Raw genomic sequence first — 43,384 nt, 5'->3', positions numbered from 1 at the left:
GTACGTACCCCATTGTCCCGCACGCATCAACCTGCTCCGCCCCCGGGCCGTCCCCCCCCCCCCCCCCCCCCCCCGGGAGCCCCCGAAAAGGGGGCCCCCCCCCCCCCCACCCCGTATACGTTTACTCGTTCCCCGGCTACCCGGCCAGCAGCCGCTTCACCGCGGCGGCCACCCGGCCGCCCTCGGCCCGCCCGGCGACCTTCGGGTTCACGATCTTCATCACGGCCCCCATCGCCCGCGGCCCCTCGGCCCCGGCGGCCTTCGCCTCCGCGACGGCCTCGGCGACGATGCCGTTCAGCTCGTCGTCTCCGAGCTGCTGCGGCAGATAGGCGTCCAGCAGCTCACCCTCGGCCAGCTCCCGCGCGGCCTGCTCGGGCCGGTCGCCCTTGGTGAAGGCGTCAGCGGCCTCGCGCCGCTTCTTCGCCTCGCGGGCGATCACCTTCTGCACCTCGTCGTCGGAGAGCTCACGGGCGGTCTTGCCCGCGACCTCCTCCTTCGCGACGGCGGCGAGCGTGAGCCGGATCGTCGCCGAGCGCAGCTCGTCCCGCGCCCGGATGGAGGCGGTGAGGTCGTCCTTGAGCTTGGCCTTGAGCGTGGTCATAGGGAGAGTGTGACAGGTACCGGTCGTCTCCCGCCCACCCATTTCACCCCTGCGTCACGCTGTGCACCGATGTCACCACCGGACGAACCCACCGAAAGGCATCTTGATCACTCCGCCGCCCGCGCCCGGGGCCGCGTCTGCGACGATGGACCCATGCGCGCACGGTACGGAGTCCCCCTGGCTGTCACGGCGGTCGGCACCGCCGGAATCGTCTATGCGGCCGCCTTCGAGGTCCGCTCCTTCCGCCTCCGGAGACTCACCGTCCCCGTACTCCCGAAGGGCATGCGCCCCCTGCGCGTCCTCCAGGTCTCGGACATCCACATGGTCAGCGGCCAGCGCAAGAAGCGCGCCTGGCTCCAGTCCCTGGCGGGTCTGCGCCCCGATTTCGTGGTCAACACGGGCGACAACCTCTCCGACCCGGAGGGCGTACCGGAGACACTGGACGCGCTCGGCCCGCTGATGGAGTTCCCCGGCGTCTACGTCTTCGGCTCCAACGACTACTACGGCCCCACGCTCCGCAACCCGGCCCGCTACCTGCTGGAGAAGGTCCAGGGCCGCCACGGTCTCAACGGCAACGCCCCCGTGGTCGGCGCGGTCCACAACCCGTGGGAAGAACTGCGCGACGCCTTCGACGCGGCGGGCTGGGTGGGCCTCGGCAACACCCGCGGCCGGCTGAAGCTGGACGCCGGCGAGATCGCTTTCACGGGCCTCGACGACCCCCACATCAAGCGCGACCGCTACGAGAAGGTCGCGGGCGGCCCCGACCAGGACGCCGATCTGTCCCTGGCCGTGGTCCACGCCCCGTACCTGCGCACCCTCGACGCCTTCACCGCCGACGGCTACCCCCTGATCCTCGCGGGCCACACCCACGGCGGCCAGCTCTGCATCCCCTTCTACGGCGCCCTGGTCACCAACTGCGACCTCGACACCGACCGCGTCAAGGGCCTCTCCACCCACACCACGGCCTCCCGCACCTCCTACCTCCACGTCTCCGCCGGCTGCGGCACCAGCCGCTACACCCCGGTCCGCTTCGCCTGCCCCCCCGAGGCCACCCTCCTGACCCTCGTCGAGCGCCCGTAGCCACCACCCCGAAACCGGATTTCGCCCAGGGCCGCGGGTGGGCTAAAGTAATCGATGTCGCCACGACAGTGGTGACATCGGGGTGTGGCGCAGCTTGGCAGCGCGCTTCGTTCGGGACGAAGAGGTCGTGGGTTCAAATCCCGCCACCCCGACAGCTGAAACACCAGGTCAGGCCCGGTACTGAGAGATCAGTACCGGGCCTGACGTGCACCATAGGGGCATCCTGGGAGCCGCTGGGGAGCCGACTTCTCATGCGACTCCCCAGCGCTACCACCCTCAGAGGCCGAGTGCAGGGCCCGTGCAGCCAGCGCCCTAGAGGACACCCTGGACTTGGCCCTGGTCGACGATCGATGTATCTATGCATCCACCAAGGGGAGCTTCAGTGGGAAACAGTGGTGGTGCTGCTACACACTCCGGGATCGACTTCCAGCAGCGCATAGCAGCTCTCGTCATGAGCCACATGTTGTGTGACGCATCAGAACTTGACCTCCTAGGGTTCGGCGATGTGCAGGTCGACGAGCTGCGCTTCGAGACAGCCGACAAGGTCGACGACCTCGTACTCGTTGGCCCAGCTGGCCGGCTGTTCATCCAGGCGAAGAATACGATCAGCTTGTCGGCGGCCCCCTCATCGGACTTCGGATCCGTCTTGGCCCAGTTCGTCAGTCAGTACGTAGGCGACAATCGGCCTGGCGACGTCTACGTGATCGCGACCTCGACCGAAGCCTCCTCCAACGTGCGAAAGGTCCTTCGCAAGCTCACTGAGGCTGCCAGACTCAACGTGTCCAACAGCAAGGCGTCCCCTCTGACAAACGTGGAGAAGGACGTCCTGCAAAAGACCGAGACGATCATCAGCTACCACTATCAAGCCGTAGCCGGGGCTCCGATCTCTCCGGTGGAAATTCATCGCATCCTGGCCAGGATACGGATCTGCTCTCTAGACATCAGAGAAGGAGGGGCTTTGGAGGCCGCTGCTCTGCTGATGCTGGGCAGCAAGGCCGTGGTCCCGCCTCGATTGCTATGGAGCGCCCTGATCGCATTCTCGGTCTCTCTGGCGAGAGACCGCCTCTCTCTCAACGCCGCCGGCCTAAAGGAGCGCATGGGGCGGTACGTGAGTAAGCCAGCGGAGGACAACGGCAAGCGCGACGAAGTCACCTCAGAGATCTTCACGAAAGATCTTCTCGCTGGTCTCTCATACGGGCGGGAGGTAGTGCTCGTGCGAGCTCCGGTCGAGGAGTGCGACTTCCTCATCGCAGACGTGAGGCGGTTCGACGACGCCGGTGCGAGACGTGTGAAGTTCAGCGAGGGGTACGTAGAAATCGCCCAAGGAGAGCGGTGGGAACTCGTCGGCCGCTGGGCTACCTATGCAGGACTCGAACGCTATCTAGATCGTCACCTTGACAAGTACCAGGGCACACGGCTGGTCGTGGCGCCCTCCAACTTCACGGACAATCCGAACCAAGATCTCACGGCGCTCGCCCACGGAACCCAGTGCGCAGCCCTAGCCTCCAGTATTGAAGACCCCTTGCTCTGCAGGCACTGCGGTGACCCCATCTCGGAAGACGGAGCCCCATTGGTCGAAGTGGACGAGGAGGGCGTGCCAGCAGACATCGGCCTCGTCCATGAGGTATGCCGCACCCCCACAGACCGCGTCCTCGGAGGCATCGACGCAGCCCTTTTCCGAGAGAATGGGCTGCTACGCAACTTCGACTACAAGGGATGGCTGGCCGCTGTTCAGGGAGGGCAGTGGTTTTTTGGCGGCCTTCTGCAGTCCTCGTTGAAGCTCGCATCCATCGCCTGGAAATCCGAGTACGACGACTTTTCCCGAGGCACCTGGTGCATCGCGCTGTTTTTGGAAGACGGGGCCATGCACTACGTTACAGACCGTGGGCGAGTAAGCCGATTCTCAGCACCTCACGCCGCACAAGCCGCGGAAGAGATGAACCGTGGCATCTCCCAGGCTCGCGAGGCTGGTGATCCCTTCTGCTACACGGCCGACGGTTCCGTCTCTGGCACGTACTCCCGGCTACTCAGCCAAGGGCACGACCCTGCGCCCTGCACGGAAGCCAAGGTGGTGCAGTACACGCGAGCCATCGGAAACGCCTACTCCGACTGCAAGCAGTACTACGCCCCGCTCGCTTACCTTGTGGATACTGAGACTGGTGACCCCATCGCGGTGGAGGGCGTAATCTCACTGCTCCACAACCCACTGGAGCTGGACTCGTACGTCCAGAACTGGGCCCAAGCAGGCATCGAATTGCCAGACTTCACGGTGTCGACGATTTTGACCGACGAGCAGTTCGATCGCTTCATCCGACTGGCAATGACGCGTGGCATGGGTATCGTGATCAACCCGAAACTTACGCTCCGTGGAGAGCTGGTAAGTGGCTTCTGGGTAGAAAATTTCGAGCAGCTGGTGCGTTCCGCCTCAGCGACAAGCGCAAATAGCCTCGGTAGCGAGCCACTTGGTTGTCATCAGGGGGACGACCACTGAGACCGCCCCCTGACATCAGCTAATGGCCCACGGCCGCTCGTGTCCGCAATAGCTCGTTGAGGATCCCTACTGGAGAGGTGCGGCACATCAACAGACGCACGTCGAGTGCTGCCTCCCACCGCTCGGTCAGGCCGAGCATGAGGCGCTTGCGCATGCCCGGGGTGACGTGGGCGTAGCGGGCCGAGACGGAGCCGTCGATGTGGCCCATGCGCTCGTCCATGAGGACCTTCTCGGTGCCGAGGTCCTCCATCATCGTCCGGTGGGTGTGGCGGAGGCCATGGGGCGTGAGGCCCTTGGCGATCGGCAGCCAGCAGGCGTCGGCCCGATTGGCGGCGCCTCGTCCCCGTGCCGGGACGCCGGGCCACGGCTCGCCGAGCAGAGGGACAGGCCGGGCCTCCTGCGGTGCCTTCTTCGGGTACCAGCCGGAGACCGCAGGGGTGAACAGCCAGGTCGCAAAACCGTTTCTGCGCCAGTGGGCAGCAGGTGCCGGCGCCGCGCCGCCCCGAACGAACCCGAGGTCCGCGACAGCCTTCTCCACCCGTGCCCGCGTGGCTTCGGTGACACGGTCGGGGTGGTTGAGGACGTTGGAGACCGTCCCCGTGGAGACCCCGGCGAGACAGGCAACGTCGACGAGCTTCGCTCCCTGGTGCCCACCGGTGCGGGCCGCTCCCTGGCCACGGAGGACATACGTCCGTCCGTGGCAGGGGCAGGGCGTCGGCTTCGTATGGGCGATGTGGTTGAGGACCAGGGCCGACAGCCAGCCCATCGAGTCGATGGTTCGGTAGCTGTCATCCTTGGGCGGACAGCGGACCAGCTCACCGGTGTCCAGCTCGTACAGCTGCCACTCGATACGGAACGCGTGCGGCCGGACGAACTCCGTTTCCAGGCCGGCGATCTCGCCCCAGCGCTTGCCCGTGTAGCCCTTGAGGACCACGGCGACGAACTCGTCGTCGCGACCGGACAGCAGGGCGGCACGCTCGGCGGCCAGCAGGATGCCGAGTGCATCGGTGACGACCTTCTCCGGGCCGCGGTCCCGGGACCGGCCGGCGCGCTTGCCGCGCCCGCGCCGCCGGGCGGCCGGGTTGGAGGTGATCAGCCCTTCGTCGATCGCGTCCTCGAAGATCAGGTGGAGCGTCGAATGCCATGTCTTCACGCTGGAGGCCGCGTACACGGCCCGCTCCTTCTTCTCCCACAGCTCAACGTCCGTGCGGAGGACACCGCTCAGTGCCTTGCCCTCGAAGTCGGGGAGCAGGTGCTCCTCGATGTGGCGCTTGTAGTTCTGCATCGTCGAGGCGGCCAGGTCCTGGGCGGCATACCAACGGCCCGCGTACTCGCCGAAGGTCTCCAGGCCGAGCGCCGGGTCACGCCAGTCGCCGCGCCGGTACTTGTTCTCGGCCTCGCTCGCGGCGCGCTGGGCTTCGCCCTTGGTCGCGAACTTGATCGTCTTGCCGTTCTCGTCGACGACCGTGAGGTGTTTGCCGGGCTCGGTCTTGTACCGGCCGCGCCAGTAGTTTCCACGCTTCTCCGCGAAGCCCACGTTGCTTCTCCCTCCCCTCGTCGAGCTAGGCGGCGGTCCCGAAGCGGCTCTGGCGGGCTCGGCGAGGCAGCCGGGCGCGGAGCCGGGACGTGGGCACAGCAGCGGGCGAGGAGGAAGTGGGAGGAGTGGGCAGCGGTGCGGCCGACACTCGCTGCTGCGGAACGGCGGGGCGAGCCTCGTGCATATGGATGATCTCCACGAGGTGCTCAGCGGTGAAGCGGTAGGCGCGGCCGACGCGGGTGAAGGGAATGAGCCGCCGACGGGCACGGTCCTTGACCCACCAGGCGGAGCAGCCGAGGAAGGCGGCGACCTCCTCCGGGAGGTAGAGACGCGGCGGAGCGGCGTCCGAGTTCAGAGCAGGCGGTATGACGGATCGGCGCAAAGGGGGTGTCCTGTTCTGGCCAGGTGGTGTGGGGCGGCAACCCCGGTCTGGCCGGTCGATCGTTAGGGATGGCGTGGCGTGTTACCCGCGCCTGGGGTTTGCGGAACCAGGCTGGGCGTTGAGGAGGGGCTACTCCTCGGGGGAGTCGGCGTGGCCGGTGCCCCTCGGACCTCCGGGGGTGGGCCCGTGCGTGGCGAGGTTGGCCTGCATGAGGGCTTCGGCGATGGCGTTGGAGACCATGACTTCAGCCTCTTCGCTGATGTCGGGATGTTCGGCGATGTAGGCGTCGAAGGCGTCGCGGGCCTGGGTGAAGGCGTGGTTCGCGCGCTGGGTCTCCCGGTGGGCGGCCACGACGTCGTCGATGAGTTCCATGGCGCGGGCCTTGGCCGCGAGCCTCGGGGGCCCGACGAGGTTACGCAGGGAGACGCCGAAGACTTCGGCGAACCCGATGGCCTCGTCAAGGTTGATGCGGCGTTTGCGGTTCTCGATCCGCCAGACCGCAGACGGGTTCATGTCGAAGCCGGCCTCGTTGAGGCGGTCGGACAGGGCGTTGGTGCTCCACCCGCGGGCCTCGCGCTCCAGCTTGATCCGGACCGCGACGTTCTCCTCGCCACTGAGCAGAACGCCCTCCTGGCCGTCGTCCACCGTGAACACCTCCTTCCATGCGTGCAGGGCTGATCGTTCCCGGCTACCCCACAACCGTAACATGAATTCTGCGAGATGCAGAACACTACTGCGATTCGCAATTCCTGTGGCATGCTTGTAGGGCAGGACACGACCACGCCAACGAAGAAGCCCCCTGATGCCATCGGCACCAGGGGGCTCAAGCGCAAACCTCTCAACCGCCATCCCTAGCAATCGACCCGCGAGGCCGGGATTGCCGTCCCATATGGCCCGCGAGCAGAGGAGCTGAAGCCCAGTATGACCGACCCCCAGCCGAACACGCCATCCCCGACCGAGGACACCACCCCAAGGTCCGTGCCCTGGCCTCCGACCGCCGTCCCCGGTCAGCCGGGCAACACCACTCCGGCCGAGCCCACCCGTGGTGAGAAGCCCGAGGCGAACGGCCATGTCGAGCCGCTGTCCGAGGGCGCGCGGGTCCTGTCTGACCTGCGGGCGCAGGTCAAGCGGTTCGTGGTGCTTCCGAGCGAGGAGGCGGTGACCGCGGTCACCCTGTGGGTGGCGGCCACCCACCTGCAAACCGCGTGGCAGCACGCGCCTCGCCTCGCGGTGGTCGGACCGGCGAAGCGGTGCGGGAAGTCGCGGCTCCTGGACGTGGTGACCGAGACGGTGCACGCGCCGCTGATCACGGTCAACGCCAGCCCGGCGGCCATCTTCCGGTCGATCACCGAGAACCCGCCGACCCTGCTGGTCGACGAGGCCGACACCCTCTTCGGCACCCTCAAGGCCGCCGAGCGCAACGAGGACCTGCGCGGCCTCCTGAACGCCGGCCACCAGCGCAACCGGCCGACCCTGCGCGTGACCGGCCCCGAACACAAGCCGGTCAAGTTCCCCACCTTCGCCATGGCCGCCCTCGCCGGCATCGGCGACCTCCCCGACACGATCATGGACCGCTCCGTCGTCGTCCGGATGCGCCGCCGGGCAGCCGGTGAGACCGTGGCCGCCTTCCGCACCGGCCGCGACACCCCCGCCCTCAACGCGATACGCGACCGCCTCACCGCATGGCTCCACCCCCAGCACGCCGAAGCGATGGACATGGAACCGGCCATGCCGGTCGAAGACCGCGCCGCCGACACCTGGGAACCCCTGATCATCGTCGCCGACCTTGCCCAGGGCGAATGGCCCACCCTCGCCCGTACGGCCTGCCGGACCATGACCGCCCACGAGGCCGGACAGGACGAGGACGGAGCCCTGCGCACCCGGATCCTGACCGACATCCGCCGCGTCTTCGCCGCCGAAGGCGACCCCGCCACCCTGCGCACCGGCCGCCTCATCGAACAGCTCAACGCCGACACCGAAGCCCCCTGGGCCGAATACGGCCCCCACGGACTCACCCCACGCGGACTTCAACTTCTCCTGAAGGACTACGGCATCAGCTCCGCCAACCACCGCTTCCCCGGCGGAACCCAGGCCAAGGGCTTCGCCCGCCACCAGTTCACCGACGCCTGGGACCGCTACTGCCCCACCCCGGCCCCGCAGCAGGAACCCGCCCAGCCCGGCGCGTAACCCGTATCGACCCGTCCCACCCGTCCCCGCGCAGGTCAGCACGGGGACGGGTCCCGGGCTCGCAACGGGTCAACCCGACATCACCGCCCCACCCGTACCGCCCCTGACCAGCAACGGGACGACTGGGACGAGTCCAGCCAGCCCCAGCCCGGACCACAACCACACCGGCTTGGTCCGCCGGACCGGACCGCGGACCAGATGTGTACGTACAAAAGTGGTCCGCACGGACCGGACCGGTCTGCGGACCACACATTCCGCAGGTCAGCGCGATGCACCTGCTCTTGGTCCGCGAGACCACCGCTCTGGTCCGCAAGGCTGCGGACCATCTCCGGCATCGCGGACCACACACCGGACCAAGACGACCAGCCACTGAGCCACCCACTTGCGGTCGTCCGCTCCGGCTGGCCCCCGAACCCGGTCTCCCACCCCTCACCGACGCCGCCTCCAACCGACCCGAGCTTCGGCACGCCCCAGCCCTCCAATGACCGCCGCAGGGAGAAGACCCACATGCACGTCCATCACAGCGAGCGCACCATCGACCAGCAGGAGACGACCACACCCACAGCAACCAGCGCAGCAAGGTATGGCGTTGGACCGTCCAAGGGCCGGTCCAACGCGAACTCCTCCGCCCCAGGGGTGGCGGAGGTGATCGGGCACCAGGGGGTGCCCGAAGAGGAGAAGGCCGTCGACGACGGAGGTTCTGCCACCCTGCATCGCGTCGCCCGACGACGTGACCGCGAGGAAGTCCAGCGCAAGGAACGGGTCGATGTCCGCTACAGCGCCGAGGAGAAAGCCCGGATCGTCGGCAAGGCTCGCGAGCTGGAGATAGCCGGCGCGCACTTCGTCGGTGCCGTGGTCATGGCCTACCTCGACGGAGAACTCGCCAGCGGCCTGCCCGGACAGCGCACCCGCCTCGACGACCACCTCGACCGGCTCGACGCCCTGCGTACCGAGGTGGCCCGTATCGGAAACAACGTCAACCAGATCGCCCGCCGGCTGAACGCCGGAGGCGTTCCCCACCCTGGGGACACCGCCCTCCTCGACCGCGCCCACCAGACCCTCGGCACTGTGCGCGCCACTATCGCCGAGGTCGCCGGGGTCATGAACGAGACCGTCTCCGCGAAGGCGGCCGAATGATCGCGAGGGTCGGCAGCGGCAAGAGCACCGCTGGTCTCATCCGGTACCTGTTCGACACGAAGGAGGCCAAGGACCACACCGACCCGCACCTGGTCGCCTCCTGGGACGGCTTCGCCCCGGACCCTGGCCGGGCCGATGACTTCGACGCCACCAAGAAGCTCCTCGTCGCCGACCTCGACCTGCGGGTCAAGCAGGCCAGGTGGCTCGGCCGGGGACCCAAGCAGCACGTCTGGCACTGCTCGATCCGGGCCGCACCTGAGGATCGGATTCTCAGTGACGACGAGTGGGCGGACATCGCCCGGCGAATCGTCGCGGCCACCGGCATAGCCCCCGAGGGTGACCCGGACGGATGCCGGTGGGTGGCTGTGCGCCACGCCTCCGACCACATCCACATCGCCGCCACCAAAGTCCGGGGCGACCTGAACCCCGCGCGCCACTGGCACGACTACCTCAATGCCGACCGCGAGCTCGCCTCCATCGAGAAGGAGTACGGCCTCCGGCAGCTCGTCCGCGGAGACCGCACTGCCGCCCAGCGCCCCACCCGCGCCGAGAAGGAGAAGGCACTGCGGACCGGTCGGCAGACGACCAGTCGCGAGCACCTGCGTACCACCGTCCGTACCGTGGTCGCCGCCTCCACCAGTCCAGAGGAGTTCATCCGCGTACTGACCGGGGTGGAGGGCGTCCTCGTCGATGTCCAGCACTTCCCGTCCGGCGACATACGCGACTACAAGATCGCCCTCAGCGGCGACACCAACGCCCGGGGCGAGCCCATCTGGTTCTCCGGATCCAAGCTCGCACCCGACCTCTCCTATCCCCAGATCCGCCAACGCCTCGACGCCACCGAAGCACCACCAGCCGACCCGACTGGGACCCGCCGAAGGCCCGACCCCTGGCACCAGGCCACCGCCGCGTCCGAACGCATCCCGCACCACCTCGACCAGGCCGACGACGAGACCGCCCAGGCCCATATCGCCGCCTTCGGAGAAGCACTCGACGCCCTGCCGCTGGTCGCCCCCGACGACCTCCGTCCCCAGCTCCGCCAAGCCGCCACGGCCTTCGAACGAGCAACCCGCTCCCGGGTCCGGGCCCGGCACGACCAGGCCCGAGCCCTGCGCGGAGCCGTCCGCGCCTTGCGGACCGCACCAGCCGGCGGTGACAGCAGTGGACTGGCGATGTTCCTGGACATGGCCCTCCTGGCCGTCATCGCCACCGTCCGATGGCACCGGCTCCGTCACCACGACCAGCAAGTCGCAGCCGCCCAACAGACCCTGCTCCATCTCCGGGCCGCCTACGGTCAAGCAGCCGCCGCGCCCTTGGCCGCCCTCGCCGACCGCAGGCCACCGACCGACAAGGTGGCGCGGTTGGCCCAGCACATCCGGACGGTGGTCCCCGATCACGGGGAGACGGTCCTCGCCGACCCCGCCTGGCCCGCCCTGGCCACCGCTCTCTCGGAGGCCGAAACCGCAGGACATGACCCACGACGACTGCTCCAGGCCGGGACCCACCAGCGCACCCTGGATGACGCCGTTTCCCCTGCGGAGGTCCTCACCTGGCGGATCCGCCGCCTCGCCCACCGGCCACCGCCAAGCGACCGCGCCCTCGCAGCTCAGGCACGCTCGACCAGGGCTGCAAGGCCGATAGTCGTGCACCAGAACGAGCCCGTCGCCGCAACGCTGTTGAGCCCGACGCCACGGCCCAGTCCACGCCGATAGTCCGACCGCTGACGGCCTCCTTCGCTGCGTCCGAAGGAGGCCGTCGCTGTACCCGGGTCACGCCGTAGGCATCAGGTAACCGCTCGCCCCTCTTGGCTCAGATGCCCCCGTGGCACCGCGGCCCGCTGCTACGGTCCCCGCATGACGCACTCGGTCTCCGCTGTCCGCTCTGTCGACCTCCGAGTCGAGCCGGTCGACAAGGTTCTTGACCGCGTCGAGCGGTCCCTTCAGACCCGACTGGACCCGAGCACGGTGGTACGCAAACGCCGATCCGTCGGCGCACGGACCGACAGCGACACCTGGGTACGGGTGGAACGTCGGCCCCTCGACAGAATCACCGACCAGGGGTGGAACGGTACGGAGAGCGCAGCGCGCCTTGAGGGCGTCGCCCAGCCCGCGTGGCGGGGATGTGTGGTCTGGCAGGACGCGGACGAGCCGGTGATGTGGCGGGCCGACGAGACCGATCTCCTTCCCGGTACGCCGATCGGGACCGCCGTCCTAGCGGAGGAGCCGACGCTGTCGGAGGAGTGGTGGCGGGACTTCGGTTCTTCACTGGACGCGCTCGCACGGAACACGACCAAGCGCGTAGCCACTCCGGACACCGTCACGATCACACAGGAGCTGGTCAGCGGGTCGATCCGGGACGTGTTCCCCGAGGTGATCGACACGACCGTCGAGCGGTGGGTTCCGGCTCACGCCGACCTGAACTGGGCCAACATGAGCGCGCCCGTCTTCTCCCTCTTCGACTGGGAGGACTGGGGAAACGCCCCTCACGGGCTCGACGCCGGAACTCTATGGGCCGCCTCGCTCGCCGTCCCCGCTCTGGCCGACCGCGTACGACGCGAGCGGGGGCACGACTTCGAGAGCCGGGACGGCAAGCTGATGACGCTCTTCGTGTGCGCGAAGATCCTCGGGCCGGACGCGCACCCGGAAGACCCCAGGGTCGAACCCGCCCGGCACAGGGCACGTCAGGTCATCGCGGAGCTTCAGGCCGGCTGACCCATCGACCGCTCCCGGAGGAGGGTGCGGTACTCGTGGATCGTCCGCTCATCGGGCTCGGCGGCCAGGGCGTCGAGCAGTTCGCCCAGATGAGCCGGATCATCCGTGCCCACGGCCATGGTCCCGACACCCGGGAGGCAGTACGAGGCCCGAAAGGCTGCCTGGACACGGGAGAATCCTTCACCGCCTCGAAGGAAGACCCGGGGGTCGATCCGATCCCATACCGGGTCCCCCGTGCTGCCGCCGAAGGGGCTCATGCCCCACAACCGACTGCGGTCGAGGTCCCAGGCCGCCGCGAGGGCTTCGGCGGCGTCGAGCGTTCTGGTACCGACCAGCAGCCCGGCTCGCGCCATGAGGACCGACGGTTTCGGCGTGGTCGGATCGACCAGGCCGACCAGCGGTGACGGGTCCCAGGAGGCGACGCCCCAGGCACCGCACAGCCCCTTCGATGTGGCGTCGTCCAGCGCGGCGCACGCTTGGGCCAGTACGTCCCGGCCATGGGCGGAGGCGTCACCGAGGGAGTGGTCCGGGTTGTGCAGGAACACCAGGTCGGGCTCCCGTCCGAGATGCCGAGCGGCGTGTTCCACGGCCTCGTACAGCCGGACGGGGTCCAGAGAGTGCTCCACCCGCTCCCGTCCGGGGAAGTAGCCCACCTTCGTGGAGACCGTGAGCCTCGGCAGGAGATCACCGGCTATCCGCGCCAGGACGGTGTGCGAGCGGAAGCCGAGGTAGTTGGCGCTCGTGTCGATCGAGGTGACGCCGAGATCCAGCGCCCCTGTCAGGAGGCGGCGTTCGTGACGAGACCGGTGTAGCCCGAGGACAACTCGGGGGTGAGCACCGCGCACAGCTCCTCCTTCACCAGGATCTCGGCGACCTCCACCGCTTCGGACCCGACGACGGAGACCGCCCGGTCCAGCTGCACGGGCCTCCCGCTCAGCAGCAGCCGCAGCGAGGGCAGTGCCTTGGCCAGGAGAGTCAGCTTCTTCCCCGAGGCCAAGACGTCGACGGTCTCGCCGTTCTCCTCGATGCGCGGAGGGAAGTGGGTGGTGCACACCACGGCGTCGAGTGATCCGAAGACGTCCAGAAAGGGAACCTGCCGGGGAAGCGGCATCGCCTGCTCGTACGCGGCCAGGAAGTCGGCCGGCGAGCGCTCGGCGACCAGCTGTCCGGCGGCCTCCGTCAGGGTGTGGAACGCCTCTCCGTCACGACGGTCCAGGTCGTGCCGGAAGATCTCCTGCTCCCGGCACCAGTCGCCCAGCCACGCCAGCCAGCTCGCGCCGGTGCGCTTGGTGATCCCGAAGGTGACGTGGAGGCTCTTTCCCGACCCGTGGCCGTTACGAGTCGCCTGGTGCCAGTGGCCGCGGGGAATGTGCATCACGTCACCGGCTTTCATGACCCCTGACCAGATGATCTCCTCGCTCGGGGTGTCGTTGGGGTCGGCGTCCCGGTACAGAGGTACGGACCGAGACGTGCCCCGGACCTCCCAGCCCTTCTCCCCTGCCAGCTGGACGATCACCACGTCGTGGTCGTCCCAGTGCAGTGGGAAACCCGAGGCCTCGTTTGTCGTCAGATACGCGTTGACCTGGACGCGCTCGTGCGACCACCACTGGAGGGCCCGGCAGGCGGCCTCCATCGTCGGGTCGAAGACGTTGGCCTGGTCGAGGATGACCGTGGCCCCCTCCCCCAGCAGCCGGCCGAGGCTGTGCATGTTCACCATGGGGATGCTCTGGCCCCGGGGGCTGACGCTGTCGGTGAAGTAGATGGCCGGGTGCACTTCCTTGCTCTCCTGGAAGACCCGGAACTGCGGGCGGTTCATGCTCCGGCGCATGACGATGTCGAGCAGGCGGTTCGGGGTGAGTACGCGCGAGATGAGGCCCGGGTCGTCGATGCTTCCCCGCGCGAAGTCCTTGCCGAGTTCGCCCGCGCCGTTCCACCTGAGCGCCGCCTCGATGGCGCTGATCAACCGGTGTTCCATCAATTCCTCCTCATGAGATCGGCTGATAGGGAGCGGTGGGGTCCGCGGGCAGAACCACGGACCCCACCGCCGCCCGCTACTCGCTGTCGTGCAGGTTGCCGTCGCCTCCGGGCCACGGCGAGTCGCCGGAGCTGCCGGCGTTGTCCGACCGGAGGCTGTCGTACCGGTCGTGGACGGAGGTCAGCTCCTCGACCGCCACCAGGAGGCCGTTCCGGGCCGACGACGGTGTCGTGTTCTCTGCCACCTCGTTGTTCTCCTTCCTCTTGGGTTCCTCCCGCCGGCATTCCGGTGGAGGTTGGGGGGCCGCACCCCTGTTGGTGCTGGGTGCGGATGACATAGGGCACGGGTAGCCGGAGGTTCGGAGACCTCATCACGGCGTCAGCGAGCGGTGCGGGCGTCCCAGCGGATGTTGGCGTCCAGGACCCGCTGATCAAGCTCGTACAGACAGGCCCGGCAGGCGTACAGGGACGCATGCATTCCGCTGGACCGAACCGGGCCGATCCACGTCACCTCGACGTTCTGCCGTCCGCACCACAGCCAGCACTCGCCGTACGGCTGCCACTCGTGGCGATCCCACAGGGCGTGGGCGGTGGGCTCCCCCGTGCTCGGGTCAATGTCTCGGCGGGTAGGCCGGAAGACGATGTCCGGGTCGGGAAGAGGCGACGGGCGAAGCGGATACATCAGACGGCCGGGCGAAGCTGGGGCTCACACGGCGTCCGAGGACCAACCGATCTCAGTCCTGAAAGTGCGACCTCGGCCCAGACCCGCTTGCCGCGCCCGAGCGGCTCCCATCCCGACCGCACCGCAAGGGCGTCCACCAGGGCAAGGCCCCGGCCATGCTCGTTCTCAGTACCGAAGCTCCCTGTCCGGGGAGCCTCGTGGTTGCCGTCTCGCACGTCGATCAGCAGGCCGCTGGGACGCCCGAGAACGGTGATCGTGACAGGGCCCTCACCGTGGACCACCGCGTTGCTGACCAGTTCAGAGATGATGAGACGGATCGTCTCGGTCGTCTCCTCATCCATGAAGCCCCACGCGCGGACCCGCTCCACGACCGAGCGCCGGGCGATGGAGACCTCCTCTTCCCTGCCCATGAGGACGAGACGGGTGGCGAGCGAGGACATGGTGGATGCCTCCACAGAGTTGGAAGGCGGCTCCGCCAGGACAGGAACGCGAGCGAAGCCGTCGATCTGATGTCCGTCCGGGGCGAAGGTGCGAGCTCGGCCCGAGGACGACTGAGGTCCAGTCAACGGCCGGGCCCCTCGGGTACGGAACGTTTCTGGGGGGTTTCTCCAGGGGACGCCACCCTCGTACGTAGGGGTGGAATGCAGTGCCCGGCCGCCCTGTTGGGATACGACAGGAGTGATGACGTGCCCGGTGAGTCCTTAGCTGTCCACCCCTTGACCTTCGTCCGTCAGTCGCGCGGATGGGGGAAGGCCGAGTTCGCCCGCCTCATGCAGACGCGTGGCAAGCTGCTCGGCATCCCCCTGGCGACGAATCGCACGACGGTCTGGAAGTGGGAGCAAGGTCAGGAACCGGACGCGGACGCTCAGCGCGTGCTCAGTGACCTGCTGTCTGTTCCATACGAACGGGCGCAGGCGGAGGGCTGGCCTCGGTGGCTTCCGGTCTGGGAGGTGACGGGGCTCACCGCGCCTTGGACCGAGGCCGGCACCGTCGAGGCTCTGGCCGATCTCGTGGGGAGTGGACGGTTGGATCGACGAGGCTTTCTCACCATCACCGGCGCTACCTTGACAGGGCTCGCGTCGAGCTGGGTCGAAGCACCCTCCGCATTCGCCTCGGCGATCAACGGAGACCGCGTCACCGACGTGATGGTCTCGATGATCGAGCAGCGCGTCAGCACCCTTCGCACCCTCGATGATCAGCTGGGGGGTGCCCGGCTCCTGGAACAGGCCCGAGGCGACCTCTCCCTGGTCACGGGCCTGCTCAGCGGCGGCCGGTACACGGACGACATCCGGGTCCGCCTGTACGCGCTGGCCGCCCGGACCTCGCACCTGACCGGCTGGATGGCGTACGACGCGGGGCTGCGGTCCGCGGGCCAGCGGTACTACGTCGGGGCACTGCGCAGCGCCCGTACCGGCGGGGACGACGCCTTCGGCGCCTTCATCCTGGCCGAGATGGGCGTCCACGTCTCCGAAGCCGGACGTACGGCCGAGCGGGTCGACCTGATCTCGACCGGCATCGACAACGCTCCCCGCGCACTATCTCCCTCCGCTCAGTGCTTCCTCTACCTGCACAAGGCCGAGGCGCTGTCACGCGACGGTGATCACCAGAGGGCCGGCACAGCCCTCAACCGTGCCGCTTCCCTCTGGGAGCGCCAGACGGCGGGTGACGCCCCGGACTGGCTCGACTGGTTCGGCGAGGCGCAGGTGAAATCGACGGAGGGCAAGGTGCTACTCCGCGCGGGGCAGGTGGAGCGAGCGACGCGATCCCTGGAGGTCTCTGTCGAGCGGGCGGCGCCCCGGGACAAGGCCGTCCGTTCCAGTCGACTGGCCGAGGCCCGGCTGGCCGGTGGCGACCTGGACGGAGCGCTGGACGCCGCGAACTACGGGGCAGCGCTTCTGGAGGACAAGGTCAGTTCCGTGCGGGCGCTGGACCGCTTGAAGGAGTTCTCCTCCCAGCTCGAACCCCATCGGGCCGTCCCGTCCGTACGGGAATTCCGCGAGCGCCTCCAGGCCGTGCCCGTGGCAGCCTGATCATCGCTGCTCAGAGACTTACCCCTCAGAGCGGGCGTCCGTGAGTGCCAGGATGGGCGGCATGACGGTGATCAACGGTGAGGTCGCAGCAGGGTTCGAACCGGTACGGGAGGCGTTCGCGGCGAACTTCGCCGGGCGCGAGGACATCGGCGCGGCGGTCTGCGTCTACCAGGACGGCCGCCCCGTGGTGGACCTGTGGGCCGGCGTCGCCGACCCGGAAACCGGCCGCCTGTGGGAACGGGACACCCTTCAGCTCGTCTACTCGGCGACCAAGGGAGCGACCGCCACGGTGGCGCATCTGCTCGCCCAGCGCGGCTTGCTGGACCTGGACGCCCCGGTGGCCGAGTACTGGCCGGAGTTCGCCGCCAACAGCAAGGCGGAGATCCCGGTGCGCTGGCTGCTGTCCCACCAGGCCGGCCTGGTCGCCCTCGACGAGCCGGTGCCGCTGGACGAGGCACTGGCCTGGCACCCCATGACGGCGGCCCTGGCTGCCCAGCGCCCGCAGTGGACTCCGGGAACGGCGCACGGTTACCACGGCAGGACCTGGGGCTGGCTGGTCGGCGAAGTGATCCGCCAGGTGTCCGGCCGCACGCCGGGCCGCTTCTTCGCCGACGAGATCGCCGCACCGCTCGGGATCGACTTCTTCGTCGGGCTGCCGCCCGGTGAACGCGACCGGGTCAGCCGCATGGTGTACCGGAAGCCGGACGTCGACCTCACCACCGTGCCCGAAGAGTCGATCCCCGAGGACCTCCGTGACCTCGTCGCCGCCTGGCGCGACCCGAACTCGCTCAGCAACAGGGCTTTCGCGGTCACCGAGCCGGCGAACATCGACTTCGACTCCCCCGAGGTCCAGGCCGCGGAACTCCCCTCGTCCAACGGCATCGGCACCGCGCACGCGCTGGCGCGCATGTACGCCGCGCTGATCGGCGAGGTGGACGGGGTCCGCCTGCTCACCCCAGAGACGCTGGCTTCGGCGACCGAGGAGCAGGCCAGGGGACGAGACGAGGTCATGATGGTGCCGAGCCGATTCAGCTCCGGATTCATGCTGCCCACCGGCACCGTTCCCATGACCGGACCGGCTGCCTTCGGCCACACAGGCCGAGGCGGCTCACTCGGCTTCGCCGACCCGGAGCACGGCATCGCCTTCGGCTACGTCATGAACCACATCATCGGTGGGCCCGACGACATTCGAGCAACAACGCTGACCGAGGTGGTACGGAAGTCGCTGGCCTGAGTTCTCCGTGTATTCGGACTGGGATCGGGCGGCCTGCAGAAACGACATTGCATTCCTCGCGGGATGGCCAGTTGCCATCGCCATGCCTTTCCACGTCGTAACCTACCGTGCCAGACCGGGGGTTCTCAGACGTCATCACCAACGCCCTGACCGCAGAGAACTTGTATGCCATCAGGCAACGATGATGCACAGAAAAAGAAGCGACAGCCCGTAGAGGACGATGGCAAGATGTAGGTACACCCAGAGCCGGTGAAGCCGAACACGATGCATCCGTGGAAATCTTCGGTAATGCTCCATGCGTGCCCGAATTAGTTCTTCGTCGGAGCCCAACACTCCCTGCTCCACCAAGGTTCTGGTCAAGGCCCGAGCCTGGAAAAGGTGATAGGAAGCCCGCTCGTAGTACTTGGAAACGGCCACAGCGCCGTACGCGCCAGCCAGAACGACAAAGAAGCACAGAGGCATGACGTTCAGTGTGAACTCCTGCTGGACGATCAGCGCACTCAAGGCTGCCGTGACAACGATCAGTAGATTCGTCAGCGTGGAGCGCTGGGTTTCGCATTGCCGTAACTGCTCCCGGTGTTCCTTCCAATAGGAACGTATCGCCTCTTCTGACATCTCGGCCATGAAAAAACTCCTCATCTCCGCCCACCATGTCAACCGTTCAGTTCGCCCAAGAGCGACCGTCAGCACTGGAGACACCGTAGCGTGAGGATCTTCATCAGTAGTGTCCGCAGAGGACTCGACGAGGAGCGCGACTCCCTGCCTGGCCTGATCAGCGCATTGGGGCATACGCCTGTGCGATTCGAGGACTTCTCTGCACAGACCACACCCAGTCGGGAGGCCTGCCTGGCAGCGTTGGCATCTGCGGATGTCTGCCTTTTCCTGCTAGGCCCGAAGTACGGCCATATATTTCCCGAAACAGGACAGTCCGCAACTCACGACGAATGGGTGGCCGCTCAAGCAGCAGGCATACCTCGGCTGGTCTACCGCAAGCTGCAGGTAGAATTCGAGCCCGCTCAGGTCGATTTCACACGGATCGTACAAGCCTACGCCACTGGGGTGTTCCGCGATTCCTTCGAGACCACCTCGGAGCTTCAAACCAAGGTCGTACAGAAGATCAAAGAGCTGGAGGCTGGCACATCTCCTCTGTCCTTTGCCAGGCTGGCGGAGCCTCCTGAACTGCGCTGGACCATCGACGACACGAGTATGAATCCGTTGGCCGGCAACGATGTTCCCCTGCTGGAGCTTCACATCCTGCCCCTGAACTTCGTCGGCCACTCGGATCGCGAGCTGGAACAGCTCAGCACATCGCTGGTGGACCGGATCCGAACCGCCGGACTGATCCGGGGCGACGTTGCCCTGTCGCCCTCCAGATCCCGAGATCACGTAGCAGTAAGCGTCCCGTCCGGGCGGCCCCGATCATGGGATGCGCCACAACCTGGCGAACTCGCGGAAGTACGTCTCTACAAGACAGGCCAAATCTCCACCCGAGCCACGCTCCCCAAGGACGGCTTGGGCTCGATTCTGGACCCCGAGGCCCTGCCTCAGCAGATCACTGACCTGTTGAAGTTCATCGGTGCGTTGAACATCGTCCAGCAAGATCGGATCGTCGTCGCGGCGGGCGTGTCGTGCAGCGCACTGACCAGTGTCGACAGGTTCGATCCCCACCAGTCGCGGCGTAGTGCCCGGCTGTCCCACCCCTCGAACTTCGCCCTTCGAACCGAAGCCGATGAGTCCGTCACACTGGCTGCTCTGAGCACCGGGGCCAAGGAAGTCGCAGGACCTCTCTCACGAGCCCTGGTCAGACAGCACCCGACTGCGCGCTAGCACTCCAGGAGCGGGAGCCGCTTGGGAGCCGATACGCTCTCTCAACCCACCGCAGGCCCCGCGAAACCAACGGGCACAGTGGACCTGACCTGCACAAATGCAATCCTCGCAGGCCAGGCCAGCGCCCGAACCTCATTCGGGACGAAGAGGTCGTGGGTTCAAATCCCGCCACCCCGACGCTGAAGTACCAGGTCAGAGGGCCCTTACCGAATCGGTAAGGGTCCTCTGGCGTTGCTGCGTGTCTATCTGCGTGACTGTCGATTCCCGCGTCACTACCGCCGCTGATGAATGCTGCCGAACAGAGCCGTGCGGACCGCACGACGGAAACCGCGATTCGGTGGCACGGTGATCGTTCCTCGCACGACATGGCGGTGACGTCGTCCGTCGACGGGGGCTGTACGCCGAGCCGGACACGGAGATTCATCGGGTCGACATCGCGATCCTACGGCCCCGGTGTGCGGCGGCGGTCTTGCGGGCATGCACAGCGGGGGCAGCAGGTTCGGCCGGAGCTGGTGGAGGCTCGGCAAGCGAGGGTTCGGCGGTGGTCCTCGCGCCTGGCAAAATCACCAGCACAATGGCAGCGGGGTGGGAGGCCTTCGATGGGTAGCCAGTTGCGTGTCGGTGAGGTGCTGCGGTCCTCGCGGAACAGAGACCCGTCCATCGAGGTCATGGACGGTTACCCGAATATCCACCACTGCACGGCTTCGCGGGTTCTCGCTCCGATACAGCTGAGCAAGGGGATCAACCCGATCGCCGAGGTGGAGATCGCACGCGTGGCACGGCGGCCAGCGATACTCATCCGTTCCAGCCCCTGGAAGGCCGGTTCCGTCGAAACGCCATGGCACGACGAGTTCAACCTGGAATACGGCCGCGTCACCTACTTTGGAGACCATCGCGCAGATCATGCCGTTCCCGTGGGTGAGACGCCGGGCAACAAGCTGCTGCAAAAGGCATGGCCGAGCCATCGAGCAGCGACCGTGCAGGAGCGAGAAATGGCTGCACCACTGCTCGTCTTCGCAACGGTCACGCGTAACAAGTCTCCCAAGGGCTACGTGAAGTTCTGCGGCTTGGCGGTCATCGAAGGCTCTGCCGTGATCGAGCAGCGCGACAAGGGGCAGCGTTTCCCCAACTTCCGCTATGAGCTGACCCTTCTCGATCTGGAGTCAGAAGGCGACCTGTTGAACTGGGACTGGATCGAAGCACGCGGCAATGAGAAGTTCTCGACGGCCGAGACGCTGGAACTTGCTCCGCGATCTTGGCGTCGTTGGGTGGAAGGTGGCCATGCCATCCTGCCGGAGGTGCGGCAACGTCCCCTTCAGCTGGAGGAAAACGGAGTCCGTCCTCGATCGATCGGCCACGCCGCGGGCGAGCACACGTTGACGCCCGATTCTCTACAGAAGTCGAGCAGCCCCGTTCCCGGAGCCGAGCCCGACCAGCAGCCGACGCTCACGTCGGACCTGCTCATGGAGAAGCTGAGGAATCTCAGGGTTCATCGGAAGGATGGACGCCCGAGTCGACACAAGCCCCTGACCCTGATGTGGGCCATCGCGAGGAACTCCCGCGGAGCGGCGCGGCTCTCTCCCTGGCCGGAGTTCCGCGACGAGGTGGGCAAGCTGTTGATCGAGTTCGGCCGCCCCCAGTCGTCCCCGACGCCGGAGTACCCGTTCTGGCATCTGCGGACGAGCGGGCTATGGGACATAGATGGCCTCCCTGCGGAGCACTCAGGAACGATCAGCATCTCAGCCCTCGACAGGTCCAAGCCTCAGGCAGGGTTCACTCACCAGGCCGATCGGCTGTTGAGAGACCCGTTCGTACGGTCCCAGGCAATTGCCGTCCTACGAGAGACCTACTTCGCCGATATCACTCAGCACGGGCTGATGGAGCAACTCGGTTTGGCCGGCTACGAGAACGCGAGCGGCTTGGAGGTAGGAGAGGAAGCAGAGGAGCAGCAAGGCCCTGCCGCTCGCCGACCCACGAGCACGTCCCGCATAGTGCGCGATGTCGGTCTGGCCAATAGAGTCAAGGAAATGCACGCCGATCACTGCCAGGTCTGTGGAGAACAACTGGCGAAACGGTTCGGCACGTACAGCGAAGCGGCTCATATTCGTGGTCTCGGCCAACCACACAACGGCCCGGACGACCTCACCAACCTGCTCGTATTGTGCCCCAATCACCATGTCCAGTTTGATACGTTGGCGATTTACATCGACCCGGCCGGAGCCGTCCGTTCGACAGCAGACGGCAGCCATCAGGGCATTCTGCGGCGACTTCCGGAGCACCGCATCAACGAAGCCCACCTGCGATATCACCGTGCTCTTTGTGGCAGGGACACTCCGAACTGAGAAACCCTCGGTCAGGCTCATCAAGGCCGGTACGCCCTGAGCCGTCCCGGTCTGCCGGCCAGAGGGCCGGTGAGCTTGCTCACCGGCCCTCTGGTTTTTTGTGCGGCAGTCGCTGCGGCTTATGGCGTCCCGCGCTTATGGATCTTATTTTTCGGGGTCTCCCGAGGGCTTGCGGAAGGGTCAGGGGCGGGGGATCCAGTCGGTGGCGCCGAGGGGGTAGTCGTAGCCGGGGCGGTCGGTGTTGGCGCTGGTGCGGAAGGGGGTGCCCTCGTTGTCGATGCGGAGGGTGCCGCGGTGGGGGCCGCTGGACCAGGTCAGGGTGAGGTACCAGCGGATGTCGTGGGCCGCGGTGCGGGCCGTGATGTAGAAGACCTCCGGGTCGGATTCGTCGACCTTGTACGGGAAGTCGCGCTGGCCGTTCCCGGCCGTGACCGTGGGGCTGCCGACGTCCAGGGCGATGTCGAAGGACTTGGTGTCGACTCCGCCGCCGCAGCCGACGCCCATCGCGTAGTCGTTCCAGGGCAGGGGGGTGGTCTTGGCGACGACGTTGACGTGCAGAGCTTCCAGGACGACCGTGTTCGCGCCGGTGCCCTGGACGGTGAGGGCGACCCGTTGTTCGTTCGAGGAGACCGCGCCGTACGCGGCGGCCCAGCGGGGGGCGTCCTGTTCGTTCGCCGGCGGACCGACCTGTTCGGGGGCGCTGTCGACGAGGAAGTACTGGCTGCACGGGGTGTCGTAGACATAGGGGCGGGTGCTGACCGTGAGCGGGGCGGCGGCCGTGCCGGGGGCGATCGCCTCGCGCTCGACCGTTAGGCGGTCGTCGTCGGCCGAGAAGGGGGAGACGGTGATCATCACGGCTCCCAGCACGGCCACCGCGGCGACGGTGGCGGCGATCACCTTGGTACGGGGGCGCCGGGGCGGCTCCGGTGAGGGTGGTGGCGTACTCGGGCGGTCCGGTCTGCGGCCGCGGGACGCGTCCGCCAGGATCCAGAGTCGGTGGAGCTCCATCAGCTCCTGCGGCCCGGCCCGGCAGACCCGGGCGAAGCGTTCCACTGGCGCGTACTCGTGGGGGACCGCGGTGCCGTTGCAGTAGCGGTGCAGCGTCGAGGTGCTCAGATGGAGTCGCTTGGCGAGCGTCCCGTAGCTCAGGCCCGAGCGCTCCTTGAGCTGTCGCAGCAGCGTCGCGAACTCCTCGTTCCGCCCGGACTCCGCTGTACCCGACACCTGTACCTCCTTCGCGGTCGTATCCCGTTCACGCGTTCCAGGGGAACGAGAACGTGCCTGGTCGGAGGGCGTTTCGTCGTTCCGCTGTCTCCAACTGGCCTTCGCATCTCACGGTTGGGACGGATCGCCCCACAAGGTCAGGTCATCCAAGCACCACACCGACCCGAACGACGAAGGGGCTTCGCCACATGTCCAGCATCCGTAACTCCCGTACCCGTCTCATCGGTACCGTCGCAGTCGTCACCCTCGCCGCTCTCTCCCTCACCGCGTGCCAGGACGGGACGGGCACCGACGATGAGGGCGCGTCGGCGGCCACGGTGACCCCGGCGGGCACCCCCGGGTCCGGGCGGGGCGAGAAGTCCGGCGAGAAGTCCGGGGCATTCGGCGATTCGGAGAAGGTGGAGAAGGTGGAGAAGGAGGCTTCGGGGGGATCCTCCGGTGAGACCGTCACCTGCGAGGGCTCCAACACCAAGACCGTTGCGGCCCCGTTGAACCGCCCCATCAACCACATGCTGCTCACAGTCACCAACACCGGCAGCCGGCCCTGCTCACTCTACGGCTACCCGGCGGTACGTTTCGGCGAGGCCCAGTCGGTGCCGCCGGTGATCGCTGAGTCCAAGCCTCAGGCCGTCGTCACTCTCGCCCCGGGCGAGTCCGGCTACGCCGGAGTGGCCCTGTCCGCCGACGACGGAAACGGCTCCGGCGGCCGTACCGAGAAGTCACTGATCGTCCACTTCAGCGACCTGTCCGGTAACGGGAGCGTCGGGGAGTCCGCCCGCCCGTCACTGCCCGCGCGCGGTGTCCACATCGACGACTCGCTCGAGGTCACGTACTGGCAGCAGGAGATGGACAACGCCCTCAGCTGGTGAGAAGCGCATCGGGCTGCGCCGCGTAGCGTCCGCGTTCTAGGCTCTGAGCCGCCGTCCCGACTCCGTCACCGGGCGCGGCGAGGGGGCGAAATGGATCATCTCTTCAGGGTTTCGGGTTCGTCGGCGATACCTGTGTCGTCTACCGAGCTGGCCGCCGAAGGGCTCTTCGAGCGGAAGCATCTCCAGGAATGGGTGATCGAACATCCGCTCGTGCTCGGCGAGTCGGTGCTGGTGGTCACCGCGGAGTTCGACCGGTGGGCCGACACGGACGGGGTTCCCGCCCGTGACCGGCTGGACGTCCTCGGGCTGGACGCCACGGGGCGGCTCGTCGTCGTCGAGTTGAAGCGGGGGACGGCCGACCGGGACGTGCATCTGCAGGCGATCACGTATGCCGCCCTGGTGTCCCGCTTCGACCTCGACACTCTGGCCCAGGCCCACCACGACTTCCTGGCGGGCAGGGGCCAGGCGCTCGATCTCGACGCGTGCAGGCGGCGGCTCCTCGATCACGTCGACGGGGAGTGGAGCCCTGAGTTGCTCCAGCGGCCCCGGCAGGTGATCATCGCCGCCGGATTCCCCAAGCAGGTCACGCATACCGTGGTCTGGCTCTCGGAGATGAATCTCGACATCGACTTGGTCCAGGTCGGCTTGTGGCGGGTCGAAGGCCACCTGGTCGCCGGGTTCACCAAGGTGTATCCGACGCCGGAGGTGGAGGAGTTCACCCTGGCCCCCGCGAGGGTCGAGGCCGAGGTCGCCGCCCGGAAGCTGGCGGAGCGTTCCCGGGCTCGTAACGCCGTGCATGTCATCGTCGGGGCCGGGGTGCTGCCGGATGGGACCAGACTGCGGCTCACCCCGCGGCACGGGGTGACGGAAGCCATCCGCGAGGCCGTCGCGGCATGGGTCGGTGAGGACGGCGACCGTGCGTCGGCCGTCTGGCACAACGACACGGCGAAGCCGCTGACCTGGGAGGCCGATGGCAACCGCTTCTCGCCGACCGGTCTGGCCAATCACGTTTTCCAGAGTGTGACCGACCGCAAGGCCGACGGCATCCAGGGCACGACGTGGTGGGACGTCGACATCGACCATGTCCCTGACGGTGTCGATCCCGGTGAGTGGACGGCGCTGGCGGGTACCGACCTCGCGACGCTGGCCAAACGGCTGCGGAGCAGCTGACGCCCTGCCCGTGCCGGACGCGCCCGGCACCCGTCCACCCAGGAGAGGACTTCTGTGAGCGGTCATACCCCACCGATTCCCGAGCGGCCCCCCACACCCACCCCCACCGCCGCCGGGCGCAGGGCCGCCGGGAACCCGTGGAAGACGGCGACGTTCTGCCTGGCCGCCGCGTTGGTGGCGACCTCGGCGACGCTCGTCTACACCGTTGTCGACGACCGTGACGATTCCGGTGGCACCGCCGCTGCCGAGCCGTCGCCTTCGATCTGGCAGGACGACCGGCCCCGTACGGTTCCGGAACGGAAACGGAAGCCGGTCGAGTCCGTGTCCCCCTCCCCCGGCCCGGGGCCCGGCTTCGAGGTCGGGGAGCAGGCCCGCAGCGGTGGTGTCGTGGTCACGATCGGAAAGGTCCGGGAGACCGGCTCGATCGTCTTCGCCGGTACCGCGAGGAAGGCCGGCTCCGGTGCCAAGTACGTCGTGTTGGAGACCGTGGTGTTCAACGACACGAAGGGGGGCATGGATCTCACGTGCGGACTGCCCATCGTGAACAGTCTGCTCGACGCGGGCGGCCGCCGTTACGACACGGTCGACGACCTCGACGAGGTGCCGGGCAATCCCGAGTGCAACGAACAGCTCCAGCCGGGCTTCAAGGACAGCATGCACTTCGTGTACCGGGTACCTGAGGACGCCGAGATCACGGCCTGGGAGTTCTCCGAATACGATCTCGACCCCGACCGGAAGCCGTCGATCGTACGGATCGGCGGCGACCTCGTCTGAGGCCGGTACCGACGCTTGGTCGGCCGGTGTACGGAAGCGGCTATCCGTAGGTCTCACGACGGCGGCGGCGATGGTGGCGGTCGCCCTGGCCCGAGGCGCCGATCGTGGTCAGGGACGGCAGCGACGCGCCGTTGTTCCACTGGCCGAGGTGGTCGCGGTGGATCGCCACGATCGCGTTCCGGGCGGCGAAGTCCTCCGCGGGGCCGGTGAAGAACGTGGTGGTCACGAAGATCGCCACATCGGCCTCGAAGTGGACCTTCGCGCCCAGCAGATCCCTGACCTCACGGCTGGGGATATTCTTCCTCGGGGTGTGGCGCTTGCACTGGATCACCATGCTCCGGCCGTCGGGGAGACGCCCCAGGACATCCGCGCCGTTGTCGTGGGAACCGCCGACGCGGCGGACCTCCGTACAACCGTCGCGGCGGCACAGGGCCGCCACGCACTCCTCGAACTCCGTTCCCGTCATGGTGTCGATCTCGGCGAGGCTCCGGTGCCCGGCGCGGAGCGCGTCGTCGTGGCGCCATCGGCGGTCGCCGTCCCGGATGCGGTGATCCGTACGGCGGAACCACTGGATCGCGACGGTGGCGGCGGCGAGGGCCAGGGCTCCGACGGCGTACGGCCAGATCGACGACCAGGACATCGCGACCAGTACGGCGACCAAGGCGAGCCCGCCGCCGATGCGGGGGCGGACGCGGGGGCGGACGCGGGCGCGGGCGCGGGCGCGTCGGCGGGGCGTACGGGAACGGCTTCGGCCTGTGGCCGTGGTGCGGCCGGGCCTTCGTGGTCGTCTGCGTGGCGTCGTCATGGAGCACCCCCGTTCGGTGCAGCAGTCTCGGGGAGGCACGAACGGGGGTGAAAGGGGTACCGGTCGGCCAGTGGCCGGGATCGTACGACCGGTTGGGGCGGGTGTTGCTAGAGGTGGGGAACGGGGTCGGCGAGGAGGGTGGTGAGCCGGGTGTGGGCGTGGTGCCAGGTCCATGCCGATTCGACGCGGGCACGTCCCTCGCGGCCCATCGACCGGGCGAGTTCGCGATCGGTCAGCAGGCGGATCAGCCGGTCGGCGACCTCGACGAGGGAGCGGGGGTCGGTCACATAGCCGGTCTTCCCGTCGTGGATCGTGGCCGGGGCCCCTCCCGACCTGCCGGCGACGGTGGGCAGGCCGCAGGCGGCCGCTTCGAGGAAGACGATGCCGAGGCCCTCCACCTCCAGACCGGCCCTGCGGGTGCGGCACGGCATGGCGAAGACGTCGGCCGCGGCGTAGAAACCGGGCATCGCGCGATGTCCGTGGCCGCCCGCGAAGACCACCCGGGGGCCGAGGCCGGGGCCGAGCGTCGCGGCCAATCGGCGCAGGCGGGGTTCGTCGGGGCCCGCGCCGACCAGGAGGAGGACGGTGCCGGGGGCCGCGCGGTGGATGAGCGGGAGGGCTCGGATGAGGGTGTCCTGGCCCTTGCGGGGGACGAGCCGGGCCGCGCACAGCACCACGGGCGCGTCGGCCGGTATGCCGTACGAGGCGCGGAGCGCGATCGCCGCCGGGGTCGGGTCGGTGCCGCGCGGGGTGAAGTCCGACGGGTCGACGCCCGGTGTCAGCCGCCGCATCCGGGACGCCGCCGCGGGGTCCAGCGCCGGGGCGATGGCGCGACGGGTGTAATCGCCCAGATATGTCATGGTGTTCACGGTCGCCCCGATCCGGCGCAGCGCCCGGCGGGCCCCGGGCGTCCGCGCCCACCAGACCTCGTGGCCGTGTGTGGTCGCCACCATCCTGCGTACGGCGGTACGGCGGCGGAGCGCCGCGGCCATCAGCCCGAGCGGCGCGGCGGCGCCGAACCAGACGGTGTCGCAATCCAGTTCGCCGATGAGGGCGGCGGCGCGAGCGGTGGTACGGCGGGTCGGGAGGAGCGTGCGGGTGGGGTCGCGTACGACCGGGAAGGGGAGACGGGCGTCATGGTCGCGGGCGCCGGGTTCGGCGGAGGTGTAGACGGCTACGTCACCGGGTGGAAAGCGTACGGCCATGGCATGGACGAAGGTCTCGATGCCGCCCTGTCGGGGCGGAAAGTCGTTGGTGATGATCAGGGTCCTGGGCATGGGGTGTCGACTCACTGTTCGGTCGCGGTGGGGGTGGGGGTGGGGGTCGTGACGTGGGTGGGGGCGGCTTGCGTCGTCCGGGCCGGGGGCTCGGTGGTGAGGGCGAGGAACGCGAGGACGAGGGGGTAGAGGAGGTAGCCGTAGCGGCTCGCGGGGGCCAGGGCGAGGGCCAGCAGTAGACCCAGGGCCGTACGGTTCGCGGCCGCTCGTACGGTCGTGGGTGGACGGGCGACGAGGGAGACCGCCATCAGCAGCGCCGCCGCGCACAGCAGTGTCAGCGCCACCACTCGGCCGGACTCGCCGGGCAGGGCCGTGGCGACGAGATGGCCGGGGAGTGGGCTCGCGGCCGGGGACGGGACCTCGGTGAGTCCCAGGGGGAAGGCGACGACATGGCGGAAGAACCCGGCCGGGTCCCGGATCGCCACGGGCCCCACGAGGGCCGCGACGGTCGCGGCGGCGGCAAGGCAGCAGCGGACCGCGGTCCGACCGCCGCGGGCCACGGCCAGGAAGGCGCAGACGACCGCGAGGCCCGGCCAGGCCGTCCACTTCATGGCCGACGCCAGACCGAGGACGAGGCCCGCGGCACCGGGCCGCCCCCGGCCGGCGAGGACCGTGCCGAGGCACATCAGGCCGATCAGGGGGAGATCGATACCGCTGACGGCCAGGGACATCGCGACCGGTGGGCAGGCGAGGAGAAAGGCCGTGCGGGTGACGGTCGTACGGGTGATGGCCGTACGGGGCGGGCAGGAGGTGGAGGCGGTCGTCCCGGGGGTGGAGATGGTGCCGCGGAGGGCGAGGGCCATGGTGACGACGAAGCTCAGGCCGAGCCAGAGCCGTGCGTCCGTGAGCGGACCGCCGCCGGTCAGCGCGCCGGGGAGGCCGAACAGGGCTGTCGCGGGGAGGTACGGGTTGTAGTCGGCGGTCACCGTCGGGTCCGGGTGGTACGGGGTACCGGAGTCCAGCAACCGGGCCGCCGCCCCCTCGACGACCCGTACCTCCAACTGGGCCGCGTCCGCGGCGATGAGGACGGCGAGCGGGAGGAACGCGGCCAGCGCCGCGGCGAGAACGGGGATCCGGCGTACGGGGGCGGCCGCGGCAACCAGATAGCCGACGGCGGCGACGGCACCCCAGACCCGGTGGGTGGGGAGCTGGGTGACCAGGGCGAATCCGCCCGCGAAGGCGGCGGACAGCAGCCAGGGGGCGCGGCTCGACAGGGCGGTGTCGAGGAGGGGGCGGCGGGACGTGGCGCGGGCGGGGAGTCCGTCGGCACGGGGCCGGTAGCGGGGCCGGGTCCTGTTCGGGGGCCGGAGACGGGTCCAGGTCCGGAGACGGGTCCGGGCCCAGGTCCGAGTCCGGGCCCAGGTCCTGTTCCGGGGCCTGTTCCGGGGCCGGAGACGGGTTTCGGTGCGGGGCGGTCGGTGGGGTGGCGTACGGCGTACGTCATCGGTGTTCGGCACGCGTGCTGTCACGGCCTGCTCCCCTGGTGGTACGGATGTTGTGCGACGGGTTGTCGAGTTGCGCGGGTGGCGTGGGTGGTGCGGGTGGCGACCGCAGGAGGAGCAGGCTAAGAACGCGGACCCCGTGGGCTCGTCACACCGGGGGGCTGTCTTCGGGCTCGAACCGGGGGGTGAGCCGAGGAAGGAAATCAACCCGTGCTCCGACGCCTCTCCACCCTCTCCACCCGCAGACTGGCGGGTATGAAAGGACCGGAAGACCGACACAGCGACCGGCAGGTTCAGCGCCTGGCCCGGTTCCTGTTGCTCTCCCCCGAGGAGCACGGGAAGCGCTCGGCTCCGCCGTCCCCGGCGGGCGCCGAGGATCCGGGCGGGGCGGGGTTCGTACAGCGGGTGAGGGGATGGGTGCGCGCGCCCGCGTATCCGTGGATCAGCGGTGGGCTGCTGGGCGCCGGGGCGATCGCGGAGACGCTGCGGCTGGACTTCGGGTCGACGGTGGCCGTGGCCGTGGTGATCACGGTGGCCGCCGTGGCGACGGCGCTCGCGGCTACCCTGCCGCTGATGTGGCGGCGGAGGTGTCCGGCGCTGGCCGGGTATCTCGTCGTCCTGGCGTCCCCGTTGAACTTCCTGTTCCGGCCGGCGCTGTTCCTCACCGTCTGTATAGGCGGGCTGCTCGGCTTCTACACCCTCGCCCGTCACCGGGTGCACCATCCGGTGGCGCTGGCCGCCTTCGGCATCACCCTGACGGTTGTGGTCGATCTGCTCCATGTGACGACCGATGTCTTCGACGGCCCGTATGCGGACCCCTTGCCGCTCGGCTCCCGGGGATCACTCGGGTACTTCGCCGAGTCGTTCCTGATCGGGCTGGCGATCCTGGCGGCGGTGAGCGCGGGGGACGCGGTCCGCAGCCGCGAGGGGGTCCGGCGGGAACGGGCGGCGGCCCAGGCCGAGCTGATACGGCTGGAACGGCACAAGGCGGCGGAGGCGGAGCGTCGGGCCATCGCCCGCGAGCTGCACGACATCGTGTCGCACTCGGTGTCGGTGATCGCGGTCCAGGCCGAGAGCGCGACCTATACGACGCCGGGGCTCTCGCCCGAGGGCCGGGACGGCTTCCAGCAGATAGCCGGGGCGTCCCGGGAGGCCCTCAATGAGCTGAGACAACTCCTCAATGTGCTGCGCTCCGACGAGGTCGCCGGGCGGCGAGGGGCCGCCGAGGCTCCGCAGCCGACGCTCGACCGGCTCGACGAACTGCTGGCACAGCACCGCAATGGAGGGGGGAGCGCCCGGCTCACCGTCACCGGGGCGAGACGGCGACTGCCAGCCTCGATCGAGCTGACCGCGTATCGAATCGTGCAGGAGGCACTGACCAACGTACGCCGGCATGCCCCGGGGGCCGCGGCGGAGATCGCGCTGGAGTACGGCGCGAACCGGCTGGCGGTCCGGGTGGGGGACGCCGGGCCCGGGCCTCCGGCGGGGATATCGGCGCCGGTGCGGGGGCATGGGCTCATCGGGATGACGGAGCGCGTGACGCTGGCCGGGGGGCGGCTGACCACGGGGCGCGGCCCTGCCGACGGCTTCCTCGTCCACGCCGAACTGCCCGTCGTCGCGGACGGCCGGGGCGAGTTGTGGAGCATGAACAGTGGCGGTAGCGGCGAGGGCATCGGCGCGATGGCCGCTATCCGTGGAAGGGGACGGGAGTTGGGAGTGGGGTCATGAGTCGGACGGAAAATCGCGCAAGGAGTCGGACGGAGCATCGGGGAGAGGGGCGGGCGGGGAAAGGTTCGGTGGCGGTGGTCGTGGCGGTTTCGGTGAGTGCGAGCAGTGGCCGGAGTGCCGTACGTGGCGGTGGCGGACGGGAGGAGGGGGCATGGTGATCCGTGCCGTGGTCGCGGACGACCAGGCCATGGTCAGGGCCGGGTTCGTCAATCTCCTCTCGACCCAGGACGACATCGAGGTCGTCGGTGAGGCGGCGGACGGTGCCGAGGCCGTCCGGATCACCCTGGAGCAGCGGCCGGACATCGTGTTGCTCGATATCCGGATGCCCGTGATGAACGGGGTCGACGCGGCCCGGCGGATCGTCGCGGATCCGACCGTCGCCGCCCGGGTCCTGATGTTCACGACCTTCGGACTGGACGAGTACATCTACGAGTCGCTCGCGGCGGGCGCCAGTGGCTTTCTCCTGAAGGACGCCACCTTCCCCGAACTACTGCACGCGGTCAGGGTGATCGCGGCGGGCGAGGCGTTGCTCGCGCCCGCGGTGACGAGACGGTTGATCGCCGAGTTCGCCCGGCTGCACCGAACGGCGCTTCCGGGGAAGTCGACGGTGGATCTCACCCCACGGGAGAGCAACGTCCTGGTGCTGATCGCCCGGGGGCTGTCCAACACCGAGATATCGACCGCCCTGTCGATCTCCGACCATACGGTGAAGACCCATATCAACCGGATCTTTGCCAAGACGGGGCTGCGGGACCGGGCCCAGGCGGTGATCCTGGCGTATGAGACGGGGCTGGTGACACCGGAGACCGTGGGATGACGCGGCTCGATGAGGCTCGTTGATACTCGGTGAAGCTCGGGAGCGGCCTCACCGGAGGAAGGGGTATCGCCCGGAGGACCCGTATCCCCGGGGGTCGCAGGCAATGGCCGGGGAAGGGGGCGTGGCGGGGGTAGGCGGAGGAGGGAATGGCGGGTCGGGGTCGGGGAAGCGGAACGGGGAAGGACACCCTGGAGGGAATCGCGGATGTTCTTCGGCCGGTTGAGGGGATCCGCACAGGCTCGGCTCGTAGGGTGACGCTCCGACCGCCGGTGTACCCCTCTTCCGGGGAGCGCCCCGGGCGGGCGCTCCCGTACAGGAGAACCCCGTGCCCCAGTTCTCGCGCAGGTTCGTCGCCGTTTCGTGCGCCGTACTGATCACGTTGTACGCCTCCCAGGTCGGAGGCTCTGGCGACGGCCGGGACAGCGGGGCGGGCATGACCACCGACTCCCGTGCGGCCGTGATGCCCCGCTCAGCCTCCTCCGGGCCCGAAGCGGGGGCGGGGGCAGGGCTCGGGGCGGGGGCGGGTTCGGATGCCGATGGGAAGGCGGAGAGCGACGGGGAGCCGGGCGCGAGGGGGTCGGAGCGGGGTCGGGTGCTGGCGAGGCTGGATATCGATACGGGGCAGCAGCCGGAGGGCATCGACGTCGAACCGGACGGGTCGGCGGTGGTCACCTTCGCGTCCGCCCGTCAGATCGCCCGGATCTCCCCGGCCGGTGAGCCGCGGATCCTGGCCACACTGCCCGCTCCCCCACCGGGAGCCGAGACCCCGGCCGTGGGGGAGCCGTTCCTCGGTGGGATCGTCCGCGCCGATGACGGCTCGCTGTATGTCACCTATGCGACCGGTACCGCCGAACTCACCGGGGTGTGGCGGCTCTCTCCGGAGGGCGGTGCCCCGCGCCGGATCGCCGCGCTGCCCGCCGAGGGGCTGCCGAACGGGATCGCCCTGGACTCCCGGTCCGGGCAGTTGTATGTGACCGACTCCGTCACCGGGGTTGTTCGACGGGTGCCGGTGACCGGGGGAAGGGCCGTGATCTGGAGTACGGATCCGCTGCTCGCGCCGGGCCCGGAGGGGTTCGCCGGGGCCAATGGGATCAGGGTGCACCGGGGCGCGGTCTGGGTGACCCATCACGACCGGGGCACCGTCCTCCGGTTCCCCGTGACCGGCTCACGGTCGGCGCCCACCGCCGGACGGCCCGAGACGGTCGTCGAGGGGCTGGGCGAGATCGACGATCTGGAGTTCACGGGCGACGGCGACGGTTTCCTCGTCGCCGGGGTCACCGACAGCCGGGTGCTCCTGGTCCCGGATGGTGGTGACAGGCCCGGGGCGGAGCGGCGGCGGGTGGTCTCCGTACTGGACGGGGAGGACGGTCTGCAGAATCCCTCCGCCCTCGCCCGGCACGGCTCGTCCGTATATATCGCCAACTCCGCGCACTACACGCTCACCGATCCCCACATCCTGCTGATGCCCGGACAGTGGTGACGGGGGCGGACGGCCGGGATCCGGTCGGGGATCCGGTCGCCCGCCCCCGTGGACGGACGGGATGTCGTCCCGTCGCCGGGAACCGCGCGGCTCAGAGCAGCTGCTCGCGGTCCTCGGGGCGATACACCGCCAGGGCCCAGATGATGAACACATCGATCGCGATCATGATCAGTGCCCAGACCGGCAGATAGGGCAGGAAGAGGAACTGGGCGATCAGGCTGACCGAGGCGAGGAAGATACCCAGCCAGCGCGCCCATTCCATGTTCTTGAGCACTCCGTAGCCGGTGATCACCAACAGAATGCCCAGAATGAGATGGATCCAGCCCCAGCCGCTGAGGTTGATCCGGTAGACGTAGTCCCCGACCGCGCCGTAGACCACGTCCTTGTTGATCGCCGCGATGCCCTGGAGGATCGCGAGGACGCCGTTGCACAGCATCAGGACCCCGGCGAAGACGACCCCGCCGACCGCCCATGCGCTGTTGCCCGGCGAGCCGGAGCCCGTTCCGTGGCGGGTCCCGGACCTGTGCGGCGGCGGGGTCCCGGTCGGCTGTGATGCCTGGGTCATGGGACTCTCCTTCGTCATCCCGTACACCGGACGTGCACGGGGTTCCGGATTCGAGCGTCGGGCCGGATCACGCGTACCGCTATTCGGGTACACCCGTTCGGGTGATGTGCCCGGCGTCCTCGGTCTCCTCCGGGGCCTCGGCCAGGAAGTCCACGATCGCGAGCGCGAGCAGCAGGACCAGCACGATGCCGACCACGACCCATGCCGTGGGGTAGCTCCACAGCAGATAGCTCAGGACGGCGAGCGCGACCAGTACCCAGACGATCCAGCAGCGGTACCGGTGGATCCACGGCCCGACGGGGCCGGTGCGCATCCCCGCGTGGTCGGCGGTGGTCCGTACGGAGCGGATGCCCGAGTGCCAGAGCCGTCGTACGAGGACGGCCCGGCGGCCCCGGCCGGTCAGCCAGGCGCCGAGCGCGATCACGATCCCGAGGGCGACCACCATCCGGATGGTGGTGCGCATCAGCCGGACCAGGGCGTCGTACACCGCGCCGGCGGCGGGCTGGGACGCCGAGGCGGGAAGCGCGTCCAGGTAGACCGCCCGGAAGACGGTCAGTCCGAGGCCGAGGAGCAGGGTCGCGAAGGCGACCCCGAGCGCCGCGGCCGCCAGGGCGCGGCGGCGCCGGACGGCCAGCAGGATTCCGGCCGCGACCAGGACGAGTGCCAGTACCGGCAGCCAGAACCCGGCGAGCTGAAGGAGCCGGAACCCGGTCTTCAGCTTCCCGATGTCGTCCGACTTGACGACCGTGAACTGGGTGTGGACCTCGGGGATCTTGTCGGCGACGGTCAGTCCGTCGGCCACCAGGCGTGCTTTGACCTGGTCGATCACGGGTGCGAGATCGATCTGGACGGCGTTGTCGGTGAGTTGGACCGCTCCGCCACCGCTGCCGGTCAGGGCTTTGTCCACAGCGCTGTGGATCTTCCGGTTCGCGTTCACCCAGAAGGTCTGGAAGCGGTCGGAGGCGACGACCTCCCGGCTCTTGTCGTGGACGAAGCTGCGGACCGCGTTCTCCAGGGCGCCGCCCAGTTTGCCGAGCGCCTGGGCCACGCGCGGCCGATCCGCCGGGGCGACACCCTCCAGCAGGGTGTTGAGGTCGATATGTGCCATCACGGCGTCGGTCACCCGGTTCGCGACCGCGTTCTGGACATCGGCGTTCGCGGCGATCGGGGCGACCGTGGCGACGTACCGATCCGTATCGCCGACTTCCTGGGAGGCCCAGGCGGCGACGACGCTCAGCGGGGCGAGCACACAGCCGACGACGATCAGCAGGGCGGAGAAGAAGGCGCGGACGCGGTGGTGCCGCTCGGCCGGGGGCCGTGTCCGTTCCAGCGCCGCGACGCGTTCCCGGAGCCGGCGGAGTTCGTCGGCGGGGGCGTCGTCGGGCAGGTCGGCGGGGCCCGGTCTGCCATCCGCCATATGTGCCTCCTCCGTCAGCGACCCGGCGGGCCGCGTGCGCCGGTCGTCCGTGCCGGCGTCGTTCCGGTCTCGCCCGCCGGTGTCGCCGACGGCACGGACACGATGCCGTCGCTGTCAGGGAACCGGGGGTGCGGGAGGCGGGCGAGCCACAGTGACCCGTACGGGTGCGGGGTCACCCGTACGGGCCCGTCCACGCGCAGGGGGCCCGGCGGGGGCTTTGAGTGGGGGCATGCGTACGGACGACGGAACGGCGCCACCCGGCGGGAGCGGCGGCTCCGGTTCCGGGCGGGGATCCGGTTCCGGGCGGGGGTCCGGGGCCGAGGCCGGGGCGGGTTCCGAGGCGGGTTCCGGGGATGGGCGGGCGCGGGCCGCGACGGCGCCCAGCGGGCCGGGAACGGCCAGTGACGTACCCCTGCGGAACATCCTCCGCAGCCGCGGCTATCTCACCCTGCTGCTGTTCTCGGCCCTCATCGGCGCCCCGATCGCCTTTCTCTCCTTCCTCTTCGTCACCCTTCAACACGAGCTCCAGCACGCCGTCTGGACCGACCTGCCGCAGGCCGTCGGCTATTCCGAGCCCCCGTGGTGGTGGCCGCTGCCCGCGCTGCTGCTGGCCGGGCTGATCCTGGCGCCGATCGTCACCCGCTTCCCCGGCGGTGGCGGCCACCATCCCGTGGAGGGCCTCGGCGGGCCGCCGCTCGGGCCCGAGGCGCTGCCCGGAGTGGTGCTCGCGGCGCTGGCGACCCTGCCGCTGGGCGTCGTCCTCGGACCGGAGGCGCCCCTGATGGCGCTCGGCAGCGGTCTCGCGCTCCTCGCCCTGCGGGCCGTACGGCAGACCGCGCACCCGAAGGCGGGTGTCGTCCTGGCGATGAGCGGTTCGACGACCGCGATCTCCACCATCTTCGGCGGACCGCTGGTCGCGGTGGTGATGATCGTGGAGGCGGCGGGGCTCGCCGGTACCCAGCTCTTCGTCCTGCTACTGCCCTGTCTGCTGGCGAGCGGGATCGGCGCGCTGGTCTTCACCGGTTTCGGGCAGTGGACGGGGCTGTCCACGGGGGCGCTGTCGCTGCCGTCCGTACCGCCGGACACCACTCCGGACGCCGGGGACTTCCTCTGGGGGGTGCCCGTCGCCGTCGTGACCGCCGTGATCGTGCTGTACGCCCACCGGATCGGCTCGGTCACCGCCGTCTGGACCCGGACGCGTACCGGGCCGCGCACCGTGGTCTGCGTCGTCGCGGTCGGGGCGCTCATCGCCGCGTACGCCCTGATCACCGGCCGTTCCCCGGCGGAGGCCGCGCTCTCCGGGCAGGCCACGCTGGGGGTACTGGCGGCCGAACCCGGCGCCTGGCCGGTGGCGGCGCTGCTCGTCCTCGTCGTCTGCAAGGGGCTGGCCTGGGGGATCGCGCTCGGAGCGCTGCGCGGCGGGCCGATCTTCCCGGCAGTACTGCTCGGCGCGGCGATGGGGGTGGCCTGTTCGGGGCTGCCGGGTCTGGGGGTGACCGCCGGGCTGGCGCTCGGGATGGTGACCGCGACGGCCGTGGTGACCCGGCTGCCGGTCACCAGCGCCGTGCTGGCCGCCCTGCTGCTCGGTCCCGACGCCGCGAACCAGATGCCGCTGATCGCGGTCTGCTCGGTCGTCGGCTTCGTCACCGCGCAGGTGTTGGAGCGCGTCGGCGCTCACGAGAAGAAGAAGATCGGGGAAATGGAGGAAGGGAAGGGACGGGGCGAGGGACGGGGCGAGGGTGGTGGAGAGGGGCGGAGGCCGGGGCCGGCGGCCGTCTGACCTGCGGCGCCCTCGCCTCCGGGCGGCCGAACTCCCCGCGGGCGACCGGCGGACACGGCCGACGGCATGACGGATGAACACGACTGGCGGACAAAAATTCACAGAGTTTGCCTCGGCCGGGAACCGGGACCGGGGTCGGCTCGTTGGACACATTGGGCAAAAGAAACGTCAAAGATGGCGCGGCCCGCGCCGGATTGCGCAGGGATTTCCATGGGTGTCAGCCTTTCCAAGGGCGGCAATGTCTCGCTGACCAAGGAGGCCCCTGGCCTGTCCGCGGTCGTCGTGGGCCTCGGCTGGGACGTCCGGACCACCACCGGGACGGACTTCGACCTCGACGCGAGCGCGCTGCTGATCGACGGCGCGGGCAAGGTCCTCTCGGACCAGCACTTCATCTTCTTCAACAACCTCAAGAGCCCCGAGGGTTCCGTGGAGCACACGGGCGACAACCTCACGGGCGAGGGCGAGGGCGACGACGAGCAGATCAAGGTCGGCCTGGACGCGGTCCCGGCCCAGGTCGAGAAGATCGTCTTCCCGGTCTCCATCCACGAGGGTGAGAGCCGCGGCCAGTCCTTCGGCCAGGTGCGCAACGCGTTCATCCGCGTGATCAACCAGGCCGGCGGCGCCGAGCTCGCCCGCTACGACCTGAGCGAGGACGCCTCGACGGAGACCGCGATGGTCTTCGGCGAGCTGTACCGCAACGGCGCGGAGTGGAAGTTCCGCGCCGTGGGCCAGGGGTACGCCTCCGGCCTGCGCGGCATCGCCCAGGACTTCGGCGTCAACATCTGACGAGGTCCGCTTCACCGGCAAGGGTCCGCCACTCGTGAGTGGCGGACCCTTGCCCTGCTCCGGGCCCGGTGATCCACTGGTGCCCCGTCATACACCTTCACCCGATGAACCGGTCGATCCGCGAGAGGCCATGGAAAGCGCGTAAGGCGCGGAAGGCTTCGCACCGGGGACCGGAAGACCGGAGAGGACGAGGCAGCCATGGCCACGACCGCCGAGCATCTCGCACCGCCCCCGGGCGTCGACCTGGTCTGGTACGGCCGGGTGGCCGAACTGGCCGAAGAGGCGCTGGCCCATCGCCATCTGCTCGACGCCGAGGAGTCGGCCCGGCTGGACGCCTTTTTACGGCCCGTCGACCGGCACGCCTACGCGGTGGCGCATGTGGCGCTGCGCAGGTTGCTGGGCGCACGGCTGGGCATCGATCCCGCCGAGGTCGCGATGGAGCGCCGCCCCTGCGGCCAGTGCGGCGGGCCGCACGGCCGGCCGGCCGTCCCGGGCGACCGGATCCACTTCTCCCTCTCCCACACCAGCCGCACGGCGGACGGCCGGGTGCTCATCGCCCTCGCCGAAGCGCCGATCGGCGTGGATGTGGAGGTCGTGCCGAACGCGAACACGGTCGCCGAGGTGAGCAGTCAGCTCCACCCCCATGAGCGTACGGAGTTGAACGCGCTGGCCCACGGGGACCGTCCGCTCGCGTTCGCCCGCTGCTGGACCCGTAAGGAATCCGTCCTCAAGGCGACGGGCGCCGGAATCGGCGAGGGCGTGGCCGGTATCCATGTCGGCGCGGGGCCCCGGCCCCGGCCGGACGCGCTGGGGCCCGGACTCCCCTGCGCCCTGTCGGATCTGCCCGCGGGGCCCGGTTACGCGGCGGCCGTCGCCCTGCTCGGGGCGCCGCCGAAGGCCCCCGCGCACCTTGTCGGGCGCGACGGACGCGACGGACGCGACGGAGGCTGAGCCGTGCAGTTCATCATCTTCATGACGCTTCCCGGTCTGGTGATCCTGCTGACCGTCATCGCCTTCGTGGACTATCTGCTGCGGGCGACCGGACGCGGCCGGCGGACCGGCCGGGTGTCCGCGACGGGCTTCGAGCAGCTGCACGCGTCCTTCTCGCCCGGGAAGGCGACGCAGCTGCGGGAGCGGCACACCGCCATGCTGATGAAGGACGACGACGAGGACGGGGCTCCGCCGAATCGTTCCTCCGTGGATCTCGACGGCGGGGTCGCGGTGGTACGGCTGCCGTCCGACCCGGCCCGGGACCACCGCTGAGCCGAGAGCGCTGATACGGGCCGGGCCGCGGGGCCCGGCCCGTATCGGAAGCTCAGACCGGGCGGGTCGCCTTGAGGGAGTACATCAGCGGCACCCTCGGCTGTCCGGCGGGGAAGCGGAGGTAGCCGTCCCGGGTCTCCAGGGACTCGAACCGGTCGTACAGCGATATGTCGTGCTCGTGGAGGAACTCCAGCCGCAGCCCGGTCGCGCAGATCGCCGAGACGACCTTCCCGATCGGGTGCTGCCATTCCACCGTGCGGTTGTGGACGGTCGCGGCGGACGGGTCGGCGTACGTCCCCTCCACGTGCTCCACCCACGGCTCGCGCGCGAAGTAGTCGTGGACGATACGGGATCCGGTCTCGTCGTCGAGGGAGTCGGTGATCGGGTGGAACTCGGCGAGGTAGAGGAAGCCGCCGGGTGCCACGAAGGACGCCGCGATCTCGGCCCAGCGGTCGATGTCGGGGAGCCAGTTGAGGGCGCCGAGGCCGGTATAGACGATGTCGTACGGGCCCGTGGGCACGGTGTCCCGCGCGTCGTACACGTCGGAGGCCACGAACGCGGCGCGCTCCGGGCCGAGGCCGATCTCCTCGGCGATGCCGCGGGCGGTCGTCACGGCCGGTTCGGAGAAGTCGAGGCCGACGACCCGTGCGGCGCCGTGGCGGGCCCAGCCCAGGGTGTCGAGGCCGAAGTGGCACTGGAGGTGGAGCAGGCTCCGTCCCGTGACGTCGCCGACCTCCGCGAGCTCGAAGTCGCGCAGCGGGTCGCGACCCGCGCGGAAGGCTTCGACCTGGTAGAAGTCGCTGGTCACATGGATGGGAACTCGCTCGTCCCAGTTGGATCGGTTGGCGTCGCGCCAGTCGTCGGGAATCGCGGATGCGGAGGATGCGGACATCTTCCCGAGGTTATCCACAGGCTGAGGACGGCGCGAACGGTTTGTCGGCGGTCCGGCGCAGAATGGGGTCATGACTGAGACCACACAGCCGAATCGACCGCAGGCCCCGGCCTGGGAGCAGCGCTTCCGGGCGCCTCGTGTCTCCCTTCCCGACTGGGCCAGGGACGAGCCCGACCGTTCGCTTTTCGTCTCCAACGCGACGGGGACCTATGAGCTGTACGCCTGGGACCGTGCCACCGGTGAGCAGCGGCAGGTCACCGACCGGCCGAACGGCACGACGGACGGGGTGCTCTCCCCGGACGGCGAGTGGATCTGGTGGTTCTCGGACAAGGACGGGGACGAGTTCGGGATATGGCTGCGGCAGCCCTTCGGCGGCGGTCCCGACGAGCCGGCGGCGGCGGGGCTCGGCCCCTCCTATCCCGCGGGCCTCGCGATCGGGTCGAACGGCGTCGCGGTGGTCGGGCGGTCCACCGACGAGCAGGGCACGACGATCCATGTCGTACGGGTGCCGGAGCATGACGTCGCCTCGTCCGGCGGGGCGGCCGGGGGCACCGGGCGGGCCGGTGGCGTCGGGGCGGCCGGGGACGGTGGCGCCGCGGGGCCGCTGGAGATCTACCGGCACCGGGAGTCGGCGGGCGTCGGCGATCTGTCCCACGACGGGACGCTGATCGCGATCGAGCACACCGAGCACGGCGACGCGATGCACTCGGCGCTGCGGGTCGTCCGGCTGGACGGGAGCACGGTCGCCGAGCTGGACGACACCCGCGGCGGCACGGAGGAGCTGGGTCTCGAGGTCCTCGGGTTCGCCCCCGTGGACGGGGACACCCGGCTGCTCGTGGGGCATCAGCGCCGGGGCCGCTGGGAGCCGATGATCTGGGACGTGGCCTCCGGTGAGGAGACCCCGCTGGCGATCGATCTGCCCGGCGATGTGAACGCGGAGTGGTTCCCCGACGGCTCGGGGCTGCTGGTCGCGCACAGTTTCAAGGCCCGTGGCGAGGTGTGGCGGTACGACCTGGCGGCCGGTGAGCTGACCCGGATAGACACCCCGTCCGGCTCGGTCTCGGGGGCGACGGCGCGGCCCGGGGGCGAGGTGGAGTATCTGTGGTCGTCGGCGGCGCTGCCGCCTCAGGTGCGGTCGACGGCGGGCGGGGTCGTGCTGGACCCGCCGGGGCCGAAGGCGCCGGAGTCGGTGCCCGTGGAGGACGCCTGGGTGGAGGGTCCCGGCGGGCTGGTCCACGCCCTGGTGCAGCGGCCCGCCGGGGCGAGCGGCCCGCTGCCGACGGTCTTCGAGATCCACGGCGGTCCGACGTGGCACGACAGCGACTCCTTCGCGGCGGGTCCGGCCGCCTGGGTCGACCAGGGCTATGCGGTGATCCGGGTCAACTACCGGGGTTCGACGGGTTACGGCCGGGCGTGGACGGACGCGTTGAAGCACCGGGTGGGGCTGATCGAGCTGGAGGACATCGCGGCGGTCCGGGAGTGGGCGGTGGCGTCCGGTCTCGCGGACCCGGAGCGGCTGATCCTGGCGGGCGGTTCATGGGGCGGCTATCTCACCCTTCTCGGGCTCGGCACGCAGCCCGACGTCTGGGCGCTCGGCCTGGCCGCGGTGCCCGTCGCCGACTATGTGACGGCGTACCACGACGAGATAGAGGCGCTGAAGGCGATGGACCGCACGCTGCTGGGCGGGACGCCGGAGGAGGTGCCGGAGCGGTTCGAGGCGTCGTCGCCGCTGACGTATGTGGACGCGGTCCGGGCCCCGGTCTATATCTCGGCCGGGGTGAACGACCCCCGCTGCCCCATCCGCCAGGTGGAGAACTATGTGGACCGGCTGGCCGCCCGGGGCGCGGTCCACGAGGTCTACCGCTACGAGGCGGGCCACGGGTCGCTGGTGGTGGAGGAGCGGATCAAGCAGGTGGCCATGGAGATCGCCTTCGCCGCGGCGCATCTGCCGGGTCCGGTCCCGGGCGACGCCTTCGGCCGGGGTGACGTGGCCGATGGCGCCGACACGGCCGGAGAGGGGGGCGCGGGGGAGTAGCCGGGAACCGTTCCGTACCGTGGAGGGGTGTACAGGTTCCTGCTGACGCCCCGGTGGTGGGGCATCAATCTCTTCGCCGTGCTGGCGATCCCGCTGTGCATCTTCATGGGGACCTGGCAGCTCGGCCGGTTCGAGGCCCGCGCCGATGCCCAGAAGGAGGCGGAGCGGGCGCCCACGGCGGAGGAGCTGAAGCCGACGCCGCTGGACGAGCTGCTGCCCGTCGACAAGGAGACGTCCGGCCGGACGGCGACGGCCGCCGGGCGGTACGGCGAGCAGTTCCTCGTCCCGGGGCGGGAGCTGGACGACCGGACCGGGTCGTATGTGCTCACCCTGCTGAAGACCGACGGGGGCCGGGTGCTTCCGGTGGTCCGGGGCTGGCTCCCGGAGGGCGCCGCCACGCCCGCGGCGCCGACGGGCCGGGTCGCGGTGGAGGGCGCCCTCCAGGCGTCGGAGACCGTCGGCAAGGACGGGGTGCACGCGGCGGGGGGTCTGCCGGAGGGGCAGTTGGCGATGATCAGTGCGGCGACGCTGGTCAATGTCGTCCCGGACGAGGTGTACGACGCCTATGTCAACCTCACCCGGGCGGACGCGGGGCTGCGGCCGGTACCGGCGACGCTGCCGGAGGGCACCGGGCTGGATCTGAAGGCGTTCCAGAACCTGGGGTACTCGGGCGAGTGGTACGCCGGGGTGGCGTTCATCCTCTTCATGTGGTTCCGGTTCTTCCGCCGGGAGGTGGAGCTGCAGAAGGACGCCGCACTGGGGCTGCCGCCGGAGAGCGACGCCGTGGCAGGGCCCGGGGCGGGACTCGGAGCCGGGTCCGGAGGCACGGGCGCGGGTGTCGTGGA

38 protein-coding genes and 1 tRNA gene (1 of these 39 only partly in view) are annotated in these 43,384 nt (G+C 69.4%); 23 read left to right on the top strand and 16 right to left on the bottom strand.

Annotation, left to right across the window (positions count from 1 at the left end; translation table 11 throughout):
- Positions 1-136: 136 nt before the first annotated feature.
- Positions 137-601: a GatB/YqeY domain-containing protein gene (locus tag ACFXG1_RS01010; RefSeq protein ID WP_384707778.1), complete on the bottom strand. Its 465-nt coding sequence runs from the start codon at positions 599-601 to the stop codon at positions 137-139.
- Between the two features lie 153 nt (positions 602-754).
- Between ACFXG1_RS01010 and ACFXG1_RS01005 the strand changes: the two genes are divergently transcribed.
- The 3 genes from ACFXG1_RS01005 (at position 755) to ACFXG1_RS00995 (ending at position 4,172) form a co-directional block, all read left to right on the top strand.
- A complete protein-coding gene (locus tag ACFXG1_RS01005) occupies positions 755-1,681 on the top strand; it encodes a metallophosphoesterase (RefSeq protein WP_384707775.1) in 927 nt (308 codons plus the stop codon).
- Between the two features lie 78 nt (positions 1,682-1,759).
- Positions 1,760-1,833: transfer RNA gene (locus ACFXG1_RS01000), tRNA-Pro, on the top strand.
- A gap of 230 nt (positions 1,834-2,063) precedes the next feature.
- Positions 2,064-4,172 (top strand): hypothetical protein, encoded by a 2,109-nt coding sequence (locus ACFXG1_RS00995; protein ID WP_384707772.1) that lies wholly within the window; start codon positions 2,064-2,066, stop codon positions 4,170-4,172.
- Positions 4,173-4,191: 19 nt separating this feature from the next.
- Here the strand turns inward: ACFXG1_RS00995 and ACFXG1_RS00990 are convergent, their stop codons facing one another.
- The 3 genes from ACFXG1_RS00990 to ACFXG1_RS00980 all read right to left on the bottom strand — a co-directional run bounded on the left by ACFXG1_RS00990 (position 4,192) and on the right by ACFXG1_RS00980 (position 6,745).
- Entirely contained in the window at positions 4,192-5,709 is a 1,518-nt protein-coding gene (locus ACFXG1_RS00990; protein WP_384707769.1) for a LacI family DNA-binding transcriptional regulator, read from the bottom strand.
- Positions 5,710-5,734: 25 nt separating this feature from the next.
- The gene (locus ACFXG1_RS00985) at positions 5,735-6,091 is read right to left on the bottom strand and encodes a helix-turn-helix domain-containing protein (RefSeq protein WP_384707766.1); all 357 of its coding nucleotides are present in this window, start codon (positions 6,089-6,091) and stop codon (positions 5,735-5,737) included.
- Between the two features lie 129 nt (positions 6,092-6,220).
- Positions 6,221-6,745, bottom strand: coding sequence for a helix-turn-helix domain-containing protein (locus ACFXG1_RS00980; RefSeq protein ID WP_384707763.1), 525 nt, complete (start codon positions 6,743-6,745; stop codon positions 6,221-6,223).
- Positions 6,746-7,012: 267 nt separating this feature from the next.
- Between ACFXG1_RS00980 and ACFXG1_RS00975 the strand changes: the two genes are divergently transcribed.
- The 4 genes from ACFXG1_RS00975 to ACFXG1_RS00960 all read left to right on the top strand — a co-directional run bounded on the left by ACFXG1_RS00975 (position 7,013) and on the right by ACFXG1_RS00960 (position 12,126).
- The gene (locus tag ACFXG1_RS00975) at positions 7,013-8,278 is read left to right on the top strand and encodes a DUF3631 domain-containing protein (protein WP_384707760.1); all 1,266 of its coding nucleotides are present in this window, start codon (positions 7,013-7,015) and stop codon (positions 8,276-8,278) included.
- A gap of 645 nt (positions 8,279-8,923) precedes the next feature.
- Complete coding sequence (gene mobC / locus ACFXG1_RS00970; RefSeq protein ID WP_384707757.1) at positions 8,924-9,415, top strand: plasmid mobilization relaxosome protein MobC; 492 nt, start codon at positions 8,924-8,926, stop codon at positions 9,413-9,415.
- Entirely contained in the window at positions 9,412-11,127 is a 1,716-nt protein-coding gene (locus ACFXG1_RS00965) for a relaxase/mobilization nuclease domain-containing protein (protein WP_384707754.1), read from the top strand. Before mobC ends, ACFXG1_RS00965 begins: the two co-directional genes overlap by 4 nt.
- Positions 11,128-11,268: 141 nt before the next feature.
- Positions 11,269-12,126: a hypothetical protein gene (locus ACFXG1_RS00960; RefSeq protein WP_384707751.1), complete on the top strand. Its 858-nt coding sequence runs from the start codon at positions 11,269-11,271 to the stop codon at positions 12,124-12,126.
- Here the strand turns inward: ACFXG1_RS00960 and ACFXG1_RS00955 are convergent.
- The 4 genes from ACFXG1_RS00955 to ACFXG1_RS00940 form a co-directional block, all read right to left on the bottom strand.
- The gene (locus ACFXG1_RS00955) at positions 12,114-12,971 is read right to left on the bottom strand and encodes an aldo/keto reductase (protein WP_384707748.1); all 858 of its coding nucleotides are present in this window, start codon (positions 12,969-12,971) and stop codon (positions 12,114-12,116) included. The two genes, ACFXG1_RS00960 and ACFXG1_RS00955, sit on opposite strands and share 13 nt — an antisense overlap.
- Positions 12,905-14,101: a JmjC domain-containing protein gene (locus ACFXG1_RS00950; RefSeq protein WP_384707745.1), complete on the bottom strand. Its 1,197-nt coding sequence runs from the start codon at positions 14,099-14,101 to the stop codon at positions 12,905-12,907. The genes ACFXG1_RS00955 and ACFXG1_RS00950 overlap by 67 nt, the downstream gene beginning before the upstream one ends.
- 76 nt (positions 14,102-14,177) lie before the next feature.
- The gene (locus ACFXG1_RS00945) at positions 14,178-14,345 is read right to left on the bottom strand and encodes a hypothetical protein (protein ID WP_153480196.1); all 168 of its coding nucleotides are present in this window, start codon (positions 14,343-14,345) and stop codon (positions 14,178-14,180) included.
- A 436-nt stretch (positions 14,346-14,781) separates the two neighbouring features.
- Positions 14,782-15,222, bottom strand: coding sequence for an ATP-binding protein (locus ACFXG1_RS00940; RefSeq protein WP_384707739.1), 441 nt, complete (start codon positions 15,220-15,222; stop codon positions 14,782-14,784).
- Positions 15,223-15,423: 201 nt separating this feature from the next.
- Between ACFXG1_RS00940 and ACFXG1_RS00935 the strand changes: the two genes are divergently transcribed.
- Positions 15,424-16,812: a transcriptional regulator gene (locus ACFXG1_RS00935; protein WP_384707737.1), complete on the top strand. Its 1,389-nt coding sequence runs from the start codon at positions 15,424-15,426 to the stop codon at positions 16,810-16,812.
- A gap of 61 nt (positions 16,813-16,873) precedes the next feature.
- On the top strand, positions 16,874-18,046 hold the full coding sequence (locus tag ACFXG1_RS00930) for a serine hydrolase domain-containing protein (RefSeq protein WP_384707734.1): 1,173 nt from the start codon (positions 16,874-16,876) through the stop codon (positions 18,044-18,046).
- Positions 18,047-18,217: 171 nt separating this feature from the next.
- Here ACFXG1_RS00930 and ACFXG1_RS00925 read toward each other — a convergent pair whose 3' ends face one another.
- Positions 18,218-18,670: a hypothetical protein gene (locus ACFXG1_RS00925; protein WP_384707731.1), complete on the bottom strand. Its 453-nt coding sequence runs from the start codon at positions 18,668-18,670 to the stop codon at positions 18,218-18,220.
- Between the two features lie 81 nt (positions 18,671-18,751).
- Between ACFXG1_RS00925 and ACFXG1_RS00920 the strand changes: the two genes are divergently transcribed.
- Together ACFXG1_RS00920 and ACFXG1_RS00915 are read left to right on the top strand one after the other, a co-directional pair.
- Positions 18,752-19,873, top strand: a complete 1,122-nt coding sequence (locus ACFXG1_RS00920) for a DUF4062 domain-containing protein (RefSeq protein ID WP_384707728.1) — start codon at positions 18,752-18,754, stop codon at positions 19,871-19,873.
- A 599-nt stretch (positions 19,874-20,472) separates the two neighbouring features.
- A complete protein-coding gene (locus ACFXG1_RS00915; RefSeq protein ID WP_384707725.1) occupies positions 20,473-22,215 on the top strand; it encodes an HNH endonuclease in 1,743 nt (580 codons plus the stop codon).
- 180 nt (positions 22,216-22,395) lie between these two features.
- Here the strand turns inward: ACFXG1_RS00915 and ACFXG1_RS00910 are convergent, their stop codons facing one another.
- Positions 22,396-23,439 carry a helix-turn-helix domain-containing protein gene (locus ACFXG1_RS00910; RefSeq protein WP_384707722.1) on the bottom strand — a complete coding sequence of 348 codons (1,044 nt, stop codon included), beginning with the start codon at positions 23,437-23,439 and terminating at the stop codon, positions 22,396-22,398.
- A gap of 188 nt (positions 23,440-23,627) precedes the next feature.
- Between ACFXG1_RS00910 and ACFXG1_RS00905 the strand changes: the two genes are divergently transcribed.
- From ACFXG1_RS00905 to ACFXG1_RS00895, 3 genes are all read left to right on the top strand, one after another.
- Complete coding sequence (locus ACFXG1_RS00905; RefSeq protein WP_384707718.1) at positions 23,628-24,308, top strand: DUF4232 domain-containing protein; 681 nt, start codon at positions 23,628-23,630, stop codon at positions 24,306-24,308.
- A gap of 90 nt (positions 24,309-24,398) precedes the next feature.
- Positions 24,399-25,478 carry a DNA-binding protein gene (locus ACFXG1_RS00900; RefSeq protein ID WP_384707715.1) on the top strand — a complete coding sequence of 360 codons (1,080 nt, stop codon included), beginning with the start codon at positions 24,399-24,401 and terminating at the stop codon, positions 25,476-25,478.
- A 54-nt stretch (positions 25,479-25,532) separates the two neighbouring features.
- Positions 25,533-26,252: a hypothetical protein gene (locus ACFXG1_RS00895; RefSeq protein ID WP_384707712.1), complete on the top strand. Its 720-nt coding sequence runs from the start codon at positions 25,533-25,535 to the stop codon at positions 26,250-26,252.
- Positions 26,253-26,292: 40 nt separating this feature from the next.
- On the opposite strand, the gene ACFXG1_RS00890 is transcribed toward ACFXG1_RS00895, so the two are convergent.
- From ACFXG1_RS00890 to ACFXG1_RS00880, 3 genes are all read right to left on the bottom strand, one after another.
- On the bottom strand, positions 26,293-27,057 hold the full coding sequence (locus ACFXG1_RS00890) for a restriction endonuclease (RefSeq protein ID WP_384707709.1): 765 nt from the start codon (positions 27,055-27,057) through the stop codon (positions 26,293-26,295).
- A gap of 107 nt (positions 27,058-27,164) precedes the next feature.
- Positions 27,165-28,334: a glycosyltransferase family 4 protein gene (locus tag ACFXG1_RS00885; protein ID WP_384707706.1), complete on the bottom strand. Its 1,170-nt coding sequence runs from the start codon at positions 28,332-28,334 to the stop codon at positions 27,165-27,167.
- A gap of 11 nt (positions 28,335-28,345) precedes the next feature.
- Positions 28,346-29,803, bottom strand: coding sequence for a glycosyltransferase 87 family protein (locus ACFXG1_RS00880; RefSeq protein ID WP_384707703.1), 1,458 nt, complete (start codon positions 29,801-29,803; stop codon positions 28,346-28,348).
- A 183-nt stretch (positions 29,804-29,986) separates the two neighbouring features.
- Here ACFXG1_RS00880 and ACFXG1_RS00875 point away from each other — a divergent pair, with 183 nt between their 5' ends.
- From ACFXG1_RS00875 to ACFXG1_RS00865, 3 genes are all read left to right on the top strand, one after another.
- Entirely contained in the window at positions 29,987-31,504 is a 1,518-nt protein-coding gene (locus ACFXG1_RS00875) for a sensor histidine kinase (RefSeq protein WP_384707700.1), read from the top strand.
- Between the two features lie 151 nt (positions 31,505-31,655).
- Positions 31,656-32,321 (top strand): response regulator, encoded by a 666-nt coding sequence (locus ACFXG1_RS00870; RefSeq protein ID WP_384707697.1) that lies wholly within the window; start codon positions 31,656-31,658, stop codon positions 32,319-32,321.
- Between the two features lie 592 nt (positions 32,322-32,913).
- Positions 32,914-33,801, top strand: a complete 888-nt coding sequence (locus tag ACFXG1_RS00865) for a hypothetical protein (protein WP_384740005.1) — start codon at positions 32,914-32,916, stop codon at positions 33,799-33,801.
- Between the two features lie 91 nt (positions 33,802-33,892).
- On the opposite strand, the gene ACFXG1_RS00860 is transcribed toward ACFXG1_RS00865, so the two are convergent.
- Both ACFXG1_RS00860 and ACFXG1_RS00855 read right to left on the bottom strand, forming a co-directional pair.
- Positions 33,893-34,366 carry a hypothetical protein gene (locus ACFXG1_RS00860; RefSeq protein ID WP_384721857.1) on the bottom strand — a complete coding sequence of 158 codons (474 nt, stop codon included), beginning with the start codon at positions 34,364-34,366 and terminating at the stop codon, positions 33,893-33,895.
- A 79-nt stretch (positions 34,367-34,445) separates the two neighbouring features.
- Positions 34,446-35,783 (bottom strand): hypothetical protein, encoded by a 1,338-nt coding sequence (locus ACFXG1_RS00855; protein WP_384721860.1) that lies wholly within the window; start codon positions 35,781-35,783, stop codon positions 34,446-34,448.
- A gap of 229 nt (positions 35,784-36,012) precedes the next feature.
- Between ACFXG1_RS00855 and ACFXG1_RS00850 the strand changes: the two genes are divergently transcribed.
- From ACFXG1_RS00850 to ACFXG1_RS00835, 4 genes are all read left to right on the top strand, one after another.
- The gene (locus tag ACFXG1_RS00850) at positions 36,013-37,563 is read left to right on the top strand and encodes a chloride channel protein (RefSeq protein WP_384709291.1); all 1,551 of its coding nucleotides are present in this window, start codon (positions 36,013-36,015) and stop codon (positions 37,561-37,563) included.
- 210 nt (positions 37,564-37,773) lie between these two features.
- Positions 37,774-38,349, top strand: coding sequence for a TerD family protein (locus ACFXG1_RS00845; protein WP_384709288.1), 576 nt, complete (start codon positions 37,774-37,776; stop codon positions 38,347-38,349).
- 198 nt (positions 38,350-38,547) lie between these two features.
- Positions 38,548-39,300, top strand: a complete 753-nt coding sequence (locus tag ACFXG1_RS00840) for a 4'-phosphopantetheinyl transferase family protein (RefSeq protein ID WP_384709285.1) — start codon at positions 38,548-38,550, stop codon at positions 39,298-39,300.
- A 3-nt stretch (positions 39,301-39,303) separates the two neighbouring features.
- Positions 39,304-39,612: a DUF6191 domain-containing protein gene (locus tag ACFXG1_RS00835; RefSeq protein WP_384709282.1), complete on the top strand. Its 309-nt coding sequence runs from the start codon at positions 39,304-39,306 to the stop codon at positions 39,610-39,612.
- A 52-nt stretch (positions 39,613-39,664) separates the two neighbouring features.
- On the opposite strand, the gene ACFXG1_RS00830 is transcribed toward ACFXG1_RS00835, so the two are convergent.
- Positions 39,665-40,504, bottom strand: coding sequence for a class I SAM-dependent methyltransferase (locus ACFXG1_RS00830; RefSeq protein ID WP_384709279.1), 840 nt, complete (start codon positions 40,502-40,504; stop codon positions 39,665-39,667).
- Positions 40,505-40,574: 70 nt separating this feature from the next.
- Between ACFXG1_RS00830 and ACFXG1_RS00825 the strand changes: the two genes are divergently transcribed.
- On the top strand, positions 40,575-42,539 hold the full coding sequence (locus ACFXG1_RS00825; RefSeq protein ID WP_384709276.1) for a prolyl oligopeptidase family serine peptidase: 1,965 nt from the start codon (positions 40,575-40,577) through the stop codon (positions 42,537-42,539).
- Between the two features lie 27 nt (positions 42,540-42,566).
- Positions 42,567-43,384, top strand: the 5' portion of a protein-coding gene (locus ACFXG1_RS00820) for an SURF1 family protein (RefSeq protein ID WP_384709273.1). 37 nt of this gene lie beyond the right edge of the window; the window shows 818 of its 855 coding nt (coding positions 1-818); the start codon lies at positions 42,567-42,569; its stop codon lies beyond the right edge, outside the window.

Source organism: Streptomyces sp. NPDC059248 (assembly GCF_042753905.1).
Classification (GTDB): Bacteria; Actinomycetota; Actinomycetes; order Streptomycetales; family Streptomycetaceae; genus Streptomyces.
Note: the sequence above shows the minus strand (reverse complement) of the source record. Positions and strands in the feature narration are given on the sequence as shown.

Excerpts from the sequence above, each read along its gene's own strand:
- ACFXG1_RS00855 (WP_384721860.1), bottom strand. The coding sequence starts at position 35,783 with ATGGCGGATGGCAGACCGGGCCCCGCCGACCTGCCCGACGACGCCCCC.
- ACFXG1_RS00905 (WP_384707718.1), top strand. The coding sequence starts at position 23,628 with ATGTCCAGCATCCGTAACTCCCGTACCCGTCTCATCGGTACCGTCGCA.
- ACFXG1_RS00890 (WP_384707709.1), bottom strand. The coding sequence starts at position 27,057 with ATGACGACGCCACGCAGACGACCACGAAGGCCCGGCCGCACCACGGCC.
- ACFXG1_RS00975 (WP_384707760.1), top strand. The coding sequence starts at position 7,013 with ATGACCGACCCCCAGCCGAACACGCCATCCCCGACCGAGGACACCACC.
- ACFXG1_RS00950 (WP_384707745.1), bottom strand. The coding sequence starts at position 14,101 with ATGGAACACCGGTTGATCAGCGCCATCGAGGCGGCGCTCAGGTGGAAC.
- ACFXG1_RS00860 (WP_384721857.1), bottom strand. The coding sequence starts at position 34,366 with ATGACCCAGGCATCACAGCCGACCGGGACCCCGCCGCCGCACAGGTCC.
- ACFXG1_RS00965 (WP_384707754.1), top strand. The coding sequence starts at position 9,412 with ATGATCGCGAGGGTCGGCAGCGGCAAGAGCACCGCTGGTCTCATCCGG.
- ACFXG1_RS00925 (WP_384707731.1), bottom strand. The coding sequence starts at position 18,670 with ATGGCCGAGATGTCAGAAGAGGCGATACGTTCCTATTGGAAGGAACAC.
- ACFXG1_RS00850 (WP_384709291.1), top strand. The coding sequence starts at position 36,013 with ATGCGTACGGACGACGGAACGGCGCCACCCGGCGGGAGCGGCGGCTCC.
- ACFXG1_RS00900 (WP_384707715.1), top strand. The coding sequence starts at position 24,399 with ATGGATCATCTCTTCAGGGTTTCGGGTTCGTCGGCGATACCTGTGTCG.
- ACFXG1_RS00930 (WP_384707734.1), top strand. The coding sequence starts at position 16,874 with ATGACGGTGATCAACGGTGAGGTCGCAGCAGGGTTCGAACCGGTACGG.
- ACFXG1_RS00935 (WP_384707737.1), top strand. The coding sequence starts at position 15,424 with ATGCAGTGCCCGGCCGCCCTGTTGGGATACGACAGGAGTGATGACGTG.
- ACFXG1_RS00885 (WP_384707706.1), bottom strand. The coding sequence starts at position 28,334 with ATGCCCAGGACCCTGATCATCACCAACGACTTTCCGCCCCGACAGGGC.
- ACFXG1_RS00825 (WP_384709276.1), top strand. The coding sequence starts at position 40,575 with ATGACTGAGACCACACAGCCGAATCGACCGCAGGCCCCGGCCTGGGAG.
- ACFXG1_RS01010 (WP_384707778.1), bottom strand. The coding sequence starts at position 601 with ATGACCACGCTCAAGGCCAAGCTCAAGGACGACCTCACCGCCTCCATC.
- ACFXG1_RS00845 (WP_384709288.1), top strand. The coding sequence starts at position 37,774 with ATGGGTGTCAGCCTTTCCAAGGGCGGCAATGTCTCGCTGACCAAGGAG.
- ACFXG1_RS01005 (WP_384707775.1), top strand. The coding sequence starts at position 755 with ATGCGCGCACGGTACGGAGTCCCCCTGGCTGTCACGGCGGTCGGCACC.
- ACFXG1_RS00915 (WP_384707725.1), top strand. The coding sequence starts at position 20,473 with ATGGGTAGCCAGTTGCGTGTCGGTGAGGTGCTGCGGTCCTCGCGGAAC.
- ACFXG1_RS00830 (WP_384709279.1), bottom strand. The coding sequence starts at position 40,504 with ATGTCCGCATCCTCCGCATCCGCGATTCCCGACGACTGGCGCGACGCC.
- ACFXG1_RS00870 (WP_384707697.1), top strand. The coding sequence starts at position 31,656 with ATGGTGATCCGTGCCGTGGTCGCGGACGACCAGGCCATGGTCAGGGCC.
- ACFXG1_RS00960 (WP_384707751.1), top strand. The coding sequence starts at position 11,269 with ATGACGCACTCGGTCTCCGCTGTCCGCTCTGTCGACCTCCGAGTCGAG.
- ACFXG1_RS00940 (WP_384707739.1), bottom strand. The coding sequence starts at position 15,222 with ATGTCCTCGCTCGCCACCCGTCTCGTCCTCATGGGCAGGGAAGAGGAG.
- ACFXG1_RS00840 (WP_384709285.1), top strand. The coding sequence starts at position 38,548 with ATGGCCACGACCGCCGAGCATCTCGCACCGCCCCCGGGCGTCGACCTG.